The 48529-nt window shown below is 72.4% G+C and carries 38 protein-coding genes; 15 read left to right on the top strand and 23 right to left on the bottom strand.

Annotation, left to right across the window (positions count from 1 at the left end; translation table 11 throughout):
* Window positions 1–149: 149 nt before the first annotated feature.
* Window positions 150–1400, bottom strand: a complete 1251-nt coding sequence (locus AC07BF_RS01430; RefSeq protein WP_478332740.1) for an alpha/beta hydrolase family protein — start codon at window positions 1398–1400, stop codon at window positions 150–152.
* Window positions 1401–1846: 446 nt separating this feature from the next.
* Between AC07BF_RS01430 and AC07BF_RS01425 the strand changes: the two genes are divergently transcribed.
* From AC07BF_RS01425 to AC07BF_RS01405, 5 genes are all read left to right on the top strand, one after another.
* The gene (locus tag AC07BF_RS01425; protein WP_478332739.1) at window positions 1847–2518 is read left to right on the top strand and encodes a DUF4097 family beta strand repeat-containing protein; all 672 of its coding nucleotides are present in this window, start codon (window positions 1847–1849) and stop codon (window positions 2516–2518) included.
* Between the two features lie 65 nt (window positions 2519–2583).
* Entirely contained in the window at window positions 2584–3705 is a 1122-nt protein-coding gene (locus AC07BF_RS01420; protein WP_478332738.1) for a serine hydrolase domain-containing protein, read from the top strand.
* 358 nt (window positions 3706–4063) lie between these two features.
* Complete coding sequence (locus AC07BF_RS01415) at window positions 4064–4702, top strand: Scr1 family TA system antitoxin-like transcriptional regulator (protein ID WP_400804611.1); 639 nt, start codon at window positions 4064–4066, stop codon at window positions 4700–4702.
* A 155-nt stretch (window positions 4703–4857) separates the two neighbouring features.
* Window positions 4858–5826: a DUF4331 family protein gene (locus AC07BF_RS01410; RefSeq protein ID WP_400984136.1), complete on the top strand. Its 969-nt coding sequence runs from the start codon at window positions 4858–4860 to the stop codon at window positions 5824–5826.
* Window positions 5827–5942: 116 nt separating this feature from the next.
* Entirely contained in the window at window positions 5943–6185 is a 243-nt protein-coding gene (locus AC07BF_RS01405; RefSeq protein ID WP_478318232.1) for a helix-turn-helix transcriptional regulator, read from the top strand.
* A gap of 404 nt (window positions 6186–6589) precedes the next feature.
* On the opposite strand, the gene AC07BF_RS01400 is transcribed toward AC07BF_RS01405, so the two are convergent.
* The 4 genes from AC07BF_RS01400 to AC07BF_RS01385 all read right to left on the bottom strand — a co-directional run bounded on the left by AC07BF_RS01400 (window position 6590) and on the right by AC07BF_RS01385 (window position 17296).
* Window positions 6590–6916, bottom strand: coding sequence for a hypothetical protein (locus AC07BF_RS01400; protein WP_363579631.1), 327 nt, complete (start codon window positions 6914–6916; stop codon window positions 6590–6592).
* A 20-nt stretch (window positions 6917–6936) separates the two neighbouring features.
* Window positions 6937–15405 (bottom strand): ricin-type beta-trefoil lectin domain protein, encoded by an 8469-nt coding sequence (locus AC07BF_RS01395; RefSeq protein ID WP_478332737.1) that lies wholly within the window; start codon window positions 15403–15405, stop codon window positions 6937–6939.
* 426 nt (window positions 15406–15831) lie between these two features.
* Window positions 15832–16674: a hypothetical protein gene (locus tag AC07BF_RS01390; RefSeq protein WP_478332736.1), complete on the bottom strand. Its 843-nt coding sequence runs from the start codon at window positions 16672–16674 to the stop codon at window positions 15832–15834.
* A 4-nt stretch (window positions 16675–16678) separates the two neighbouring features.
* The gene (locus AC07BF_RS01385; RefSeq protein WP_363579628.1) at window positions 16679–17296 is read right to left on the bottom strand and encodes a papain-like cysteine protease family protein; all 618 of its coding nucleotides are present in this window, start codon (window positions 17294–17296) and stop codon (window positions 16679–16681) included.
* Window positions 17297–17740: 444 nt separating this feature from the next.
* Here AC07BF_RS01385 and AC07BF_RS01380 point away from each other — a divergent pair, with 444 nt between their 5' ends.
* On the top strand, window positions 17741–18700 hold the full coding sequence (locus tag AC07BF_RS01380) for a helix-turn-helix domain-containing protein (protein WP_363579627.1): 960 nt from the start codon (window positions 17741–17743) through the stop codon (window positions 18698–18700).
* A 46-nt stretch (window positions 18701–18746) separates the two neighbouring features.
* Here AC07BF_RS01380 and AC07BF_RS01375 read toward each other — a convergent pair whose 3' ends face one another.
* A complete protein-coding gene (locus AC07BF_RS01375) occupies window positions 18747–21968 on the bottom strand; it encodes an EAL domain-containing protein (protein WP_400984141.1) in 3222 nt (1073 codons plus the stop codon).
* A 160-nt stretch (window positions 21969–22128) separates the two neighbouring features.
* On the opposite strand from AC07BF_RS01375, the gene AC07BF_RS01370 reads away from it, so the two are divergent.
* From AC07BF_RS01370 to AC07BF_RS01350, 5 genes are all read left to right on the top strand, one after another.
* A complete protein-coding gene (locus AC07BF_RS01370; protein WP_478332735.1) occupies window positions 22129–25593 on the top strand; it encodes an amino acid adenylation domain-containing protein in 3465 nt (1154 codons plus the stop codon).
* Window positions 25590–26345, top strand: coding sequence for a leucyl/phenylalanyl-tRNA--protein transferase (locus AC07BF_RS01365; RefSeq protein WP_478332734.1), 756 nt, complete (start codon window positions 25590–25592; stop codon window positions 26343–26345). Before AC07BF_RS01370 ends, AC07BF_RS01365 begins: the two co-directional genes overlap by 4 nt.
* Window positions 26346–26412: 67 nt before the next feature.
* Window positions 26413–27945 carry a hypothetical protein gene (locus tag AC07BF_RS01360; protein WP_478332733.1) on the top strand — a complete coding sequence of 511 codons (1533 nt, stop codon included), beginning with the start codon at window positions 26413–26415 and terminating at the stop codon, window positions 27943–27945.
* Window positions 27946–28152: 207 nt separating this feature from the next.
* The gene (locus AC07BF_RS01355; RefSeq protein WP_478332732.1) at window positions 28153–29727 is read left to right on the top strand and encodes an alpha/beta hydrolase; all 1575 of its coding nucleotides are present in this window, start codon (window positions 28153–28155) and stop codon (window positions 29725–29727) included.
* A 73-nt stretch (window positions 29728–29800) separates the two neighbouring features.
* Window positions 29801–30562, top strand: a complete 762-nt coding sequence (locus AC07BF_RS01350) for a serine hydrolase (protein WP_478332731.1) — start codon at window positions 29801–29803, stop codon at window positions 30560–30562.
* Window positions 30563–30667: 105 nt separating this feature from the next.
* On the opposite strand, the gene AC07BF_RS01345 is transcribed toward AC07BF_RS01350, so the two are convergent.
* From AC07BF_RS01345 to AC07BF_RS01320, 6 genes are all read right to left on the bottom strand, one after another.
* On the bottom strand, window positions 30668–31801 hold the full coding sequence (locus AC07BF_RS01345) for an FAD-dependent monooxygenase (protein ID WP_478332730.1): 1134 nt from the start codon (window positions 31799–31801) through the stop codon (window positions 30668–30670).
* A 39-nt stretch (window positions 31802–31840) separates the two neighbouring features.
* Window positions 31841–32443, bottom strand: coding sequence for a GTP-binding protein (locus AC07BF_RS01340; RefSeq protein ID WP_363579619.1), 603 nt, complete (start codon window positions 32441–32443; stop codon window positions 31841–31843).
* A 3-nt stretch (window positions 32444–32446) separates the two neighbouring features.
* Entirely contained in the window at window positions 32447–32911 is a 465-nt protein-coding gene (locus AC07BF_RS01335) for a DUF742 domain-containing protein (protein WP_400326161.1), read from the bottom strand.
* Window positions 32912–32916: 5 nt separating this feature from the next.
* A complete protein-coding gene (locus AC07BF_RS01330) occupies window positions 32917–33372 on the bottom strand; it encodes a roadblock/LC7 domain-containing protein (RefSeq protein ID WP_363579618.1) in 456 nt (151 codons plus the stop codon).
* Window positions 33369–36404: a sensor histidine kinase gene (locus AC07BF_RS01325; protein WP_363579617.1), complete on the bottom strand. Its 3036-nt coding sequence runs from the start codon at window positions 36402–36404 to the stop codon at window positions 33369–33371. The genes AC07BF_RS01330 and AC07BF_RS01325 overlap by 4 nt, the downstream gene beginning before the upstream one ends.
* A 260-nt stretch (window positions 36405–36664) precedes the next feature.
* The gene (locus AC07BF_RS01320) at window positions 36665–37357 is read right to left on the bottom strand and encodes a FadR/GntR family transcriptional regulator (RefSeq protein WP_400843676.1); all 693 of its coding nucleotides are present in this window, start codon (window positions 37355–37357) and stop codon (window positions 36665–36667) included.
* Between the two features lie 181 nt (window positions 37358–37538).
* Between AC07BF_RS01320 and AC07BF_RS01315 the strand changes: the two genes are divergently transcribed.
* Entirely contained in the window at window positions 37539–39275 is a 1737-nt protein-coding gene (locus AC07BF_RS01315; RefSeq protein ID WP_478318219.1) for a 2-isopropylmalate synthase, read from the top strand.
* A 100-nt stretch (window positions 39276–39375) separates the two neighbouring features.
* On the opposite strand, the gene AC07BF_RS01310 is transcribed toward AC07BF_RS01315, so the two are convergent.
* From AC07BF_RS01310 to AC07BF_RS01260, 11 genes are all read right to left on the bottom strand, one after another.
* The gene (locus tag AC07BF_RS01310) at window positions 39376–40155 is read right to left on the bottom strand and encodes a VOC family protein (RefSeq protein WP_400843672.1); all 780 of its coding nucleotides are present in this window, start codon (window positions 40153–40155) and stop codon (window positions 39376–39378) included.
* A gap of 117 nt (window positions 40156–40272) precedes the next feature.
* Window positions 40273–40713: a hypothetical protein gene (locus tag AC07BF_RS01305; protein ID WP_478332729.1), complete on the bottom strand. Its 441-nt coding sequence runs from the start codon at window positions 40711–40713 to the stop codon at window positions 40273–40275.
* A gap of 79 nt (window positions 40714–40792) precedes the next feature.
* Entirely contained in the window at window positions 40793–41032 is a 240-nt protein-coding gene (locus AC07BF_RS01300; protein WP_478332728.1) for a DUF397 domain-containing protein, read from the bottom strand.
* Between the two features lie 109 nt (window positions 41033–41141).
* Window positions 41142–41351 carry a hypothetical protein gene (locus AC07BF_RS01295; RefSeq protein ID WP_400843663.1) on the bottom strand — a complete coding sequence of 70 codons (210 nt, stop codon included), beginning with the start codon at window positions 41349–41351 and terminating at the stop codon, window positions 41142–41144.
* A 97-nt stretch (window positions 41352–41448) separates the two neighbouring features.
* A complete protein-coding gene (locus tag AC07BF_RS01290; RefSeq protein ID WP_400843661.1) occupies window positions 41449–42297 on the bottom strand; it encodes a helix-turn-helix domain-containing protein in 849 nt (282 codons plus the stop codon).
* Window positions 42298–42323: 26 nt separating this feature from the next.
* Window positions 42324–42848 carry a DUF6879 family protein gene (locus tag AC07BF_RS01285; RefSeq protein ID WP_400984158.1) on the bottom strand — a complete coding sequence of 175 codons (525 nt, stop codon included), beginning with the start codon at window positions 42846–42848 and terminating at the stop codon, window positions 42324–42326.
* Entirely contained in the window at window positions 42820–43062 is a 243-nt protein-coding gene (locus AC07BF_RS01280) for a hypothetical protein (protein ID WP_363579608.1), read from the bottom strand. The genes AC07BF_RS01285 and AC07BF_RS01280 overlap by 29 nt, the downstream gene beginning before the upstream one ends.
* 311 nt (window positions 43063–43373) lie before the next feature.
* Window positions 43374–44522 carry an epoxide hydrolase family protein gene (locus AC07BF_RS01275; protein ID WP_400984161.1) on the bottom strand — a complete coding sequence of 383 codons (1149 nt, stop codon included), beginning with the start codon at window positions 44520–44522 and terminating at the stop codon, window positions 43374–43376.
* A 29-nt stretch (window positions 44523–44551) separates the two neighbouring features.
* Complete coding sequence (locus AC07BF_RS01270) at window positions 44552–45139, bottom strand: TetR/AcrR family transcriptional regulator (RefSeq protein WP_363627615.1); 588 nt, start codon at window positions 45137–45139, stop codon at window positions 44552–44554.
* Window positions 45140–45246: 107 nt separating this feature from the next.
* Complete coding sequence (locus tag AC07BF_RS01265; protein WP_363627614.1) at window positions 45247–45684, bottom strand: GNAT family N-acetyltransferase; 438 nt, start codon at window positions 45682–45684, stop codon at window positions 45247–45249.
* 81 nt (window positions 45685–45765) lie between these two features.
* Complete coding sequence (locus tag AC07BF_RS01260) at window positions 45766–46152, bottom strand: nuclear transport factor 2 family protein (RefSeq protein WP_363579604.1); 387 nt, start codon at window positions 46150–46152, stop codon at window positions 45766–45768.
* Between the two features lie 322 nt (window positions 46153–46474).
* Here AC07BF_RS01260 and AC07BF_RS01255 point away from each other — a divergent pair, with 322 nt between their 5' ends.
* The 3 genes from AC07BF_RS01255 to AC07BF_RS01245 all read left to right on the top strand — a co-directional run bounded on the left by AC07BF_RS01255 (window position 46475) and on the right by AC07BF_RS01245 (window position 48336).
* Window positions 46475–46978 carry a DUF3592 domain-containing protein gene (locus AC07BF_RS01255; RefSeq protein WP_363627613.1) on the top strand — a complete coding sequence of 168 codons (504 nt, stop codon included), beginning with the start codon at window positions 46475–46477 and terminating at the stop codon, window positions 46976–46978.
* A gap of 104 nt (window positions 46979–47082) precedes the next feature.
* Window positions 47083–47514: an Rrf2 family transcriptional regulator gene (locus AC07BF_RS01250; protein WP_363627612.1), complete on the top strand. Its 432-nt coding sequence runs from the start codon at window positions 47083–47085 to the stop codon at window positions 47512–47514.
* Between the two features lie 84 nt (window positions 47515–47598).
* Complete coding sequence (locus AC07BF_RS01245; RefSeq protein ID WP_478332727.1) at window positions 47599–48336, top strand: SDR family NAD(P)-dependent oxidoreductase; 738 nt, start codon at window positions 47599–47601, stop codon at window positions 48334–48336.
* The last annotated feature ends 193 nt before the right edge of the window (window positions 48337–48529 follow it).

Raw genomic sequence — 48529 nt, 5'->3', positions numbered from 1 at the left:
TTCGCCGCCGCCGAGCGGAAGGAGATCGAGGGGCCCGCGAACGTTTCCCCCTGGACAGGGGTTTGGTTGGGGGGTTCGTGGGAAAGATCCCGGCCAGAAACTCCGCAGCGCCCGCCCCGGGGGGGGCCCCGCCCGCCACGGTCGCGGGTTCACGGCAAGTAGGTCACCTCGGGGAAGGCCGCGGACGGGCCGTCGAGGAGGCGGCTGGCACGGTGCCGCAGGTGCAGGTCGAAGAAGGCCACCGGGTACGCCTGCTGGATCTTCACCGCGCGGGCCGGGTCGAGGGTGCCGATCATGCCCCGGACCTGCTCGTCGGTCAGGCCGAGGAGCTTCGCGGCCTGCGGGATCAGCACCTGGTTGTCGCCGTACGAGACGTGTACGGCGCCCTGGGCCTGGACGTCGAGGCGCCAGCCGCGCAGGTGCGGCCAGAACTCGGCGACGTCCGGCTGGCCGGCCCGGGTGAACGCGGCGGTCATCATCATGAACGGCCGGTCCAGGTCGGTGGTGATGGTCGGCTGCATCGGGCCGTCCAGGCTCAGCCCGGCGCGGACGCGCCGGTCGGTGAGCATGGTGTAGGCGGTGGCCGTACCGCCCTTCGACCAGCCGAACATGCCGATCCGGTCCGGGTCGAGGGCGTGCAGCAGCCCGGCGGGCAGCGGCCTGCCGTCGACGTCGGGGTTGCGCCCGGCGGCGAGGGCCTCGACCTGGTCGAGGAGGAAGCGGATGTCCGCGGCGAAGTCCTTCGGCCCCATCGGGACGCTCCGGTCCGGGGTGAGGACCAGGCCGTCGGGGAACTCGGTGATCGCGTCGCGGGTGTGGTCGACGGTGACCACCACGTAGCCGTGGCTGGCGAGTTCCTGGACCATCACGGTGTGGTCGGCGCGGTGGCTGTGCGCGCCGTGCGAGTAGACGACGACGGGCAGGCGGCGGCCCGCGCGGTGGACCGGGGCGCCCACGCGGCCGGAGGTGAGCGGGGCGAGGGCGGGGTCGATGGCGAAGCCCGTGTCCGCGAGGAACGCCCGCAGTGCGCCGTCGGCCATCCAGGGCGCGAGCGGGTGCTCACCGGCCTCGCGAGCGGGGTACCAGACGCTCGCCATCAGCTCGCGGAACCGGCCCGGGCCGGCCAGCGGGTCCGGGCGGGAGGCGTCGAGCAGGTGCAGCGGGACGGTGCCCACGGGGTGCGGCCCGGTGGGCTCGGGCAGGGTGAGGCGCGCCGGGCCGCCGGTGGCGGTGGTGGCGGCGGGCGTGGTGGTCCCGGGGGTAGTGGCCCCGTCCGCCGCCCACGCGGGGCGGGCGAGGGCGAGCGGTGCGGCGGCCCCGGTGGCCCCGGCGGCCAGTGCGGCCCCCAGCAGGCGGCGGCGCGTCATGGCGTGTCGGCTCGTGAACGGCGTGGTGGTCATGGGCCCTCCCTGGGTGTGCTGGACAGAACCGGGCCGAGGCGCGCGGTCTTCGCAGGTGCGGCCGTCGTTCGACACCGGACCTCCGGGGAAGCGCCCCTGACGGACCGTCCGATGGATCTCCGTGCACCTGAGCGGAAGGCTGTCATCGCGGCGCACCCGGCCACATCCGACCACCGGATGACAGTGCGGCCGGGCGCATTGGCCTGGGGGTTTACATCCGTGGGCTGATGCGACGGCGCGCCGGGGCGGGGCGGCGCATAGCGTTCACGTGCAATCCAATGCAACGGTCGGCGCGACTGACGTTGCGTTAAATCTGCAACTGTTGCAACGATAATGAGGCATTGACCTGCGATGATGCTGATTGTACGCAACATGACTGTTGCCAGGAATCTTGAAGGCAACGTAGCGTTTCCGTTGTCAGAAACAACGAGCCGCAGGAGAGCATCATGCAGAAGTTCGCCACCCCCGCCCCGGTCTCCACCGTCCTCGACATCCCCGCCGGGCGCATCCGGTTCATCGCCGCCGACCGGGCCGACACCACGGTCGAGGTCCTGCCCGCCGACGCCTCGAAGAGCCGCGACGTGAAGGCGGCGGAGCGGACCACCGTCGAATACGCCGACGGCGTCCTGCGGATCGAGGCGGCGGCGGCCGAGAACCGGATCCTCGGCCAGTCCGGCACCGTCGAGGTGACCGTCCAACTGCCCGCCGGCTCCCGCATCCAGGCGAAGACGGCCAGCGCCGAACTCCGGGGCGTCGGACGCCTCGGCGACGTCACCTTCGAAGGCGCGCAGGCCTCGGTCAAGCTCGACGAGACCGCCGGCGCCCACCTCGCCGTCCTCGCGGGCGACATCTCCGTCGGCCGCCTCAACGGCCCCGCCGAGATCACCACCGCCAAGGGCGACATCCACATCGCCGAAGCCGTGCACGGCACGATCACGCTGCGCACCGAGGCCGGCGACGTCTCCGTCGGCGCAGCCCGCGGAGTCTCCGCCTCCCTGGACGCCGGCACCACCTACGGCCGGATCCACAACGCGCTCAAGAACGCCGACGGCGCCGCCGCCGGCCTGAGCATCCACGCGACCACCGCCTACGGCGACATCACCGCCCGCAGTCTCTGACGCGGCACCGCTCACCCACCCCTGAACTGCGCCGCGCACATCCCACCGCGAGACGAGGAACGACCATGACCAGCACCCTCCACACCGTCGAGAACGACACCGCCCAGGACCGCCCGGAACTGCAGCAGGCCATCCAGGAGTTCGTCGACGCCGGCTTCGCCGGGATACAGCTGCGCGTGCACGACGAGCGCGGGGAGTGGGTCGGCAGCGCCGGGGTGCGCAAGCTGGGCGAGGCCGCGAAGCCGTCGGTGGACGGGAAGTTCTGGGTCGGCAGCACCACCAAGACCTTCGTCGCGACCCTGGTGCTGCACCTGGTGGCCGACGGCGCCATCGGGCTGGACACCCCGGTGGCCGACCACCTGCCGCAGTTCGGGCTGGACCGGCGGATCACCGTGCGGATGCTGCTCCAGCACACCAGCGGATTGGCCAGCTACACCGGCGACCTCGAACCCGACGGGATGTTCGCACCGGGGATCCCCGCGATGGGCAAGGAGTGGGTGGACAACCGGTTCCACAGCTACCGGCCCGGGGAACTCGTGCAGTTCGCCCTCTCCAGGCCGGCACGGTTCGAACCGGGCGCCGACCAGAGTTACTCCAACACCAACTACACGCTGGCCGTGCTCCTGATCGAGCAGGCCACCGGCCGCCCGTACGCCGAGGAGATGCGGCGGCGGATCCTGCGGCCGCTCGGACTGCGGGACACCGTGGTGCCGGGCGACTCGCCGGAGCTCCCCCGGCCGCACGCCCACGGCTACTACCGCTACCAGGACGGCGACCAGTGGAAGGTGGCCGACGTCGCCCGCCAGAACCTCTCCCTCCTGGTCGGCGCCGGCGACCTGATCTCGACCACCCGGGATCTCCACACGTTCTTCGCCGCACTCCTGGGCGGCACGCTCCTGCCCGCCCCGCTGCTGGACGAGATGCGCACGCCGCACGGGATGCTCGGCTACGGCCTGGGCCTGTTCGTCCAGGACCTCGGCCCGGACGGCGGCACCATCGTCCACCACAACGGCGGCGCCCCCGGCGGCTACGGGGCACTGATGATCGGAACCCCCGACGGCAGCAAGACCCTGACCGCCGGACTGACCACCGGCGACTCCGCGTCCGACCCGGCGCAGGAGTTCCCGAAGGCGCTGGACCGGCTCATCAAGGCGGTGTTCGGCGGCGGCGAGCGGGCCGAGGGCTGACGGGACTGCGTTTCGGCACGTGGAGTGGGAAGTCGGCGGGGCCGACTTCCCACTCCGTTCGTCTTGAGGGGTGGTGCCCCGGCGCGCGGTGGTGGTGAGGCAGGGGTGAAGCGCGAAGCCGCGCTCCGGAACGCGGGCTGCGCAGTCGCGTCGGCGGCGTGCTCCGCGATGGTGAAGCAGTTTGGCTCACTGTGAGACAAGTTCTTTCTCCAGATGGGCAGTTGCCTTTCGCCCGAGTGCTGGAAGATCGTGGCGCCCTGGGCGTGGCGGCTCGATCACTGAGGGGGATTTCGGCCGGCGCGGGAAAAATCGCGGCGCCCTGGACGTGCGCTGACCATGGATTCGATGGACACCGAGAGTGCTGGTTCGGATGCGGAGGGTTGACCCGTCGGTCGACCTGGATCAATGGGTCGAAAGGGTGGGTGGCGTCGAGCGCACGGTCTTCGATGACGGCGAGACGGTGGAGAACTCCGACGGGGTCGCGGAGTTCTATGCGGCGGTGGGGAAGCTGATCAAGCATTTCCGGGAGCGGGCCGGGCTGACGCAGCGCGAGCTGGCCGAGCGGCTCGGGTACAGCGAGGACCAGTTGGGGGCGGTCGAGCGCGGCAAGCGGACACCGAGAGTCGAGATCCTGACGAAGGCGGACGAAGTCCTCAATGCGGGTGGCGCGTTGCTGGTCGTCGCGGACGACGTGATGAAGGCGAAGATCCGGATCAGCGAGCGGCACCCGGCTTCCTCAAGGGCCTTCACGTCTGAGGAGGGCAGGGCAGTCGAGATCCACGAGTACAGCACGATGGTCATCCCGGGGCTTCTCCAGACTGAGGCCTACATCAAGAGCAGCTACAGCACGAACGAGGAAGCTCAGTGCGTCGAGGTCGCCGAGACGCCCGGCATCGTCCACGTGCGTGACTCCAAGGACAAGAGCGGCCCGCAGCTGGTGTTCGAGCCGGCTGCGTGGCAGGCGTTCGTGGCGTTCGCCGCGACCGCCGAGGTCTGATTCAGCCTTCTCCTGACGGCCCGTCGCTTCCACGCGGCGGGCCGTCGGCGTTCCGTCGGCGGTCCGCCGGGAGATGACGGCCAATCGGCGGACGGGTGGGCGGAGTGCGGGTGTCGTCGGGCCGGTGCCGGGTGGGGGCTGCTACCAACGGTCCCATGTCCCATCACCTCAGCGGCCCCAACCTGCGCTCCCCCCGGGGCGACGCGCGGCTCGACCTGACCGACGTGTTCGCCTTCCCGGCCGCCGATGCGCCCGGCCGGACCGTCCTGATCATGAACGCGAACCCCTACGCCCCCACCCAGGCGGCCGAGTTCCACCCCGACGCCGTCTACCGCATCAACATCGACAACGACGGCGACCACCGCGCCGACGTCGCCTACTCCTTCACCTTCTCCGCCCCCACCCACACCGGCGCCCAGACCGTCACCGTCCACCGGGCGACGGGCGCCGCCGCGCAGAAGCACGAGCCCACCGGGGACGTCCTGTTCTCCGAAGCCCCGGTCGCCTTCGGGGACGCGCCCGACGTCATCGAGGTGAACGGCCGCAAGCTCTCCGTCGGCCTGCGCAGCGATCCCTTCTTCGCCGACCTCGAAGGGATCGTCAACGACTTCACCTGGACCGGCAAGGACGCCATGGCCGACGCCAACGTCTTCGGCATCGCCCTCGAAGTCCCCGACACCGACCTCGGCCCCGACCCGACGATCGGCGTCTGGGCCCGTGTCAGCCTCCGCCAGGACGGCCGGCTCGTCTCCGTCGACCGTGGCGCGCACCCCTCCCTCACCGCCTACTTCAACAAGGAGGAGGTGAAGGACGCGTACAACGCAGGCGAGCCGGCCGACGACTGGGACACCTACCGCGAGGCCTGGACGGCCGTCCTCCAGCACACCGGGGACTACACCACCGCGGCCGCCACCGAGACCCTCAAGCTCGTCCTCCCGGACATCCTCCGCTACGACCGCTCCCGCCCCGCCGCCTACCCCAACGGCCGCACCCTCGTCGACGACGTGACCTCGGCCCGCCTCACCATGGTCTCCGGCGGCAAGATCACCAGCGACCACATCCCCCCGCACACCGACGTCCTCCCCGTCTTCCCCCACCTCGGCCACCCGCACCCCGTCAAGTAGCGAGTCAAGTGGCCGGACGACAAAGCGGCGGTCAAGAATCCTTGACCGCCGCTTCGCACTTCCCGCTCTGATCATGTGCCAGGCTGTGCGCCCCCACCCGCGTATGAGGAGGTTCGGTGAACCACGCGCGCCCCCTGATCGAGGACTTCCCCGCCCACCCGGACGGAGACCCGGCCGGCGCCCTCGCCCGCGTCGTCCGCGAGCGCCGCACCGCCCTCGGCCTCTCCACCGCGGACCTCGCCAAGCGCGCCGACCTCACCGACGCCCAGATCCGCGCCATCGAGGCCGGCCACGTCGCCCCCACCCTCCCCCTCCTCACCGCCCTCTCCCGGGCGCTGGAGGTTGCGCCGAAGCCGTGAGCGCGGCGGCCCGCGCCCGGAGCAGCCCGCAGTACTTCACGCTGTCCGCGCCGAAGGAGACCCCGTGGACCGGGGAGCGGAGCGTCAGGACCAGGCCCGGAACCCCGGCGAGGACGATCGGCATGAGGTCGTCGACCCTGGTGAAGAACGCCGCCGACGAGGCCGCGATCAGTGCGCACACGAGCCCGATCGGGAAGTACGCGAGAGCCCAGGGACTGCGCCTCTTCTGCATGTCCCACCCCAGTTGCGTTGTGCGTAGGGGCGCCATCCGAACTTCGGATGGCGCCCCTACGGGTTCGTTCAGTAGATCAATGGTTGGTCGAGCCGCAGGGGGACGCGCCCCCTGCGGCCGATGTGCTTCGAGAGGAAGTGGGAAAGCCGAGGACTTCCGGGGACGGGGCCCCTCAGTCTCCAGCGACGTAGACGAAGGTGCCGGGCGCCTCACTGCATTTGCTCAGCAGTGTGTCCAGGCGCACCAACTGCGGATTCTCCCTCCAATCGGGAATCGTTCGCACCTCTGCGCGTGCGGTCGCACACTGTCGGGAGTCCAGCAGTGTGTCGCCGTAGAGGTCGATGCGGAACAGTGTCGGGAAACCCTCGCGGGGGAGGTTGGCAATGGCGTCCATGAGCACGTCATCCTCATCCCCGAACGATTCGGTGACCGTCCTCTGCGAGAGTCCCCAGCTTGTCAGATCGGGGAGTTCGGAATTCCAGAAGACATCCAGCCCCATGTAGTGACCTCCAACTCGTGTCAAACCGGGTAGGCAGTGACGACCTTGCCATGGCGCACCACCACCTTGATGCTGGTCTTCCGTATGCCGTTCTTGTTGTGGCCGACCGTCCTGTTGCCGAAGTCGTAGACGTGGAAGTGGCCGGGCGTGCCATTGGTGTTCGGCTGAGCCGGGGCCTTCTTGATGGCCGTCTTGATCATTCGCTTGATCGTTCGCGGATTGCTCGTGGCGAACTTCGACTTCCAGGGGTTGGCCAACCGGAGCACGTGACGCGGGAAGATGTGGCCCATGTACGTCAGGTGGGAAAGGCTGGCGCCTGAGCAGTTGTGCACCACGACGTCGTTGCTCGCGTCGCGCACCGAGTAGGTGTGCCGGTTGCCGACGTTGAGGTTGACGACCAGTTGCCCGTCCAGGTCACCGAGGTCGTCGACCGCAGTGACCACCGGCGTGGTGCCGTCGGGTGAGCGCAGCCGGTCTCCCGGTCGGACCTCCAGGGCCTTCACCCAGCCGCGGCCCTCCACCCAGATTGGGTGGCCGTCAGTGGCCTGTAGCGGGGCGGCCGAGGCGTCCGCGTCGGTGCTGATCTCGACGATGTGTCGAGTGCCGTAGCCGGTGATGACGTCCAGCACCGGCTCGGCGGAGGTGGTTCCGGTCTCCGGATCCGTTGCCGCCACATGGTCACCCACCCGCACGTCACCGATCGGCAGGTAGGTGCCGTCGGCCATGAGTACGGGAGTGTCGGGCGTGAAGGAGTTCCCGATCGGGCAGGCAACGGCCTCCGTGCGCCGGAAGACCGTTCTGGCGGCCGAGGCGATCTTGCCCGCCTTGGCCGCGACCCTGGTCGTCGTGGCGGCTGCCGCGACGGCCTTGACCACCGGGCCGGCGCCGACGGTGGCGGCGACCGCGGTGATGGCCATCTCCGCGGCCTTCCCCCAGTTGCCGGTCGCGGCGTAGGAGACCGCCGAGACGGTGGCGGCGACGGCGCCGATGGGGCCGGGGATGTAGGACGCGACTTCAGCGACCTTGGCGACGACCTCCACTGTCTTCTTCAGCCACTTGGGCATGCCCCAGTTGCCGTCGAGGTCGGTGCAGTTGACCGGATCGCCGGTGCAGTAGTCGTACGGACTGGCGTTGCCGCCGGGGACGGGGTCGATCTGGAGGAAGCGGCCCAGGGCCGGGCTGTAGAGGCGGGCACCCATGAGGATGTCGCCGTCCAGCGCCTCCGCGGAGCGCTCCTTGCCGCCGAGCCAGCCGTAGCGGACGTTGGCCTGGCCGTCCTGGGGGATGCCGAACTCGTCGAAGTCCAGCACGACCGGCTTGGTCAGCGCGGTGTCCGTGGTGACGACCACCGACCCGAACAGGTTGGTCAGTTGGAGCTGGATGTCACCGGTCCTGCTGGTGGTGGCGGCCAGACCGGCGTCCGGACCCGTGACGTTACGGGTCAGGTTGCCCTGGGTGGTGTCTTCGACCGTCCAGCGGACCTGGTCGGAGTCGTCGCCGTAGTGGTTGAGCTTCGACGTGGCGTTGGCCCAGGTGCCGTCGGCCTGCTTCTTGCTGGTGGTGAACGCGGTGAGGCGGTGGGCGGCGTCGACGGCCCACTCCTGCTTGGTGTCCCCCTTCTCCTGGACGGCGACCTTGTCGTTCGCCCAGTAGGTGTTGGTCGCGCCGGTGGCCGTCTTCACGGTGCGCCCGAACGCGTCGTAGACGAAGCCCGCGTCGGTGAGCCGGTCGGCGCTGTCGTAGGTGTGGTTCTCCGCCGTGGCCCCGGCCGTGCTGCACTCGCCGGCCGCCCCGCGCGGGGAGGTCTGCTTGGACAGGCGGTTGGAGTGGGCGTCGAAGGCGTACTGCCGGGTGACGCAGCCGGTGGCGGCCGTGGTCTGCTCGGCCTTCACCAGCCGGCCGAGCCGGTCGTACTGGTAGGAACGGGTGGCGGTGGAGCTGGTGTCCTTGGCGACCTGGCCCTGGGTGGACATGTCGGTGGTCTGGGCCCAGACCACCGTGTTGTCCGAGGTGCGGGTGTAGGTGCGGCCGGTGGCCTCACCGACGGCGTTGAAGGTGTCCTTGCGGACGATGCCGCCGGGGTAGGTCTGCTCGACCAGCTGGCCGTCCGGACCGTACTTGGCGGTGAACTCGCCTGCCACGCTGTCGGTCACGGAGGTGACCAGCCCGCGGGGCTCCTTCACCCGGTCGTAGGCGTAGCCGGTGGACCCGGTCGGGTCGCTCACCTTCACCGGCTTGCCGAACCGGTCGAACTCCGTGGTGGTGGTGCCGCCGTCGGCGTCCGTGTAGGAGATCAGTCGGCCCAGTTGGTCCATGACCCGGGTCAGGGACTTGCCGTCGGAGGTGGTCTTCACCGCGTCGCCGGTGGCCGGGTCGTACTCGACGGTGACCTTCGGCAGCGGCTTGCCCTCGTCCGAGGTGATCTCGGTCGAGAGGATCCGGTCCAGCTCGTTGTAGACGGTGACGGTCTTGCGGGACTTGCCCGCGTTGGTCTCGGTGACCTCCTCCGGCTCGTTGAACGCCGAGTACCGCGTGACCCGCTTCACCGGCAGGGTGGTGGGCATCCGCGAGGCGTCGGCCCCGGTGACGGCCCCGCCCGGCAGCGTGACGCAGGGCAGGCCCGCCCACTCGGGACGGTTGGCGCACGCGGCGTCGTCCGCATTGGTCCCGGCGGTGTAGAACACCGACTTGACCGTTCCGGCGTCGGTGCCGTTGGAGCCCGGCTTGCGGGATTCCAGCGCCCGCCCGGAGGCGTCGAACTTGACGTAGGCGGTCAGCTTGGCGCCGAGGGCGTCGGTGGTGACCGAGGTCGCCTTCTTCAGCGTCCAGCCGGGGGTGCCGCCGATCGGAGTGTCGAAACCGTGCTTGGTGACGCGCAGCTCCACGTCGTCGGCGTAGCCGTCGATGCGGGCGCCGTCGGTGGCGGTGGTGACCAGGTGGTAGGCCTGGCCGTCGGGCTTCCCTTCGTCGTAGGTGTTGGTGTTGTGGTCCCGCGCGACGACCGAGGTCCCGGCGGCGAGCGTCGGGTTGACGGTCGCCTTGGTGAGGGTGACGGTGTCGATGCCGGTGTGGAACCGCTCGCCGCTGCTGGCCGCGTTGGTGTCGACCACGGTGAGCTTCAGCTCGTGGTCGCCGCGCGTCAGCTTCACGGGTGCGCCGGTGGTGTACGGGGCCACCACGGCGCTGGCGCTGTAGGTGTCGAGCCGCTGGCCGACGTCCTTGCCGTCGATCGCCCACTGGATGACGCCGTGGTCGCTGTTCTTCGTCAGCTGGCCGGAGAGGACGTACTCGCCCTCCTCGGGAACGGTGACGCGCATGGCGTCGAACGCTCCCGCCGCCGTGCCGCGGATGCCCAGCTGGGCACCGCCGGACCAGGTGACGCCGCAGCAGTCGTTGTCGATCTGGACCTTGGCGTTGGTCCCCAGCTGCGGCAGCTTCTCGGCCTCGGCCGTGACGACGGCCGGGTTGGTCTGCCCGTTGACCTGTTCGGCGAGCGAGGCTCGGTAGACCGGTCCGAGGATCTCCGTCACGTCCAGGCCGTCGGCCGTGTAGACGGTGCGGGAGTCCAGCAGCCGGGCGCGCGAGACGGAGTCGGCCGTCGTCAGGTTCAGCTCGGCAGCGAGCTTGTCCGCGTCCGGGTGGACGCCGAGCGCGATGGAGCGGTTGGTGGCCGACAGGCCGCGCACGGCGTGGCCGTAGCGGTCGTACTCGGTGGTGCTGATGTCACCGCCCGGTGTAGTGGACGGTGCCGCGGTGTTGACCTCGTTGCCGGAGGCGTTGAGGTAGTGGACGGTGGCCGGCTTGTAGCCGTCCGGACCGGGCTTCGCTGCCGAGGCGGTGTTGGCGCCAGGGTCGTCCTCGGGGCCGAACACGGCGGTGGCGTCGGTCGGCGCATCGGTCTGCGCCCACTTGGCGACGTCCGCGCCCGCCAGGTCGTTCGGACCGCCGGCGCCGCGGGTCAGCGGCACCTCGTAGACGACCGACGTCGCGTTCTCGCCGGTGACCTGGTCCTTGCTGCCCGGCGCGAGCGTGCCGCGACGGACCTTCAGCAGGCGGCCAGGATCCTGGTCGGCCGCTGCCTTGCCGTAGTCGAAGTTCCACGGCAGCTCACCGGCGGCGCCGATCCGGGTGACCCGGCCGGCGTCGTCGTAGCTGTACGCGGTCTTCAGCGGGGTGGCCAGGCGCGGGTCCCAGACCTGGGCGAGGCGGCCGCGGTCGTCGTACGCGTAGTGCGCGACCTCGACGGCCTCCTGCTTGGAGGTGGCCGGGTTCCACGTCCAGACCTTCACGCCCCGGACGCGGTCCAGATAGTCACCCGGGGTCGCGGCCGTGGCGGTGGTCGCCTTGGCGTAGTCGTACTCCATCACCTCGCAGCCGCGCGGCAGCGGGTCGACGGTGCAGCCGTTGACGTCGTCGACGCCCGGCTCGACGGCCGGGATGATGCGCTTGACGAGCGAGCGGCCGTCGGTGGTGTCGTACTGGTAGCGGGTGGTCGAGGCCGCGTCGGGCCCCGTCTCGCTCACCACCTGGTAGATGTTCGAACCGGCCTGGCGGGCGAAGACGGTCTTGGAACCGTCGAGCTCGCCGAGCTCGTAGGCGGTGCCGGAGGTCTGGAGGTCCCAGACCTGGTTGGGCCCGGTCCAGCAGACCCAGATCGAGGCGCCCTTGTCGGCGTCGAGGCACTGGCCCGACTGGCGGTTCATGACCGTGCCGTTGGTGCGCACCTCCCACTGCTGGTTGGCGCCGCCGTTGCAGTCCCAGAGCGTGAGCGCGGTGGCGTTGGCGGTCTGGCCCCAGGGGTTGTCCAGGCAGTAGCCGAGCAGGCGCAGGGTCAGGTCGTCCCCACGGGTCCACTGCTGGTTCGACCCGCCCGTGCAGGCGGCGGGCCGCAGTCCGGCGCCGTTGCCGGCGGCCCCGTTCGGGACCTCCAGGCACTGGCCGGTGGCCGACAGGACGATCGCGCCGGACTTGGCCGGCACGGCCTTGAGCGACATCGACTCGGCGCCCGGTTCGGGGAAGAACGTTCCGTCCGTGCCCTTGGCGAAGGTCAGCGAGTTGTCGTCGTTGCTCTTGATCTCGACCAGGTCGGACTGCGGGAAGGACAGCGCCCGGTAGTCCGAGCCGGTGCCCGCGTCCGGGCCGCCGGCCCACTGCGGGCCGAACGGGGCGACGATCTCCTTCAGCGACAGGTCGTCGAAGAAGACCTCCTTGCCGCTGCCGGCGGTGTTGCCGTTGTAGAGGCGGAACCAGGCCTCGGTGGCGTCCTTGGGCACCGTCAGGTCCAGCGTCAGCTGCTGCCAGCCGTCGGTGAACGACGCCTTCGGAGAGGCGGTCTCGCCGTAGCCGGCCGGGGTGCGGTAGACGCCGACCATCCGCAGGCCGCGGTTGGCCAGCGGGTTGTCCAGGCCGGTCGCGCCGGGGACGTAGATCCAACCGGTGAGCCGGTAGGTCCTGCCGGGCTGCATGCCCTGGCCGAGCGTGTACTCGGGGCCGAGCGCGGCGAAGGAGTCCCACCCGGAGCTGGCCGGGACGACCAGGAGCGAGTCGGGCGAGTTGTCGTGGCCGCGGACCGTGGAGCGGGACAGCGCCGCCTGCCCGGCGGTGAAGCCGGTGAGGTCGGTGCCGATCTGCCGCTGGTTGAGCGTCAGACGCTCGCCCTGGGGCTGCCAGCCGCGGCCGAGGTCACGCGAGGAGGCGGTGCGCTTGACCGACAGGCCGCGTTCGTCGGCGTCGGTGATGTCGGTCGAGTAGTCACCGGTGAGCAGGTTGACCGAGCCGGGGCCGATGCCGGCGCCGGCCGCGCCGTCGGCGTTGCGGTCGACCGTGATGGTGTTCCAGACGGTGGCGTAGCCGTTGCCGGAGCCGTCCTCGGGGAAGAGGAGAGCGCGGACCTGGACGACGCCGCCGACCTGGCCGAGCGTGTCGAGGACGCTCCAGTTGGCGTGCGGGCCGAGGTCCGCGAGACGCGGCTTGTCCTCGGTGACCGCGGTGTTGTCCGCCTTGGTCAGGTTGGTGCGCGGGACGTTGTACTCCGCGGCGCCGGGGCCCCGGCGGTACTGGTAGACGACGCGCTGGAACTGCGCCTGGGCGTCGACCGCGAGCTTGACGCGCTTCGCGGACTGGGTGCCGTTGACCGGCGAGCTCATGCCCGCCTGGCCGACCTGGAAGGTGTACGTCGCGGGCGGGGACAGGTTGCCCGCGCGGTCCTTGGACTGCACGCTGAGCACGCGCCGACCCTCGGTGGTCGGCGTGATCGACGTGGTCAGCGCGCCGGTGGCGGCGACCGTCACCGGGGTGCCGCCGTCCAGGGTGTAGACGTAGGCTGCGGTGTCGTCGGTGCCCGGGGCGGGGGAGAAGGTGAACGACCCGGCCTGGTTGGCGGTGCCGTGCCAGAGCCCATCCGCCGGGTAGTCCGCCGAACTCACGAACGGCGTACCGGGCTTGACGGTGTCGGCGATGACGTTGGTGCCGACCCAGCCGGAGCGGGACTTGCCGTCGTCGAGCATGGCCCAGATCGTGTACTGCACGCCCTCGTCGAGCTTGGCGATGCCGTAGTCGGAGGGGCGGACGGTCGCGATCGCGCCGTTCGGGGTGTCCCGGACGATGCTGCCGATGAACGTGCCGCCGCGCCACAGGTCCAGGTAGATCTTCAGCGGGTCGCCGTCGGGGTCGGCCGCCTGCACCTGGAAGCGCGGGTTCGCGTCCGAGGTGTAGCGCGGGTTGCCCTGCTGGGACGGCTGCACCTCCACTGTCGCCGGGGTGGCCGGGACGGTGTTGTAGGTGATCGAGAGGTACGGAGGCCAGTAGCCCTCGGCGGAGCTGAACTTCTTCCAGGACAGGTTGCTCGACTCGTCGGCCGCCTTGAGGGCGAACCCGTATTCGTTGTGACCGAACCCGGCGAAGTACCGGATCATCTCGGTGACGTCGGCCTTGGCCCAGAACGTGCCGTCGGAGGCGTAGCAGTCGTGGGTGTCACCGTCGTTCGCCACGTCGTACGTGTCGTTCGAGGTGGCCCACTTGCGCTCCATCGCGGGCTGGTTGCCCCAGCGGGTCCACCAGGCCGCGCCGGGCGCGTTCCAGACCTCCCACTGCTTCGGGATGCAGGACGAGGAGTGATGGTTGGCGAGGTTGAGCGTGGCGCCCAGGATCTGCTTGCCGTTGAACGACCCGCCCGGGACGGTCAGGAACGACCGGGCCACGACCTTGCCGTCGTAGCTGCCCAGCTTGAGGTCCGTCGACGAGGAGGCGTCGATGTTCTCGTTGGTCTGGACGTAGGTGTCGAAGGTCGTGCCGACGTCCACCACCGGGTCGACGGTGACCGGGAACCGGGTCTTCGGGTCGGCGAGGAAGGCGGCGTCCGGGGTGAACACCAGCTCGGTGTCCGCGCCCTGGCCGCGTACCTCCATCGTCACCGGGCCGCGGTTCAGGTGCTCCTGCGAGGCAGGGTCGACCGCGGCGTCCCACATGACGGGGGTCGGGATCTTGACCGCCGCCTTGCCGGTCGCCTTGTCGAGCAGCTGGATCGAACCGTCCTGCTGCGGCGAGACGGTGAGCCCGGTGGTGTCCAGCGGGAGCGTCACCGTGCCGGTCTGGGCGACGGCGGAGCGGTCCTTGACGATCAGGAACTGCTCGAAGCCGGTCCGGGTGGCTTCGAGGACCAGGTCGACGCCGGGGCGGGCGTTGACGTAGGTGGCCTTGTTGCCCTCCAGCTTGGGCTTGGGCAGCTTGCCCAGCCAGCCGAACTTGACCTGCTGCTCACCGGAGCCGATCCTGACCAGCTCGCGCTCGGCGGGGACCGGGGCCGGGGCGGACTGCGGGTCGGCGGCCGGGGCGGCGGCGCGGGCGCCGCTGCGGGAGGCCCGGCTCGCGTCGGCCGAAGCCGAAGCCGAGGTCGAAGCCGAAGCCGAAGCCGACGCCGACGCCGGGGTCGAAGCCGAAGCCGAAGCCGAAGCCGAAGCCGAAGCCGAAGCGGACGGAGACGATGACGGGGACGCGGAAGCGGGGGCCGTCGGTATCGCACTGGGCGACGTCGCCGGAGCCGTGGTCGGTGCGGTCGTCGGTATCGCGGCGCCCGGCAGGCTGTCGCCCACCGTCACCCCGGCGTCGCCGCCCTCGAAGACCACCCCGCCCGGGTGCGCCTTCGGCGCCACCTTGCCGTCCGGGGTCTGCACCAGCGTGGTGTCGACGGGCACCCAGGCCTCGCCGAGCTTCATCCGGATCGGGCCGGTGGAGCGGTCGGAGGTCAGCGTGCCGTCCGGGTTCGCCCACAGCGTGGTGAACTCCGTCCGGGCGTTGGTGACCTCGATCCGTCGCTTCTGCAGCCGGGCCGAGAGCAGCGCCGAAGCCTCGTCAGGCGCCTCGGTGGCCGGAGCAGTGGGCGGAGTGGCGGGTGAGGGTGCGGCGGTGGCCGGAGCGGCTGTCACCGCGTCCACCACCACGCCGGCCTGCACCAGCAGGCCGAGCGTCAGGAGCGCTGATACGGGGCGCATCCGACGCGTAGAGAAGGCCCCGCCCGCAAAAGCGGACGAGGCCCGAGACCGTCGTTTCATCAAAAACTCTCTCAAGGGATGTGCATTGTTTTGAATGGCCTGATCGAAGCCGAAGCACAATCTCTCACCCCCAGCTGACTCCCAGTGACCAATCAGGATGACGATTGCGTAACAGATCGCTTACGCTGAGAAGCCGTGAGAAATGGAGTCATTTCGATGACATCGTCCCAGGTGAGCGAGGTGTCCGACATGCGAAGAGGGTCCCCAATCGCGTGCGCTAAGGGGGTCGGGACGGTCGTGAAATTAATAAGTGACGTGCAGTCAATTGCTGTGCGGGCTTTCCACCGCTACCCGCCGATGGCGGGACACCCGGAGGTGCCCCGCCATCGGCGCTGTTCGCAAAGTGGAACCCGAGCACAGGTGCCGTCAGGCGGTGCCGCGGCCCGCCCGGCGGCGGCGCAGCAGCGCTGTGCCGAGCCCGAGGGCGGCGAGCAGGGTGCCGGCCCCGGTGAGCAGGGCGGCGGTCGGGGTGGAGTCGCCGGCCGGCGCCGCGACGGGGGCCGTTCCCCGGTCGAAGCCGCCGAGCAGGTGCGCCTTGGCGTAGTCGGTGCCGGGCAGCTTGTCGGCGTACCGGTCGTGGACCACCTGCTGGTACTGGGCGAGGGTGATGCCCGCGTCGCCCACGGACCGGACCGCGTCCGGGTTGAGCGGCCGTACCTGGCCGTCGACCAGGGCGTACCAGGCCCGGATCTGCGGTTCCTCGAAGGCCACGGCGCCCCGGCCCAGTGCTGCCGCGGCGGCGGCGTGGTCGGTCTCGTCGCTGCCGGAGGCTATGTTGATCTCGGCCCAGGACCCGCTGGCGTGCGGGTCGGGGGCCGTCCACACCGAGGCCTTGCGGCCGTCGGCCGCGTCGGCCTCGGTCGCCATGAACGCGAACTTCGCGACCGGCGCCCCGACGGAGGCCGCCGCGACGAAGTCCGGGTTGAGGTAGTACACGGGGACGGTGTCGCCGACCACCCGGGCCGGGGCGGCGGCCTGCGCCTGGCGGGCGTCGGAGGAGCCCTGGCCGGAGCCGTGGGCGAAGAACCCGCCGAGGGTCTGCACGACGGGGGCGGCCTTCGCCGCCGCGGCGGCCGCGGTGACGTCGGCCGCGGACGGGGCGCCGGCTGCCGTGGCCGAGGTGGCGGCGAGGGCGGGGGCGGCGGCGAGCAGTCCGCTGCCGGCCAGGGCGATGGCGGCGAGGGCGCGCGGGGCGCGGAAGTGCGTCATCGTGTCACGCCCCGATCCGGTACAGCGAGTCGTTCCAGTTGAACTGGCCGTTGTAGCCGGCGTAGTAGCTGTACGACGCCAGGTTGTAGCGGTTGCTGCTGGGCCACGGGTCGCCCCAGTAGATGGACTTGTTGCTCTGGTCGTAGCCGTAGATGACCTGGGCGTGCCCGCCGCCGGCCAGCCAGGAGATGCCGGTCTCGATCGGCCGGCCCGCGTTGATCTCGCTGACGATGGTGTTGAAGGACAGGGCGCCGGTCTCCTGGCCGGGGGACACCCCGAGGGCGGAGAGCGCGTTCTGCACCCAGGAGAGCTGGCCGGGCTGGTTGGGGCACTGGTACGAGGTGTCCTGGCCGTAGGCGAGGTCGCAGAACGAGTTCTGGTCGGTGCCGTGGCCGAGGAAGGTGGCGATGGTGTCGCCGGAGGCGGCCCAGCACCACTGGTCCTGCTCCTGCGTCTGCATGGAGATGTTGAGCCGGGAACTGGCGGCGAAGGTCTGGGAACTTCCGGCGGCGGCCTGGGGGGAGGCCGAGGCGGTGCCGGCGCCGGTGGTCACGACGGCGGCCAGCATGCACAGCGCGGCCAGTGCGGCGCGCAGGGACGACCCACGGATGGGTCCGCTCATGGGGGAACTCCTTCGTGCGGGGGCACGGGCGGCTCCGTGTGCACCCGGCGCCGCCCTGGGGTGTGCCTTGTGTGGGGGTGTGCTGTGTGGGGGTGTGCCGCGCGGCCGACGCGGCGGGCCCGGACCGGGGTTGCTAGGAAGAGTAGGCAGCCCGCCGGGCCTCTCCCAGACCCCCCGGAGGGGCGCGGGCGGTGCTGTGAACGGGGCTGTGAAGAGGGGTGCTGCGGCGGAGGTGCTGAGCCGCAGACGGGCGGCCGGGAGCGGGGCTCCCGGATATGGACGCGGCCGGGGTAAGCCGGTAATTTCACAGCGCGCCGCGTCCCCCCGTACCGCGTCCCCCCGCCCCCGCACCGCCGTCCCCCGCCCCCCCGCCCCCGCACCGCCGCCGTGTCCCCTCGGCCCCGCCGCCGCGTGCCGGCCGGGCCAGTAGCCCCGGGAGTCCCGATGGTCAGTCGTCAGGAACCGCCGCCCGGTGTTGCCCCGGAGAGCGCCGCCGTGCTGGCCGCGCTGCGGAGCGGGCCCTTCGGTCTCGCGCTGCGCACCGCGATCGAGGCCCGCGGGCTGCCGCTGGAGCGGCTGCGCAGCCGGCTGGCCGAGCGCGGACTGCGGATCGCCGTCACGACCCTGAGCTACTGGCAGCGCGGGCTGCGCCGACCTGAGCGCCCGGAGTCGTTACGGGTGGTGGCCGCGCTGGAGGAGATCCTCGGGCTGCCGACGCACGCGCTCACCGCCCTGCTGGGTGCGCCGCGGCCGCGCGGCGGGGCGGACCGCGACGGCGGCGGGCCGCGTCCGTACCCGCAGATGGTGCGCACCCCCGGTGATCTGGGCGGGCTGCTCGCGGATCTGGACAGCCCGGCGGCCGGGAAGCTCCAGGTGGTCACCGAGTGCGCGACGGTGACGGTCGGGCCGCATCGTGAACTGGCGGCGCTCAGTTCGATGGTGGCGGTCCGGGCCCGTCAGGACGGGGTCGACCGGGCGCTGCTGATCTACGACTGCGACGAGGGGGTGGACGAGGGGGCCGTCGAGATCGTGGCGGGGGACAGCTGCCGGCTGGGCCGGGTGCGCCGGGATCCGGTGGCCCGGGTGGTGCTCGCGGAGCTGCTGTTCGACCGCTCGCTGCACTGCTCCGAGACCCAGGTGTTCTCCTTCGAGGTGCGCCCGCACAGCGCGGCCGAGTGCTGCCGCTACCGTGCGGCCTTCCGCTTCCCGGCGGACCACTACGTCCTGCGGGTGCGCTTCGATCCGGGTGAACTCCCGGTGCAGTGCCAGTGGTTCACGGCGAGTGACTCGGAGGGTCCGGACGACAGCCTGGCCGACCTCACCCTGGACAGCCACCACCTGGCGCACGTGGTGGCGACCGCGCTGGGGCCCGGGGTCGCGGGCATCCGCTGGGCGTGGACCTGAGGCGGCCCTGAGGCGCGGCCCTGAGGTGTGGACCTGAGATCGGGGGTCAGGCCGGTTCGTGCGCGGTGCCGCCGACGAGGGCGCGGGCCTGCGGGGCGGTCATGGGGTGGGCGAAGAGGTAGCCCTGGCCGAGCGGGCAGCCCATGGCGGCGAGGAGGTCGCGCTGTTCGGGGTGTTCGATGCCTTCGGCGATGACCCGGACGCCGAGGGTGTCGGCGATGCGGGTGATGCCTTCGACGAGGGCGTACTGCTGCGGGGAGAGGCCGAGGCCGTCGATGAAGGACTTGTCGATCTTGAGGATGGAGATCGGGAACTCGCGCAGGTAGGAGAGCGAGGAGTAGCCGGTGCCGAAGTCGTCGATGGCGATGCCGACGCCGAGGTCGCCGAGGGTGGCCATGTCGGCGTGGACGCGGTCGTCGCGGCGCATCAGGACGGATTCGGTGAGTTCGAGGACGAGGGTGTGGGGGTCGATGCCGGAGCTGCGCAGGGCGCCGCGGACGACGTCGACGAAGCCGGCGTCGCGGAACTGGCGGGCGGAGACGTTGACGTTGACCCGCAGCGGGGGGAGGCCGGCGGCGGCGCGGTCGGCGGAGCTGGCGGCGTGCCAGGCGGCGGCCTCCTGGGCGGCGCGTTCCAGGACCCAGGCGCCGAGGGGGACGATCTGGCCACTCTCCTCGGCGAGGGCGATGAACTCGTCGGGCAGCACCATGCCGCGCCGCTGGTGCGGCCAGCGGACGAGCGCCTCGAAGGCGACCAGGCCGCCGGTGCGCAGGTCGACGATCGGCTGGTAGTACAGCTGGAAGGAGGATTCGGCGATCGCCGCGTCCAGGTTCTCGTTCAGCTCGTGCCGCTCCACCAGCCCGGTCTGGAGGGCGGGCTGGTAGTGGCGCCACTGGCGGCGGCCGGCCGCCTTGGCGGAGTAGAGCGCGAGGTCGGCATGGGTGAGCAGTTCGGCCGCGTCGACGCTGTCCTCGGTGGTGGCGACGCCGATGCTGGCCGTCACCCGGACGGCCCCTGCGCTCAGCTTGAACGGTTCTGCGAACACCGCCAGTACGGTGTCCGCGATGGCGTCCACGTCGGCCGGGCGCAGCGCGTCCTCGACCAGGACGGCGAACTCGTCGCCGCCGAGCCGGGCGGCGGTGTCCGAGCTGCGCAGCGCGGTGGAGACCCGCAGCGAGACGGCGATCAGCAGTTCGTCGCCGACCGCGTGCCCCTGGGTGTCGTTGACCACCTTGAAGTCGTCGAGGTCGAGGAAGAGCACCCCGGTGACGGCGCCGCTGCGCTCGCCGCGGGACAGCGCGTGGCCGACCCGGTCCAGGAACAGCACCCGGTTGGCGAGGCCGGTGAGGGAGTCGTGGAAGGCCCGGTGGGTGAGTTCACGCTCCATCTGGCGCTGCTCGGTCACGTCGCGCAGGGTGAGCACCAGGCCGCCGACCGTCGGGTCGGCGCGCAGGTCGTTGAAGCGGACCTCGGCCTCGATCGGGGTCCGGTCCTGCCGCAGCAGCCGCCAGTGCTCACGGGGCTGCTCGCGCAGCGGTTCGCGTGTCGGCGAGTGCGGAGGCGAGTGCGGCGGTTCGCGCGGCGGCGAGTGCTCCGGCGCGTGGGCCGGGGCGGCGTCCACCGGGCCGCGCATCCGGGCCAGCGCCCTGCCGACGGCCCGGCTGTCCTCGGGCGGGACGAGCTCGGTGAGCAGGGTGCCGTCCAGGCTGGGGTAGCCGAGGACCCGTTCGGCGGAGGAGGAGGCGTAGCGGACGCCGTCGTCGGCGTCCAGGATCAGGATGACGTCGCTGGCGTTCTGCACCAGGGTGCGGAAGTACAGCTCGCTGTTGCGGCGGTTGACCTCCTGGCTCAGCATGACCCGTTCGACGGCCAGCGCGGCCTGCGCGGCCAGGATCTCCAGCGAGCCCCACAGGCTGGTGAGCTCCTGCGCGGTGCCGGTGACGATGAGCGCGCCGATCAGCGGGTCGCCGGAGGGGCGCTCGTCGAGGGTGAGCGGGCACAGCAGGGCGGAGGGCATGCCGTCGAGGCGGGCGGCGAGGTCGCTGCCGATGTCCTCGACGGGCAGCAGCCGGGTCTCCCGGTAGGCGGCGAGGGCGAGCGCCTCGTCGGAGTCGGTGACGGGGCCGAGGTGGTGCTGGGCGGCGCCGCGTTCGGCGTGCCGCACGTGCAGGACGCCGGCCTCGGTGACGGCGAGCAGGGCGACGTGCCCGGGCTCGGTGGGCATCAGGGTGGAGGCGGTGGCCTGGACGGCGTCCGCGACCTCCTCGACGGTGACGGCCGCGGTGAGTCTGGCGCCGGCCTCGCGCAGGGCCCGCTCGCGGGCGATCGCCTGTCGGCGGGCGACCACGACGACCGCCAGCCGGGCCAGCACCAGCAGGTACAGGAGGGCGGAGAAGGCGCCGATCACGCCCGCGTTGCTGGTGTTGCCGTTCAGCGACTCGATGATCAGGATCGCCGGGGCGATCAGCGAGGCCAGGGTGAGCAGGGCGAGGCGGCCGGCGCTCAGGTCGGGCTGCTGGGTGGGGACGGGTCTGGTCAGCTCGACCATGGACGGGTGCAGCGCTGCCGCGCCCCAGGCGGTGTAGAAGGCGGCCCAGCCGAAGTCGACGGGGGTGCCGATGTGCCAGTTGCCGTGCAACTGGATCAGCCCGTAGAGGGTGTCCGCGACCAGCATGCCGACGGTGCCGACGGTGAGCAGTTGCAGCGCCCGGCTGTTGCCGCCGCGCGGGGTCAGCAGCCGCAGCAGCAGGGCGAGGACGACCACGTCGCCGAGCGGGTAGCCGATCGAGACGGCCTTCCGGAACCAGGAGAGGTCGGGGTTGCGGGCGTACGGGAGGATCAGGTAGATCCAGGCGAGCAGCGCCAGGCCCATGGTGAGGATCAGCGCGTCGAGCAGGCCGGCGCGGTCCTGACGGGCCGTGCGCCAGCGGATGAATCCGAGCACACCGGCCGCGTACAGCACGAACTCGGCCAGGTAGAAGCCGTCGGCGACGGACGGGAACGGGTTGTGCAGGTGCAGGAACTGGGTCTGGACGACCTGGACGACCTCGCCCGCGGTGAAGCTCAGGTTGGCGAGCGCCAGCACGTACCAGAACAGCGCGTGCGCGGGGCGGTTGAGGCGGACGCCGGCCACGATGGCCGCGCTGCTGCCGAGTCCGATGCCCGTCCACCAGATGATCCGCTGCGAGGGGTTGACGTAGTAGACGCCGGTGAACAGCACCATCCACAGCAGGTAACAGACCATCAGGCGTTGTCGCCGACGTGTCAACGGGGCTACCTCCTCCGCGACGCCACCCGGCCGGTGGGACGGGGGAGTTCGGGCGAGGACGGGTCTTGGCGGTCGCAGGGTCGTCTCGCCCCGGGCTGACGGGCACACGGCAGCGTCGCGTCCGGTCGGGTTGCGATCGGACGTTCGTCCTGTGCCCTGAGTGCGTATAGTCGGAAATGTCGCACCTCCCAGGAAACTGCCGCCACAGCACGAGGTCAAGCCGGTGGACGACGCAGCAGACAGCGCACAGGGCGTACGAACGGATGTGAACTCCGGGCGTCACGCCGTGGTTCGCAACGACAGCGGTCAGTACGCGATCTGGCCCGGCGACTTGACCGTGCCGGGTGGCTGGCACCTGGTGTACGGGCCGGCCGGCCGCGACGACTGCCGGGCCCACGTGGCCCGCGAATGGCGCCCGCCCGGGCTCGGCTTCCCCGGGCTCGGCTCCCCCGGGGAGCGCGGCCGCGGGCGGGCCGAGGGCGACGGCGGCACCGTGCCCGGACTGCTGCGCTCCCGCGCCGTGCAGCACCCGGACGCGGTCGCCGTCGTCGCCGACGACGCCACGCTGAGCTACCGCGAGCTGGACCGGCGCAGCGACCGCCTGGCCAGGGCACTGCGGGCGCGCGGGGCCGGCCCCGAGCAGGTGGTGCCGGTCTGCCTCGAACGCGGTGCGGGCCTGGTCGTCGCCTGGCTCGGCGTGCTGAAGGCGGGCGCGGCGCTGCTGCCGCTGGATCCGGCGTACCCGGCGCGGCGGCTGGCCCGGCTGGTCGAGGACAGCGGGGCGCGGGTGGCGGTCACCGAGGGCGGGGCGCTGCCGGGCGTCGAGCCGGTGCCGGTGGACGCCGAGGACGGGCCGGACGGCGGCGGTGAGCCGGTCCTCGCCGGGTTATGCGGCGCGGGCGGGCCCGACGGCGCCGGTGAGCCCGACGGTGCCGCGCCCGACGACCTCGCCTACCTGATCTACACCTCCGGCACCACCGGCACCCCCAAGGGCGTCCCCGTCACCCACCGCGCCCTGGTGTTCACCCTCGACCGGGTCGTCCACGCCTACGGCCTCGCCCCCGGCGAACGCGTCCTGCAACTCGCCGCGCTCGGCTTCGACACCGCACTGGAGCAGGTCTTCGCGACCCTGCTCGCCGGGGCCACCCTCGTCCTCGGCGGCGGCCGCACCTGGGCGCCCACCGAACTCGTCCACCGGATGCGCGGACTCGGCCTCGCCGTCGCCGACCTCACCCCCGCCTACTGGCACCACGTGCTCACGCTGCTCCCGCCCGGCGGGCCCGGCCCGGAGGGGCTGCGGCTGGTCGTCGTCGGCGGGGACGTCGTGCACGCCGACGACTGCCGCAGTTGCCTGGACCGGCTGCCCGGTGTCCGGCTGGTCAACGCCTACGGGGTCACCGAGGCCGCCGTCACCTCCACGCTCTGCGAGGTCACCCCCGCCCTGCTGGACGCCGCCGGCCCGGGCGGCCCGGCCGCGCCGGTGCCGATCGGCCGCCCACTGCCCGGCGTGCGGGTGCACGTCCTGGACGCCCGACTGTCCCCCGTACGGCCCGGCGAGAAGGGCGAGATCCACCTCGGCGGGCCCGGCCTCGCCCGGGGCTACTGGCGCGCCCCCGTGGCGACCGCCGAGGCCTTCGTCCCCGACCCGTACGCGCCGGTGCCCGGCGAGCGGATGTACCGCACCGGCGACGCCGGGCGCTGGCGGGCCGACGGGCAGCTGGAGATCCTCGGCCGCTTCGACGACCAGGTGAAGGTGCTCGGCCACCGCGTCGACCCCGCCGAGATCGAGGCCGCCCTCGCCGCCCACCCCGACGTCCGGCAGGCCCGCGTCGCCGCCGACGGCGGCGACCCCGACGGGGGCCGCGCGCTCACCGCCTACTACACGCTCGCCGACCACGCCGACGCCGGTGCAGAAGCCGGGGTCCGCCGCGACCGGCTCCGCGCCTACCTGGCCGAACGGCTGCCGGAGTACATGCTCCCGGCCGCCTTCGTGGCGCTGGAACGCATGCCGCTCACCCCGGCCGGAAAGGTCGACCGCCGCCGGCTGCCGCACGCCGAGCCCCGCACCCCGGGCCGGCCCGGCCCGGGCGGCACCGGGGCGGCGGGCGGTGGGGGAGCCGTCGAGGACGCCATCGGCCGGCTGTGGGCCGAACTGCTCGGCGTCGAGGAGGTCGGGCCCGCCGACGACTTCTTCGCCCTCGGCGGCAACTCCCTGCTGGCCATGGAGATGCTCGCCCGCGCCCGGATCATGCTCGGCCTCGACGTCACCCGCGTCCGCGCCCTCACCCGCGCCCTGCTGCGCGACGCCACCCTGCGCGCCTTCGCGACCGCCGTCCAGGCCGCCCGCGCCGACGGAGCCGTGCGCACCGCCCGCGTCGACGGAACCGACCCTGGCTCCGGCTCCGGCTCCGGCGAGGCCGCCGTCGACTGGGCCGCCGAAGCCCGGCTCGCCCACCCCGTCCAGCAGTCCTGGAGCCCGGCGCCCAGCCGGGCCGAACCCGCCGAGATCCTGCTCACCGGCGCCACCGGCTTCTGCGGCGCCCACCTGCTGCACGCGCTGCTCGCCACCACCGGGGCCCGGATCCACTGCCTGGTCCGCGCCCCCGACGAGGAGCACGCGCTGGAACGCCTGCGCGCCGCCCAGCAGCGCTTCCTGCGCCACGACCTCACCGACACCCGGGTGGTGCCCCTGGTCGGCGACCTCGCCGCCCCCCGACTAGGACTGGCGCAGCGTCAGTTCGACGGTTTGGCCGGGAGCCTGGACGCCGTCCACCACCTCGGCGGGCAGGTCAACTTCCTCTACCCGTACCACCAGCTGCGCGCGCCCAACGTCGGCGGCACCCGCGAGATCATCCGCCTCGCCGGGCACAGCCGGGGCGTGCCCGTGCACTACCTGTCCACCCTCGCCGTGCTGGCCGGCTTCGGCGCGGCCGGCGTCCGCGAGGTCACCGAACGGACCCCGCTCGCCCACCCCGACCGGCTCGGCGTCGGCTACGTCGAGAGCAAGTGGGTCGCCGAACAGCTGCTGCACGAGGCAGCCGCCGCCGGTCTCCCGGTCACCGTGCTGCGCACCAACGACGTCACCGGGGACCTCGCCACCGGCGTGATGAACACCGGCACCGAGATCTGCGCGCTCATCGCGTACCTGGCGGACAGCGGCACCTGCCCGGACGTGCTGCTGCCGCTCGACTTCGTCCCGGCCGACCGCTTCGCGCGCGCCGTCGCCCACATCGCCGCCCACGCCCCCGCCGACGGCGAGGTCTACCACCTCACCTCGCCGCGCCCGGCCAACCTCGCCGATCTCGCCGAACGGCTCCGGGCCCGGGGCCACCCGATCGCCGAACTCCCTTACCGTGACTGGGTGCAGGGCCTGGTCCGGTTCGCCGCCAGGCACCCCGCCCACCCCATCACGCCGTTCGTCCCGCTGTTCGTCGACCGCGCTCCCGGGTCGGCGCTGTCGATCAGCGAGCTGTACTTCCGGCCCGTCTTCCCGCTGTTCGACCGCGCCAACACCGACGCCGCGCTCGCCGGCAGCGGCATCGACCTGCCCGCCGTGGACGCCGGCCTGCTCGACCACTACCTGGGGCGGCTGGCGGCGGAGGGCTTCCTCGGGCCGCCGGCGTGAGCCCCTTCGACGGGCTGGACGTCCAACGCGGGCCCGGGGACGGGCCGGTGGCGTTCGGCGCCGGCCTGGGCGCGTCGGACCTGCTGGCGGCGTACCGTCGCGGCCTGTTCCCGATGCCCGCAGCGGACGAGTACGCCGGCGCCTACAACGAGGCGCGCTACGAACAGGCCGTCGAGGCGGGCGAGGTGGCGCTGCTGCCCGGCGGGAACGACCCGTACGCGCTGGCCTGGTGGTCGCCCGACCCCCGGCCCGTCCTGCCGCCCGACGGCGTCCGGCTCGGCAGCCGCCTCGCCCGGCGGCTGCGCCACCGGCCGCACTGGTGGACCAGCGCCGACCGGGCCTTCGGCGAGGTGGTGGCCCGCTGCGCCGAGGGCCGCCAACCGGCCTGGCTGACCGGCGAGTTGCGGTCCGCACTGGAGCGGCTGCATGCGCTCGGGGCCGCCCACAGCGGCGAGGTGTGGGAGGGCGAGGAGCTGATCGGCGGGGTGTTCGGCGTCGCCGCCGGGCCCGTCCTCAGCCTCGACTCGATGTTCCACCGCCGCCCCGACGCCGCCCGCGTCGCCGTCGCCGACCTCGGGGTGCGCTTCGGCGCGGCCGGCGGTCGGCTGCTCGACGCCCAGTGGGACAGTCCGCACATCCGCAGTCTCGGCGCCGAGCCGGTGCCCCGCTCCCGGTACCTGGCCGCGTTGGCGGCGGACGCCGCGGTGGGCCCGCTGCCGGGAACTCCGCTGCCCGTGGCCCGACTGGTCTGACCTGCGCCTTTTACCCTGCCTGGCCTGTCTTCGACAAACTTATTCCCCGTCAGTAACATGACGCCGCGTGTTCAAAAGCTCCATAGGCAGGGCCGTCGGCCCCGCCCTCCTCACCCTCGCCCTCGCCGGGGTCGCCGCCTGCGGGCCGACCACCTCCGGCACTCCGCAGGCCGCCGCCGGCACCACCGAAGCGGCCGTCACCACCGGCACGACCACGACCGCGTCCGCCGCCGGCAGTCAGGCCCCGACAGCCCAGGCCGCCGGCACCCCCCGCGCCCGGGCCGCCGCCGCCCCGACCACCGCCGCTGCCACCGCACGGCCGACCGGTACGGCAGGTGCCGCCGGTACGCCGGTCACCGCCGCCCCGGCCGGCGACCGGCAGGCCGCCGTGGCCGCCCCCGCCAAGGACGGCGGCGCGGCCACCCCCGCCGGGCAGAACCTCCAGCTCACCGCGTACGACCCGGCGGGCGGCACGGCCGTCCTCTCGGCGCCGCCGGCCGCCGGGCCCACCGCGACCGCCGGCGCGACGCCGCCCCCCGCGCCCGCCCCCGCCGTTCAACCCGGGCAGCTCATCGCCAGCCCGCCCACCGCCGCCGCGCCCCAGGGCGCGCTGGTCGCCGTCACCGGCGTCCGCCCCGGCGCGGGCGCCAGCCTCAACCTGACCACTCGCCCCGCCACCCTCGCCGAACTCCTCGGCGGCACCGAGGCCGACGGCCAGGTGCCCGTCGACCCGCACGGCATCACCGTCACCCCGCTGGTCAAGGACCTCAAGGCCGTCGTCGGTGCGGACGGCGGCGGTGTGAAGGCCGACGCCTCCGGCACCCTGGAGGTCGACGTCAAGGCCCCCGTCCCACTGCCCGACGGCGCGAGCGTGGACGCCTCCGGCTCCCTCCAGCTGCACCCCGCCGTCCACTTCGCCTACCACGGCGCCGCCGCCGGCAGCCCGCGCACGGCCTCCATCGGCTTCGACCTCGGCGCCCACGCCCAGTGGAAGGTCACCGGCGACGTCGCGCGCAGCACCGGCGCCGCGCCCGTCCGGCTGCCCTTCGCCACGTTGCAGGCCAGCCCGGTGCTCACCGTCGCCGGACTGCCCGTCGTGGTCAACCTGAAGCTCACCTGCTACCTGGAGGTCGGCGCCGACGGCCAGGTCCACCTGGAGGTCGAACAGGAGGCCACCGGCACCTGGGCCGTCCGCGCCGACTACACCGGCGGCAAGGGCTGGACCCCGACCACCGACGCCGACACCAAGGTCTCCCCGGTCCGGGTGCGCCTCACCGGCAGGGCCGGGGTGCGGGCCGCGCTCGGCGCCGAGGTCTCCGTCGGCCTCTACGACACCGTCGGCGTCCAGACCACCGTCGCCCCCTACCTGCGGGCCCGGGCCGAGGGCTCGCTGATCGCCGACTCCTCTGGCAACCCGCCTCAGGCCCAAGGGAGTTGGTCGCTGGTCGGCGGCGTCGACCTGACCGGCTCGCTGCTCGCCCACCTCAAGGTCTTCGGCACCCCGGTCATCGAGGGCGCGTACCCGCTGCCGCCGTTCCACCGCGAATGGCCCCTGGCGGCCGGCTCCGCGGCCCTGCCGTCCCCGCGCCCGAGCGGCTGACCCGGAACCGCCCCGGGCTCAGGTCCGGTTACTGCCCGGGTGGTACGCCGGGCAGCGGGGCTACTGCTCCTGACGTACCGACAGTTCGTGTCCCAGGGCGATGATCCGGCGCCGGGTGCGCTGGAAGGCTGACGCGCAGGAAGTCGGCCTGACCGACTTCCTGCGTATCCGCACCCGCATCCGCACCCGTCATCGTCAGGAGACCGCATGACCACCCCCAAGGCCCTGCGCCGCGTCGCGGCCGCGGGCCTCGCCCTCACCGCCTGCCTCGCCACGGCGCCCGCCGCCACGGCCGCCGCCGCCGAGCGTGACGGCGGCCCCGCGAGCGCCGGAGCCGGACTCGACCGCTACCACCACCAGCGCCTCGACTGGCGCAGCTGCGTCCTGGGCCCCGACGACGAGGTGGGCCGCGGCCTGGAGAGCGCGGGCGCGCGCTGCGCGGACGTGACCGTGCCGCTCGACTACAGCGACCCCCGGGGGCGGACGATCACCGTCGCGATCTCCCGGCTCAAGGCCACCGACACCCGGCACCGGATCGGCTCCCTCCTGCTCAACTTCGGCGGCCCCGGCGGGCCGGGCCTCGCCAACTCCGTACTGGTGCGCGGGGCGATGAAGGAGACCGGCGCCCGCTACGACGTGATCGGCATGGACCCGCGCTTCGTCGGCCGCAGCACCCCGCTGGACTGCGGTCTGTCCACCGGCCCCGTCCTGCCCTCGGCCGGCGCCGACCGGGCGGTCTTCGACCGTCAGACGGCGTGGGCCAGGAGCGTGGCCGACCGGTGCCGCGCCACCAACGGCTCGGTGCTGCCGCACGTCACGACCCGGAACACGGCCCGCGACCTGGACGTCGTCCGGGCCGCGCTCGGCGAACGGAAGATCTCCTACCTGGGCTACTCGTACGGCACCTACCTGGGCACGGCCTACACCCAGCTGTTCCCCGGCCGCTACGACCGGGTGGTCCTCGACGGCGGGATCGACCCGCGCAGCTACAACCCCCGGCTGATGCGGGGCACCGAGAACGAGCACGAGCGGGCGCTCGACGGCTGGGCCGACTGGGCGGCCGCGCACCACGCCGACTACGGCCTCGGCGACACCCGCGCGCAGGTGCGCGCCACGATCGATCGCGTCGTCGCGGCGGCCGAGCGGGAGCCGCTCACCGTCGGTACCGCCCCCGACGTCTTCCGGCTCGACGGCAGCCAGGTCCCCTCCCTGGTGTTCGCCGGGATCGCGAGCGACCTCGCCCCGGCGCGGGCGGGCCTCGCCGAGCAGCTGTCCGTCCTCGCCGGGGCCGCGGACGGGCGGCCCACCCGGGTGTCGCCCGGCTTCGCCGCCTTCCTGCGGGGGACGTTCACCAGCGCGGGTTCGGCCACCGGCAGCGTGCAGACCGCCATCCTGTGCGGGGACGTGGCCGCCCCGCGCGACCCGGAGCAGTACTGGCGCGACATCGAGCGCGGCCGGGCCGCCCACCCGCTGTTCAGCCCGATGACCGAGAACATCACCCCGTGCGCGTTCTGGGACGCGCCGCGCGAGGAGCCGACCCGGGTCCGGCGCGACACCGCGGCGCTGATCGTGGCCGCCAGCAACGACCCGCGCACCCCGTACCGGGGCAGTGTGGCCCTGCACGGCATGCTGCCCAGCTCCCGGCTGGTCACCCTCGAAGGCGCCTTCCAGCACACCAGCTTCGGCGTCTACGGCAACGCCTGCGTCGACGACTCGGTGAACACCTACCTGGCCACCGGCCGGCTGCCGGGTAAGGACCGCACCTGCGCCAAGCAGTCCTGAGCAGCCCTCAACAGTGCCGAGCAGCCGTGGGCAGCCCTTCCTGACCAGCCGAAGGCTGCCCTAGGCTGCGGCCATGCTCTCTGTGGTGGTGGCCCCCTGGGCGGGCGAGGCGGAGCCGGTGTTCGTGCGGGCGCCGGACGAACTGCACGATGCCGCGAGCACGATGAAGGTCGCGGTGTTGGCGGCGCTCGCCCGTGGCGGGGCGGATCTCGATGCCGAGGTGCCGGTGGTGAACCGGTTCGAGTCCATGGTGGGCGGGGAGTTCGGCAACGATCCCGACTGGGACAGCGATCCGCTGCCGTGGGAGCTGCTGGGCACGCACGTGCCGCTGCGGCTGCTCGCCGAACGGATGATCACGCACTCCTCCAACCTGGCCACCAACCTGTGCCTGGCCCGGGTCGACCGGGCGGCGGTGGCCGAGGCGTGGCGGCGGGCCGGGGCGACGCGCAGCGCGAGCCCGCGCGGGATCGAGGACTACGCGGCGCGCGACGCCGGGGTGCACAACCTGGTGAGCGCGCGGGACCTGGTGCGGCTGCTGCACTCCCTGGGCGGGGAGCCGGAGTTGCTGGCGCTGCTGGAGCGCAACGCGTTCCGGGTGGACCTGGCGGCGGGCCTGCCGCCGGGCACCCGGATCGCCTTCAAGAACGGCTGGGTGCCCGGCGCCCGGCACAGCGTGGGCCTGGTCCACCCGCAGGACTGCCCGCCCTACCTGATCGCGGTCTGCTACACCGGCCCGCTGGCCTCGGGCGAGGACCGCACGGACCCGGCGGCCCGGCTGCTGGCCCGGGTCTCGGCGGCGGTGTGGCAGCGGCGGCACGAGCTCGCCGACGCGTGAGCCGACGCGTGAGCCGACGCGTGAGCTGCCGCGCGAGCCGACGCGAGACCTGGCCGGCCGCCCGCCCGCCTGCTGCGAGGCTTCGCGCAGCAGGCGGGACAGCGGTCAGTACGGCTGGACGAGGACGTGGGCGGCGCCGGGGATGCCGACCTTGAGGAGTTCGTCCTCCTCCGGGGTGGTGGGCGTGCCGGTCTCCTGCTTGAGGACGGCCCGGGAGAGCGCCTGGACCCACATGGCGCGGGGCCGGCGGCGCTCCTCCCAGGCGGCGAGCGCGGCGGGGACGGCCTCGGCGGCGTCCAGGCTCTGGGCGAGGACGAGGGCGTCCTCGACGGCCATCGCGGCGCCCTGGGCGAGGTGCGGGGTGGAGGCGTGGGCGGCGTCGCCGGCGAGCGCGATCCGGCCGACGTGCCAGGGCTCCTCGACGCTGACCTGGGAGATCCGCGAGTAGACCACGGCGGACGGGTCGGTGACCTGGGCGAGGGCCTCGGAGATCGGGCCGCCGAAGCCGGCCAGGCGCTCGGCGAGCTGCTCGTGGGCGTGCCCGGGGTCGGGCCGGAAGTCCTCGGCCTCGGCGAACACCGAGCCCAGGTACATGAGGTCGTCGGTGATCGGGGTGAGCAGTGCCTTGGCCTTGAGGTTGCCGGTGGACATCACCACGCCCTGGACCTCGGGTGAACGCGGCAGGGTGACGCGCCAGTTGGCGAAGCCGGTGTACTCGGGCGCGTACTTCTCCCCGTAGAGGCGCTTGCGCAGCGGGGAGCCGATGCCGTCGAAGCCGACGACGAGGTCGTAGCGGCCGCGGTGCCCGTCGGTGAGGGTGGCGTCGACGCCGTCGGCGTCCTCGGCGAGGTTGGCGATGGTGGTGCCGAAGCGCAGGGTGGCGCCGGCCCGGGTGGCGGCGGTGGCGAGTACCTGGGCGAGGGCGGGGCGGGGGATGCCGTTGTTGGAGGGGGCGTCGCCCATCCGGGGCTGCGGGATCTTGGCGAGGGTGGCACCGGTCGGGTCGCAGATGGTGAGCACCTCCCACTCGAAGCCGGCGGCGAGGCAGTCGTCGAGGACGCCTATCTCGCGCATCACGTGGAGGGCGTTGGAGGGCTGGATGATGCCGACGCCGAGGGCTTCCAGCTGGTCGCGGAGTTCGGCGACGTCGACGTGGTGGCCGCGCTTGGCGAGGGCGGTGGCGAGGGTGAGCCCGCCGATGCCGCCGCCGTGGACGAGGACGCGCAGGGGTGAGGTCATGGGGTAGCTCCTGGGGAAGGGAGGTGGTTCAGCCGACGTTCAGCCGACGGGGGCGGCGGAGAGGTCCATCAGGTGGTCGACCAGGGCGAGCAGCAGGTCGCGGCCGAAGGCGCGTTCGCGGACGTCGCCGAGGAGCATCGGTACCTGCGGGTCCAGGTCGAGGGCGGCGCGGATCTCGTCGGGGGTGCGGGTGTTGTGGCTGTGGAAGCAGTTGATGGCGACGACGAAGGGGATGCCCCGGCTCTCGAAGAAGTCGATGGAGGCGAAGCTGGTGTCGAGCCGGCGGGTGTCGGCGATGACGATGCCGCCGAGGGCGCCGTTGACGAGGTCGTTCCACATGAACCAGAAGCGTTCCTGCCCGGGGGTGCCGAACAGGTAGACGACGAGGTCCGGGTTGACGGTGATCCGGCCGAAGTCGAGGGCGACGGTGGTGGTGTCCTTCTGGTCGACGCCGGACAGGTCGTCCACGCCGACGCTGGCCCGGGTCAGGTACTCCTCGGTGCGCAGCGGGGCGACCTCGCTGACGGAGCCGACGAGGGTGGTCTTGCCGACGCCGAAGCCGCCCGCGATGAGGATCTTGACGGCGGCCGGCGCGGTGGCGACGCCGGCGTCAGCGGCACTGCTGGGGTGGGGTGTTGCCATGGTTCAGAGTCTCCGGAGTCCTTCGCGAACGGCCGTGAGCAGGCCGAGGTCCACGCCTCCGGCGGCCCGGGCCACCGAGAGCGGTGCCCGGGCCCGCAGCAGGCCCTGGGCGACCAGGTCGCCCAGCAGGATCTTGGTGACCGAGACCGGGAGGTCCAGGCCGGCCGACACCTCGGCGACGGCGGCGGGCCGCCGGCAGTGGTCGAGGATCATTCGGTGCTCGGGCTGGAGGCCGCGGGCACCGGCGCGGCTGCCCCGCGCCAGGGCCCGGGCGGCCTCGTCCTCGACGGTGGTGAGCACGGTGATCAGGGTGAGGTCGTCGCGCTCGGGCGCGGTGCGGCCGCGGGTGATGGTGTACGGGCGCACCATGGCGCCCGACTCGTCCTCGGCGTCCTCGTCCGGCAGTTCGCTCCAGTGCGGGACCCCGCCGCGCTGCCCGCTCCCGTTTCCGCTCCCGTACGGGCCCACCGGTGTCAGCTCCGGTTCCGGGCGGCGAAGGCGTCGAAGCCGGCGGGGGAGGCGGCGCCGGCCTCGGCACGCACCGGGGTGGTCATCTTCTGGCCGACCTGCTGCACCAGGGTGTGCATGGCGACCGACATGACCTCGGCGTCGACCTCCTGGGAGGCGACGACGGCCAGGTGGGTGCCCCGGGCGGCGGCGATGATGAACAGCCAGCACTCGGCGAGTTCGACGATCACCTGGTGGACGGCCCCGCCGTCGAAGAGCTGGCCGACGCCGCGGGCCAGGCTCTGCTGGCCGGTGGCGACGGCGGCGAGGCGTTCGGCGTCGGCCCGTTCGATGGTGCGGGAGTGGCTGACGACCAGGCCGTCGTCGGAGAGCAGGACGGCGTTCCTGGTCCCGGGCACCGAGTCGACGAGTCCGTCCAGCAGCCAGTCCAGGTCCTGGTGGGTGGCGATCGTTCGGTTCATGACTGGTCATCCGTTCGTGTGGTTCGGGGGTCCGCGGCCGGCAGGGCCCAGGGGGAGGGGCCGGGCGCGGGCGTCGGGGAGCCGGCGGGGGCGGTGGGGGGAGCCGGTGGGGTCACGGCCCCGGGCAGCGGGTGCTCGCCGCTGTCCTGGGCGCGGGCGGCACGGGACTGGCGCTGGAAGGCGCCGATCGTCGCACCGGAACGCTTCGCCGGGCGCTGGAAGGGGCCGCCGGCGGGCTCGGTGGCCGGGGCGGCGGGTTCGGCGGCGGGCTCGGCCCACTGCGGGCGGGGCGCCGGCGGGACGCGCAGTTCGGCGGCCAGGCTGGCCTGCCGGACGCGCTGGGGCAGCGGGGGCTGCTCGGTCTCGCTGGGGCTGAGCGGCACCGCGGAGGCGTACTCGCGGCGCCGGCGCCGTTCGGCCAGCCGGTAGTGGTCGGCCGGGCGGTACTGCTCGTCGGCGTACGGGGCCTCGGCGTCGGTGACCCGGGCGTAGGCGATGTCCGGGTAGGCGGGCACGTCGTGCGAGGGCAGCTGGTCGACCGGGGCGTCGGGGGCCGGCGAGCTGTGCTCGATCGGCTGCTCGGCGTACGGGGCGGGGAACGGCGCGGGCTCGGCGGCGGGCGCGGCCTCGGGCTGGACGTACTCGACGTGCCCGAAGGCCTGGAGGGGGGCGGTCAGCGGGTCGTGCGGGAGCTGCTGGGTCTGCCCGAGCGGTTCCGCGTACCCGAGCGATTCCGCGTACCCGAGCGGTGCGACGTACCCGGGCTGCTCCACGTGCTGGACCTGCCCGAACGCCTCCACCGGGGGGAAGGATTCGGCCGCGGCGAAGGCCTCCACCGGTGGGAGGGGCTCCGCCGGCGCGAAGGACTCTCCCGGCGGGAAGGAGTCCACGGGCGCGACCGGCGGCCCCGCCGGCTCCGGCTCCGGGGCCTCGTTGGAGGCGGTGAGCAGCGCCTTGCGGGAGCGCCGCACGAGCGGGATCGGTTCGACGGGGGCGGCGTCGGGGAGTCCGGCGTCGCCGTCGATGACGAGCTCGTCGGGGACGAGCACGACGACCCGGGTGCCGCCGAAGGCGGACGGCCGGAACTCGATCTTGAGTCCGTTGTGCGCGGCCAGCCGGGCGATGACGTAGAAGCCGAGGCGGACGTCGTCCGCCCGGGCGAGCACGTCGGTGCGGGGCGGGCGGCTCATCAGTTCGTTGGCGGCGTCGTACTGCTCGGGGTCCATGCCGAGGCCGCGGTCCTCGATCTCGACGGCGAGTCCGCGGCCGACCATGGCGGCCCGGACCTCGACCGGGGTGGGCGGCTTGGAGAAGGTGGTGGCGTTCTCCATCAGCTCGGCGAGCACGTGCGCGACCGGGCCGACGGCCCGCTCGGACAGCCACGGGTGGCCCTCGACGTCGATCATGATCCGGCGGTAGTCCTGCACCTCGCCCTGCGCGGCGCGCAGCACGTCCAGCAGCGGGACGGGCTTGCGCCAGCGCCGCTGCGGCTGGCCGCCGGCCATGATGACGAGGTTCTCCTCGTAGCGGCGCAGGCGGGCGGTGAGGTGGTCGAGGTCGAACAGGCCCTCCAGGACCTCAGGGTCCTCGTGCTTGCGCTCCAGCTCGTCGAGCTTGCGCAGCTGGCGGCCGATCAGCAGCTGGGTGCGGCGGGCGATGCGCTGGAGCAGCCGCTCGAAGCCTCGGTGCTGCTCGGCCTGCTTGACGGCGGCCTCGACGGCGGAGGCGCGGGCCAGGTTGAGGGCCTGGCCGAGGCGGGCGAGCTCGTCGGTGCCGTTGCCGTGCGGGCCGGCGGTGATGGTGCGGCTGTCGGTCTCGACGTCGACCTGCTCGCCGCGGCCGAGGCGTTCGACGACCTCGGGGAGGGTGCGCTCCATCTCCTCGGCCTGGGTCTGGAGTTCCTTGATGCGCCGGCGCAGCGAGCGGCTGAGCCGCCAGGAGGCGATGATCACCGCGACGACGGTGATCAGGCCGACGACGGTGGTCAGGACGACCTTGGTGAGGAGGGAGAGGATGGTGCCCTTGCCGACGTCGACGATGGCGCTGGTGCGGTTCTCGATGGCCTTGACCAGCTGCGGGTTGAGCTGGTCGAGGGCCTGGCGCCACTGGTCCTGGGCGGCGGGGAGCTTGACGGTGCCGTTGGCCTCGGCGGCGGTGGGCTTGGTGAGCGACTGCTCGACGGCGGCCTTGGCCTGCCAGGCGGGGCTGTTCATCAGGTCGTGCCAGGCGGCGGCCTCGCCGTCCGGGATGTACGGGAGGACCTGGACGGTGAAGAGGTGCTCCTGCGCCCCGACGGCCTGCTGCACCTGCTGGTAGTCGGCGGCGGAGAGTCGCCCGGTGGGCCAGCCGCGGGCCAGGATGGCGTCCTCGCGGGCGAGCATCTCCTTGGCCCAGAAGGTGTTCACCAGGGTCTTGGAGACCCAGGTGACCTCGCCGGCGTCGACGCGGCTGAGTGCGGTGAACAGCCGCAGGTCGACGGCGATCAGGTCGGTGTAGTACGCGTAGAGGGCCTGCTGGTCGATCGAGCCGTGGTCGACGGCGGTGCGCTGCTCGGCGAGCTTGCCCATCGCCTGGCGGGCTTCGGTGACGGCGGTTCGGACCTCTTCGGGGGCGCTGTCGGCGGTCTCGCCGGAGAGGACCTGGAACTGGCGGACCGCGTCGTCGGTCTGCTGGCGCTGGCGGCGCAGCTGGTCGGTGTTGCCGCCGGGCCGGGCGAGCGCCTCGGCGCTGAGCCGGCGTTCTTCCTGGAGGCTGTAGTAGACGATGTTGGACGGCTGGCCGGCCTTCTGGGCGAGCAGGCCCTGGGCGGCCTGGCGCTGGAAGTCGAAGACGGTCTCGCCGCTGGTGACCGCCCACAGGGCGGCCAGGGCGATGCTGGGGACGACGGCGAGGACGAGCAGCGCCGTCCGCAGTGACAGGCGCGGACGCCTGCGGGGGGCCTTCGGCGTCGGGGGCCGCCGATTCGCACGCGCGCGCAGAGCAGTCTCCTTGGGGATGGCGGCCGGCCTGAGCGGGGCGGCCGTCCGGGGCACGGGCTTGACGAGGCGATACTAGTCATACCGTGTGATTGGAGTGAAAGTGCGTTCGCCGCCTGGGCCGTGGTCACACACGCTCCGGACACAATGTCATCTGACGGTTGATCGTGCGTGCTCGAAGCATCCCAGTTCGGAGCGGGTTGACGAGGCGTCGGCCATCGGAGCGGGCGGCCGGGTGGCCGCCGTGTGAAAACTGTGTGTCCGCGCTCCGGATATTCGCCCGACCGGTCGGTCGGTGGCCCCGGTGCCCGCTCCGCTCAGTCGGCCAGCAGGCGCGACCGGGTGGCCTCCAGCTCGGCCGCCAGCACCCGCCCGGCCTCCTCGGGATCGCCCCGGTGCAGCGCCCCGACGAGGTCCGCGTGCGACGCGTAGCCGTGGTTCGGGTCCCCGCTGCGCAGCCCCAGCACCCCCACCAGGTCCACCAGGTGCTCCCTCAGGACCGGCGCGAACTGGGCGAACAGGTCGTCCAGCACCGGGTTGTGCGCGGCCGCCACCACGGCGGTGTGCAGCGCGATGTCGGCGTCCACGAAGGCCGCGTCGTCCGCGCCGCCCGCCGCCAGCCGGGTGGCCAGCGCCGTGTCCACGGCGGTGAGGTCCGTCTCCGTGCGGCGCGCGGCCGCCAGTCGGGCCGCCTGCACCTCGACCATGGTGCGCACCTCGTAGACGTGCGCCAGCTCCGCCCGGCGCAGCCGGGTCGGCCAGTCCAGGGCGGGCCGGTCCGCCGTCACGAACACGCCCGACCCCTGCCGGCTCTGCACCATCCCGGCGCCGGCCAGCGCGCGCAGCGCCTCCCGGACGGTCGAGCGGCCGACGCCCAGCTCCTTCGCCAGGGTCACCTCGCCCGGCAGCTTCCCGCCCACCGGCCAGTGTCCGGCGGTGATCTGCTCCTCCAGGCGTCGGGTGGCCTGGTCGACCAGGGGGGAGCGGTGGAGGGGGCCGAGCGGGGGCATTCGCGTTCACCTGTCAGCTTGTCTGAGGACTTGGTTCGTGGTTAGTCTACCCGGCATGCAGCCGTGGAGTCTCCCTCTGGGTGGCCTTCTTCTTGGTGGCCGCAGCGGGGCGTGACCGGACCGGCACCCCGCTGCGGGGCGCCGTCCTGCCGGTCCACCGGTACCTCCGTAAGGACTCATCATGCGATTCCCGACCCTGCGTACCCCCGCCGGCCCCGTCCCGGTCACCGCCCCCGCCTGGAACCCGCAGCGCCCGGGTGCCATGCCCTCCCACCGCTACCGGCCCGCCCACGAGCGCGTGCACGTCCCCGCGCTGATGCGGCGCTGGCCCGGCCGACGGATCGACCACGCCCCGCTGTGGGTCCCCGTCGACCTGCGCGACGGCAACCAGGCACTGGCCGAACCCATGGACCCGGCACGCAAACAGCGGATGTTCGACCTGCTCCTGGCCATGGGCTTCAAGGAGATCGAGGTCGGCTACCCCTCCGCCAGCCGCACCGACTTCGACTTCGTCCGGCAACTGGCCACCGTGCCCGGCGCGGTGCCCGAGGACGTCACCGTCGTCGTCTTCACGGCGGCGCGCGCCGACCTGATCGACCGCACCTTCGAGGCCGTCGAAGGCCTGCCCCGCGTCGTCGTCCACCTCTACACCGCCACCGCCCCGCTCTGGCGCGAGGTCGTCCTCGGGCGCGACCGGCACGAACTGCGGGCCCTGATCACCGAGGCCGCCACCCACCTGGCACGGCGGGCCGACGGCCGGCCCGGGGTGCGCTTCCAGTTCTCGCCCGAGGTGTTCAACCTGACCGAACCGGACTACGTCCTGGAGGTCTGCAACGGACTCACCGAACTGTGGGACGCCGGCCCCGACCGGCCCGTCGTCCACAACCTGCCCGCCACCGTCGAGATCGCCACCCCCAACGTCTACGCCGACCAGATCGAGTACCTGCACCGGCACCTGGAGCGCCGCGAGTCGGTGATCCTCTCCGTCCACCCGCACAACGACCGGGGGACGGGCGTCGCCTGCGCCGAACTGGCCGTGCTGGCCGGCGCTCAGCGGGTGGAGGGGTGCCTGTTCGGCAACGGCGAGCGGACGGGCAACGTCGACCTGGTGACGCTGGCGCTCAACCTGCACACCCAGGGCGTCGACCCCATGCTCGACTTCTCCGACCTCGACGAGATCCGCCGCACCGTCGAGCACTGCAACCGGCTGCCCGTGCACGAGCGCCACCCCTACGCGGGGGACCTGGTGCACACCGCCTTCTCCGGCACCCACCAGGACGCCATCAAGAAGGGCTTCGCCCACCACGCCAAGGTGGCGGCCGAGTCCGGCGTCCCGGCGCGCGAGGCGCCCTGGTCGGTGCCGTACCTGCCGATCGACCCGGCCGACCTCGGCCGCGACTACGAGGCGGTCATCCGGGTGAACAGCCAGTCCGGCAAGGGCGGCATCGCCTACCTGCTCCAGACCGGGCACGGGCTGGAACTGCCGAGGCGGCTCCAGATCGAGTTCTCCCGGGTCGTGCAGGAGGCCACCGACGACAGCGGGCGGGAGGTGACGGCGGAGGGACTGTACGGGCTCTTCCGCGCGGAGTACCTGGACGCGGCGCCGGACTGGCCGTGGCAGGCCGGCGACGACTGGGCGGAGGTGGACGGCCGGCGCGGCGAGGGCGCCGGGCCGCTCGACGCGGTGGCCGACGCGCTGCGGGTCGACATCCTGCACTTCAGCGAGCACGCCGTCGGGGCGGGTGCGGGCGCTGGTGCGGGTGCGGGTGCGGGTGCGGGCTCCGGTACCGACGCCGTCGCCTACGTCGAGGCCCGGGTCGGGGGACAGGTGGTGTGGGGCGCCGGGCGGGACGGCTCGGTGCTCACGGCGGGCGTACGGGCGGTGCTCAGCGCCGTCGGCCGCGCGCAGCGGGGGTGACGGACGGGCCGCCGTCGGCCGTCGCGCCGGAGTGACCCGTATGGACGGGAGTTGTACGGAGACGGCCCACCGCGACACCGTGCGCGGTGGGCCGCGCCGCCTACATCGGTTTCGGTGCGATCACCGCGAACGGCGCGCCCTGCGGGTCGGTCACCACCGACATCCGGCCCGCCACCATGTCGAACGGCGGGGCGAGGACGGTGCCGCCGTGCTTGACCAGGGCGTCGACGGTGGAGTCGACGTCGTCCACCGCGAAGTACGTCAGCCAGTGCGCGGGCGTGCCGGGCGGGTCGTCGGCGAGCAGCGAGGCCCCGCCGACGGCCCGGCCGCCGACCCGCAGCTCCCAGTACTGCTCGGCGCCCTGCGCCGGCTCGATCTCGATGCCGAACGCCTCGCCGTAGAAGGCGGTGGCGCCGGGCAGGTCGCTGGTGTGCAGCTCGTTCCAGATCAGCGCGCCACTCTCGTTGACGACCCGGGCGCCGAAGAACTCGCCCGGCTGCCAGACGCCGAACACCGCGCCCTGCGGGTCGGCGGCGATCAGCATCCGGCCGAGCTCGCCGACGTCCATCGCCGGGACGAGCAGGGTGCCGCCCGCGCCGACGATCGCGTCCTGGGTGGCCTGGGCGTCGGTGGTGGACAGGTAGCTGGTCCACACGGTCGGCGGGGTGGGCATCCCCTCCGGCGCCATCGCCGGTCCGATCCCGGCCGACGGCTTGCCGTTCAGCTCGCAGACCGCGTACCCGCCGAACTCGGCCGGGCCGACCTGCCCCTGCCAGCCCAACAGGTCGCGGTAGAAATCCAGTGCCGCCTGCTGGTCCTGCGCCATCAGATCGACCCAGCACGGGGTGCCGGTCGGGTACGGAGTGGTGACTTCGGGCATTCTCGCTCCTTCAGGTGAGGTCCTGCGTCGGTCACCCTCTCGTCGCGGACCGTGCGCCGCCACTCGACACGCTGTCACGACCCGCCGGTCGGCCGGTGACGAGCCGGTCAGCGCCGGTCACCGCCGTCGAAGCGGGCAGAGCGGGAGCGTTTCGGAGGTGGGGCCGAACGTCCGGGGGCACGCCACGGCGGCGACCGACCGGAGCTGCTGGCCGGGTGTCCAGTACGTCCACACCACGTCGTGCGGGAACGTGTCGAGGAACGCCAGGGCGTGATCCAGCCGGGTGAACGCGGGGAGGTCGGCCTCCGAAGCGGGGGAGTCGGCGAGCTGCTTGCCCAGCCAGTCGAGCGCCTCGGCGGGGTCGTTGGTGGTGAGCCTGATCTGCGCCGCCGACTTGGCGAGCCAGTGCATGACCTCCAACGGCGGTATGGGGCTGCCCCATTCGGGCCGCGAGCCGTTCTGCGGTTCCGGCGGCCGCCGCTCGGCGTCGTCGGGTCGCTTGCTGCCCGCCCACGCGTAGCAGTGCCAGTGGAGGCCGGGCCTGTTCCAGTGATCCATGAGCGCCCTACCCTGGGTGTGAGGCGGGCCCCGCTCCCAGTTGCGTTGGGAGCGGGGCCCGCTGGTGCGAGGTGGTGCGTCAGGCGGAGGCGGTGAAGTGGTCCGGGTCGATGCCGGCGGAGCTCAACTCCACGGTGGTGAAGCGCAGTTCCCGCCCCGGCGCCTTGGTGTCGCCCATCACCCACAAACCGCCGGCCACCCCCGGCACCTCCTGCAGGGTCACGCACGACTCCCCGTCGTCACCCCCACCCTGGTTCCCGCCACACGCCTTGTAGGCGGCGAGTCCGGCCGGGATCTCGATCTCGTACAGGTCGCTCACTGCACTGCCTTCCTGTTCGGTGAAAGGGGAATCCGTTCCCACGCGGTGGTGCACCCGCACGCGGTCGGATTCCCCAAATGGCCGGATGCGGGAGTCTGTTGGTTTTGCCTCACGCGGCGGTGTCCGGGTTCAGGCACTCCCCGACCTCGCGATGCTTCCGCCGGAGGACCGTCACGTCCGTGAGCTTCGAACGGTCCAAGCCCTCCGGGCCCTTGAACGCCTCCCGCGCCATGGCGTCGTGCCAGCAACAGGTGGGGCACAGTCCGGAGTCCGGTGCGGCCGGCTCGGGTTCACGCTGGGCGATCTCACGCAGAGACATCTGGCCGGCTCCCTTCCTGGGGCGCTTCGTTGACGAGGAAGACGCTACGGAGGGTAGGCGGTTGGTCTCTACGAGGTTCTACAAGATTGCACGCCCATCACCCGAGTGCATCAATCGCCGCCGTGATCAGCGCGCGGGCCGGGGCGCCGTACACCGCTATGTCGGACAGCTTCTGAAACGCGGCGAGGTACTGGGCGATCTCGCCCGGCGCGGTCATGGTCACGGCAGCGGTGAGGGTTTCGACCTGCGCCTGTTCGCTGTCGTAGACGCTGAACGTCTCCAGTGGCCAGATGTCCCGGTCGGCGTTGAGGGGGATGACCCCGAGCGACACGGCGGGCAGGGACATGATCGCCAGCAGGTAACCGAGTTGCCCAGACATCGCGTCCGCGTCGCCGACCCGGTATCGCAGGACGGACTCCTCCACCACCACGGCGAACCGGTGGTCGCCCTCCCGCAGGATGTGCGACCGTGCGAGCCGGGCGGAAACGGCGTCTGCCACGTCATCGGGCGTGCCGCGAAAGCGGGTGATGGAAGAGAGCAACGCCGTTGCGTAACCGTGGTTCTGAAACAGCCCGGGAACCACTGTCGAACAGTAGACCCGGAACACGCGGGTGCGCTCGAACAGGGGCACATAGGAATCCTGCAACCTCCTGAGCCCGGTACGCTGGAGGCGCTTCCACTCCACGTACATCTCATCCGCTGAGCGTGATGCGGCGATGAGATCGGCGGTCTGATCGTCGGCTCTGCACAGCCGACACCAGATCCGAATGTCCTCATCGGACGGCGGAGTTACCGCGTTGATGATCCGAGACGATTTCGAGGGATGCCAGCCGGCTTGGCGAGCCAGCTCACGCCCGTTGAGTCCAGCGTCCTTGCAGAGGTCTCGCAGGCGGGCGGCGAGCGCTTTGCGTGCTGATTGGACGCTGGATGACGGAGATGTGGGCATGAGCTGGCAGTCCGGTGCTTCGTAGGTCAGATCCGATAGTTCTCGTGAGGAACGGCCCGCGACCAGACCGCTTCGAACGCCGAGGCGCAGAGCTTCGCCACGGCAGGATCCCCCGTCACCTCGTCGCCCAGATAGGCACCCGCCCCCGAGAAGTGGCCGAACCTCACAACCGTGTCGTCGAACACCCAGAAGTCGTTACCGGGAAGGGCGAGGTCAGATGCCCGGCGACGCGGCAGCCACCGGATCTGCTCGCCCGCGGACACATTGGCGAACGTGCCTTCGTGGAGGTACTGCGTGTACTCGCTGACCGGCTCGGAGACGATTCGCGCGCGGCGGATCTCGACACCCCGCGCCACCGCGCCCGATACGAGATCGAGCCAAGGGCGCCACCAGGAGGCGCGGTCGGCCAGGTTGTGGCGATGCCCCGCCCGCCATGCGGCGACGCGCGGGGCCTCGTCCGGGTCGTCGTACGAGTCCCGCATCTCAAGGTGAACCGCCGAGCGCTGGGCGGCGTCCAGAAGCTCAACGAACGTGGGCGCCTTCGGCGACATCAATAGCCTCCCTGAGAGCGGCAGCCATGCGGACGGGCAGCCGCAGCACGGTCTCACTGTCGGGGATCGGCCCTGCGGCCAAGCACTCCTCTTCGGTTGCCTGGTCGACCTTCCAGCCCTGAATGACGAATTCCCCCGCGTCCTTGTCGACCCACACCGTCGGGCAGTTGGCCCCATCCGTGTTCGGGTCCTTGGCGATGAAGGTTAGTGCCATCGTTCCCTCCGTGCCTCGCGGTTGCATGGATGTGCAAGACCATCCACCCGCAGCCAGACTGTAGTCAAGAGGTTACAAGCGGTTGATCTGCGCACTCGGGTGATCCGGGCACTCATTGTGACCGGCATGGAGCCGGGGCGGCGCTGGGATTGTGCGGCCTTCCGAGCCTGAGCCCAGGGAGGCCGCCGTGTCCCGAACGCCGCAGCAGATCTTCCGCATCCGGGACGGGAAGATCGCTCGACTGCGTGACTACTTCGGGCCTGAGCTGGCGAGTTGATGAGCTGAGAACATCCGACCAGTCACGGCCGGCGTCACGCCAGGGTGCGGAAGAAGGTCCGGATGTCGGTCACCAGCAACTCGGGCTGTTCCAGGGCGGCGAAGTGGCCGCCGTGGTCGAACTCCGTCCAGTGCACGATGTTGTCGATGCGTTCGGCGAAGGCGCGGACCGGCAGGGTGATGTCGTGGGGGAAGACGGCCATGCCGGTGGGGACGGTGGAGGGGGTGGCCTCGGTCCAGCCGTTGCGGGCCGACTCCTTGTACAGCCGCGCGGAGGAGCCGGCGGTGGCGGTCAGCCAGTACAGCATCACGTTGGTGAGGAGGTGGTCCCGGGGCACGGCACCTTCGGGAACGCCGCCGTCGCAGTCCGTCCATTCGCGGAACTTCTCGACAATCCAGGCGAGTTGGCCGACCGGTGAGTCGGTGAGCGCGTAGCCGACGGTGTGCGGGCGGGTCGCCTGGACGGCGGTGTAGCCGGAGGTTTCGGCCTGGTGGCGGGCCCAGGTGTCGAGCCGTTCGCGGTCGAGGGCGTCGAGGGTGGACGGGTCGCCGGTGGGGAAGGTGGGGGAGGTGTTGACGTGCACGCCGATGACCCGGGTGGGGGCGGCGAGGCCGAGTTCGCGGGAGATGCCGGAGCCCCAGTCGCCGCCCTGGGCGCCGTAGCGCGGGTAGCCGAGGCGGTCCATCAGTTCGGCCCAGGCACGTGCCACGCGCCGGTAGTCCCAGTCGAGTTGGCCGGTCGGTCCGGAGAAGCCGTAGCCCGGGATGGAGGGCGCGACCACGTGGAAGGCGTCGCGCGGGTCGCCGCCGTGGGCGCGGGGGTCGGTGAGCGGGCCCAGGATGTCCAGGAATTCGGCCACCGAGCCGGGCCAGCCGTGCGTGATGATCAGCGGGGTGGCGTCGGGTTCGGGTGAACGGACGTGCAGGAAGTGCACGTTGGCGCCGTCGAGGGTGGTGGTGTACTGCGGGAAGGTGTTGAGCCTGGTTTCGTGTTCGCGCCAGTCGTAGCCGGTCCGCCAGTACTCGGCCAGGTCCTGGAGGTAGTGGAGCGGGACGCCGTAGTCCCAGTCGGCGCCGGGCAACGAGTCGGGCCAGCGGGTGCGGGCGAGGCGGTCGCGCAGGTCGTCGAGCTGGTGCTGTTCGATGGCGATGCGGTAGGGGCGGATGTCGGTTTCGGCGGTCATGGCGGGGCCTTTCGAAGCATGGGGTGGGGTCAGGTCGTCGGCAGGATGTGGGCGAGCAGGGCCGCTTCCAGGTCGCGCAGCGGGAAGGCCGGGTCCTCGGCGGCGAGGGTGAGGCCGCCGCGGATGCCGGCGAGGAGGAGCAGGCGGGCGGCGGCGGGGTCGGGGACGCGGCAGGCCGCCAGGGCTTCGTCCAAGGCCTGTAGGAGGTCGGCGGAGGCGAGGTCGGCGCCTGCGGCGACCAGGACGGCGCGGGCTTCGGGGTCGGCGAGCAGGGCGGAGACGGCCCGGCTCTCCTCGACCTCCTCGGGGGCGGAGTCCAGGCCGAGCAGGGCGGAGCGGACCAGGAGTTGCAGGGTGGCGGCGGGGCTGTCGGCCGGTTGGGCGGCGAGCGCCGCGCGGGTCCGTTCGCGCCAGCCGTCGGCGATGTCGATCAGCAGGCCGTCCTTGCTGCCGAAGTAGCGGGAGGGCAGTCCGTCGGCGACGCCGGCCCGGGTGGCGACCTGGCGCAGGGTGGTGGCGCGGTAGCCCTGTTCGGCCATGAGCAGGACGGCGGCGCGCCGGATCTTGGCGCGGGTCGCTTCGCGGACGGCCGCCGAGGCCTCAGGCGTGCGGGGCATGGGGGCGTCCGGTGTTTGGTTGAACCATTGTTCAATATAAACACACGGCAAAGGTCCGCGTCACGCCCGGCGCGGGCCCCGGGGAGTCGGAGCTGGCGGGGCAGCCGCTAGCCCAGTTCGTAGCGGACGATCTCGTCGGTCGCGGTGGTCACGACGAAGCCGGTCTTCACCAGGACCCTTCCCGAAGCGGGGTTGCCCACGCGGTGCTCGGCGGTGACCCGTGGGGTGCGGTGGTGGGCGAGGAACCGGCGCACCGCTGTGGTGGCGTAGCCGTGACCCCAGGCGTCCTCGCGCAGGATGTAGCTGAGGCTGCCCGTGTGGCCGGTGATGCGGAGCCGGACGATGCCGAGCAGGTCGTCGTGGACGTCGATGCCGAGGATGCGTGCGGTGCGCGGCCGGCGGGCGTCGGCCTCCTGGGCTTCGCGTATGTAGTCGTGGGCCTGGGCGGCGGTCATCTGGCCGAACCACAGGTCGGCGACCGACCTGCCGCTGTAGATGCGGCGGACGGCGTGGGCGTCGCCCGGCCGGAGCTCGCGCAGGTGCACCCTTCCTCCAAGTCGTGGCGTCGGTCCGGGGCTTCCGCGCGCCGCGCGGGAAGCCGACGGGAGGCCCCGGGCCCGGACGGCTCAGGCGAAGATGAGGCGGAAGATCTGGTTGTGGACGAAGAAGCCGCCGGGCTGGCCGGGGATCGGCTGCAGGTTGAACGTCTCGGCGAACTGCAGGGGCTTGTCGAAGGCGTTGTCGATGAGGAGGTTGCCCGTGACGGTGACCAGTACGCCGTTGCCCGGGGCGGGCTGTGCGTCGGTGGTGTTCACCTTGTGCTTGACGGTGGCCAGTTGGGGCGTCGTCAGCTTCGCGAGGATGTTCTGCTGTCCCTGGACCTGGGCGTTCTCCCAGGTGAGCATCGACTCGGGTCGGTAGAGGCTGTTGAGGTTCGGGCGACCCGAGATGCCGGAGTCGAAGGTGTTGTAGTAGTGCGGCACGAACGAGTTGGCAACGGCGTTGAAGTCCATGCGCGGAACGTACCAGTCCGCTCACAGCGGGTGTGCGCTGTTTGACGGAACTGCCACCGGGGTGACCGGATCCCCTTATCCTGGACGGCTCCTGACGAGCCCGGTGCCCGTGCCCGCCTTGACCCTCCCGTCGTGGGAGAGCCGACAGTGGAGCGCAAGCACGTCGATGAGGTCGATGAAGCGGTGCTGTTGAGCCTCGGAGAGGTCGCGCGGCTGCGAGCGCCCTGCTGCCGGCGGCCAGTGTTCCGGCGCACCGCCGGTGTCGGTGGGTGCGGGTAGCGTGAGCGCACGTGGGCAGTTGGGCCGACACCCGGGGGGACCGATGGAGAACGCGCCGGACCACGGCCGGACCGTGCGGAACGGTTCGCTCGCCATGATCGGCCTGGGGGTCCTGCTGTTCGTCCTCAGCCTGGTCTACCTGATACCGCACGACATGGGGGTGACGTCGGCTCTCCGCAGTCGCGGCGTCCACATGCCGGCGGTCGTCACCGAGTGCACTGAGGTGAGCGCGCCGCAGGACAACCCGGCGGGCAACGCCAACTGCCGGGTGCGGTTCACGACCTCCGAGGGGGCGTCCGTCGAGACCCGACTCGCCTACGTGACCGACACCGTCAAGGCCCGCGACACCGTGGCGGTGGTGTACGACCCCCGGCACACGGACGTCGCCGCCCTTGCTTCAAGCATCGGTTTCTGGAACTCACTGGGCCGGAACGCGCTCGATGTGGTCGCACTGGTGGCGTCCGTCGTCATGACCCTGCTGGGCCTCGCGGTCCATCTCGCGTACCGCCGGCTCACCCGGGCACGCAGGCGGCCCACCGCTCTTTAGGCGGTGAGGAGTGGGAAGTCGGCCCCGCCGATGTGGCCGTGCCGCGCTTGCCGCCAGTCGATGTAACTATTACAGTTACGACATGGAGAGGGGTGATGGGCGGCATGAGCGCGAACAGTAGGTTGACCGTCGCCGCACACGCCCTGACCTGGATCGGGCTGTACCAGCGCCGTGGCCACGAGGTCGCCACCTCCGAGCAGATCGCGACGAGCGTCAACACCAACCCCGTGGTGATCCGCCGCCTGCTGGCCCAGCTGCGCACGGCGGGCCTGGTCGACTCGCGAAGGGGTGCCGGGGCCGGCTGGACGCTGTCGCGGGACCTGTCGGCGATCACCCTGCTCGACGTCTACGAGGCGGTGGAGCCAGGGCCGATCTTCGCCCTGCACCCCGCCACGCCCGACCCCGAGTGCGTCGTGGGCCACGGCATCGCTCCGGTGATGGCCGCCGTCTACGACGGGATCGAGGCCACCCTCCGCCGGGAGCTGTCGGGAACCACGCTGGAGGATGTGCTGCGCGATGTGCTGAAGGCCGCCTAGCCTCGGCCGTGGCAGTGCTTCCTGCGCCGGTTTTTGCGCCCAAAAATGTAACAAGAATAGTTACGTCAAGATTCGGAGAATCTCATGGGACAGCTGGACAACAAGACCACCCTCGTCACCGGCGCCTCCACCGGCATCGGCCTGGCCATCGCCCGCCGCTTCGCCGCCGAGGGGGCGACCGTCTACCTCACCGGCCGCCGTGAAGCCGAGCTGGCGGCCGCCGTCGAGCAGGTCGGCAGCCGGGGCATCGGCGTCCGGGGCGACGTGTCGAAGCTCGACGACCTCGACCGGCTCTTCGCCGAGATCACCGAACGCAGCGGCCGGCTCGACATCGTCGTGGCCAACGCGGGCCTCGGGGACTTCGGCCCGCTCGGCGAGATCACCGAGGAGGAGTACGACCACACCACCTCCGTGAACCTCAAGGGCACGGTGTTCACCGTGCAGAAGGCGCTTCCGCTGCTGTCGGCCGGCGCCTCGGTGATCCTGCTCTCGTCCAGTGCGGCCCTGCGCGGCGTCCCGGGTCTGGGCGTCTACGCCGCGACCAAGGCCGCGATCCGCAGCCTCGCCCGCACCTGGGCCACCGAACTCGCCGGTCGCGGCATCCGGGTCAACGCCCTCACCCCGGGCCCGGTCACGACCCCCGGCGCCGACGAGCTGCGGGCCGCGTCCCCCCAGGTCGATCAGGCCGTCGCCACGACCCCGCTCGGCCGCGTCGGCCGACCCGAGGAGGTCGCCGCCACCGCCCTCTACCTGGCCGGGGACCAGAGCTCCTTCACCACCGGCGCGGAACTGCTCGTCGACGGCGGCCTCACGCAGCTCTAGGGCTGTTCCGTCTCGGCACGGAACCTGAGCGGGGTGGAAAGGCGGAGTGGGGGGGGGGGGCGGCCCCCCCCCCCCCCCCCCCCCCCCCCCCCCCCCCCACACCACCCCCCCCCCCCCCCACACCCCCCCCCCCCCCCCCCCACGACAGCACCGCAGAGGCTAGACCAGCTCGACCAGGTCCGCGATCGACTTG

The organism is Kitasatospora sp. NPDC043950 (assembly GCF_056435345.1).
Note: the sequence above shows the minus strand (reverse complement) of the source record. Positions and strands in the feature narration are given on the sequence as shown.

Excerpts from the sequence above, each read along its gene's own strand:
- AC07BF_RS01430 (WP_478332740.1), bottom strand. The coding sequence starts at position 1,400 with ATGACCACCACGCCGTTCACGAGCCGACACGCCATGACGCGCCGCCGC.
- AC07BF_RS01425 (WP_478332739.1), top strand. The coding sequence starts at position 1,847 with ATGCAGAAGTTCGCCACCCCCGCCCCGGTCTCCACCGTCCTCGACATC.
- AC07BF_RS01420 (WP_478332738.1), top strand. The coding sequence starts at position 2,584 with ATGACCAGCACCCTCCACACCGTCGAGAACGACACCGCCCAGGACCGC.
- AC07BF_RS01410 (WP_400984136.1), top strand. The coding sequence starts at position 4,858 with ATGTCCCATCACCTCAGCGGCCCCAACCTGCGCTCCCCCCGGGGCGAC.
- AC07BF_RS01400 (WP_363579631.1), bottom strand. The coding sequence starts at position 6,916 with ATGGGGCTGGATGTCTTCTGGAATTCCGAACTCCCCGATCTGACAAGC.
- AC07BF_RS01395 (WP_478332737.1), bottom strand. The coding sequence starts at position 15,405 with ATGCGCCCCGTATCAGCGCTCCTGACGCTCGGCCTGCTGGTGCAGGCC.
- AC07BF_RS01390 (WP_478332736.1), bottom strand. The coding sequence starts at position 16,674 with ATGACGCACTTCCGCGCCCCGCGCGCCCTCGCCGCCATCGCCCTGGCC.
- AC07BF_RS01385 (WP_363579628.1), bottom strand. The coding sequence starts at position 17,296 with ATGAGCGGACCCATCCGTGGGTCGTCCCTGCGCGCCGCACTGGCCGCG.
- AC07BF_RS01380 (WP_363579627.1), top strand. The coding sequence starts at position 17,741 with ATGGTCAGTCGTCAGGAACCGCCGCCCGGTGTTGCCCCGGAGAGCGCC.
- AC07BF_RS01355 (WP_478332732.1), top strand. The coding sequence starts at position 28,153 with ATGACCACCCCCAAGGCCCTGCGCCGCGTCGCGGCCGCGGGCCTCGCC.
- AC07BF_RS01350 (WP_478332731.1), top strand. The coding sequence starts at position 29,801 with ATGCTCTCTGTGGTGGTGGCCCCCTGGGCGGGCGAGGCGGAGCCGGTG.
- AC07BF_RS01345 (WP_478332730.1), bottom strand. The coding sequence starts at position 31,801 with ATGACCTCACCCCTGCGCGTCCTCGTCCACGGCGGCGGCATCGGCGGG.
- AC07BF_RS01340 (WP_363579619.1), bottom strand. The coding sequence starts at position 32,443 with ATGGCAACACCCCACCCCAGCAGTGCCGCTGACGCCGGCGTCGCCACC.
- AC07BF_RS01330 (WP_363579618.1), bottom strand. The coding sequence starts at position 33,372 with ATGAACCGAACGATCGCCACCCACCAGGACCTGGACTGGCTGCTGGAC.
- AC07BF_RS01320 (WP_400843676.1), bottom strand. The coding sequence starts at position 37,357 with ATGCCCCCGCTCGGCCCCCTCCACCGCTCCCCCCTGGTCGACCAGGCC.
- AC07BF_RS01315 (WP_478318219.1), top strand. The coding sequence starts at position 37,539 with ATGCGATTCCCGACCCTGCGTACCCCCGCCGGCCCCGTCCCGGTCACC.
- AC07BF_RS01310 (WP_400843672.1), bottom strand. The coding sequence starts at position 40,155 with ATGCCCGAAGTCACCACTCCGTACCCGACCGGCACCCCGTGCTGGGTC.
- AC07BF_RS01305 (WP_478332729.1), bottom strand. The coding sequence starts at position 40,713 with ATGGATCACTGGAACAGGCCCGGCCTCCACTGGCACTGCTACGCGTGG.
- AC07BF_RS01295 (WP_400843663.1), bottom strand. The coding sequence starts at position 41,351 with ATGTCTCTGCGTGAGATCGCCCAGCGTGAACCCGAGCCGGCCGCACCG.
- AC07BF_RS01290 (WP_400843661.1), bottom strand. The coding sequence starts at position 42,297 with ATGCCCACATCTCCGTCATCCAGCGTCCAATCAGCACGCAAAGCGCTC.
- AC07BF_RS01285 (WP_400984158.1), bottom strand. The coding sequence starts at position 42,848 with ATGTCGCCGAAGGCGCCCACGTTCGTTGAGCTTCTGGACGCCGCCCAG.
- AC07BF_RS01280 (WP_363579608.1), bottom strand. The coding sequence starts at position 43,062 with ATGGCACTAACCTTCATCGCCAAGGACCCGAACACGGATGGGGCCAAC.
- AC07BF_RS01275 (WP_400984161.1), bottom strand. The coding sequence starts at position 44,522 with ATGACCGCCGAAACCGACATCCGCCCCTACCGCATCGCCATCGAACAG.
- AC07BF_RS01270 (WP_363627615.1), bottom strand. The coding sequence starts at position 45,139 with ATGCCCCGCACGCCTGAGGCCTCGGCGGCCGTCCGCGAAGCGACCCGC.
- AC07BF_RS01260 (WP_363579604.1), bottom strand. The coding sequence starts at position 46,152 with ATGGACTTCAACGCCGTTGCCAACTCGTTCGTGCCGCACTACTACAAC.
- AC07BF_RS01255 (WP_363627613.1), top strand. The coding sequence starts at position 46,475 with ATGGAGAACGCGCCGGACCACGGCCGGACCGTGCGGAACGGTTCGCTC.
- AC07BF_RS01250 (WP_363627612.1), top strand. The coding sequence starts at position 47,083 with ATGAGCGCGAACAGTAGGTTGACCGTCGCCGCACACGCCCTGACCTGG.
- AC07BF_RS01245 (WP_478332727.1), top strand. The coding sequence starts at position 47,599 with ATGGGACAGCTGGACAACAAGACCACCCTCGTCACCGGCGCCTCCACC.